This window comes from Mangrovibacterium lignilyticum (genome assembly GCF_010882175.1).
Classification (GTDB): Bacteria; Bacteroidota; Bacteroidia; order Bacteroidales; family Prolixibacteraceae; genus Mangrovibacterium; species Mangrovibacterium lignilyticum.
Map to the genome: position 1 here is coordinate 1,847,392 of NZ_WKLH01000001.1, position 40,601 is coordinate 1,887,992.

Genomic DNA, 40,601 nt, shown 5'->3' on the forward strand with positions numbered 1-40,601 from the left:
CCCTTTTCATCCGAACTGTTTACACAGTTGCGAAACCGATAACAGCAACAAAAATAAAGTTTCTCAACGACCATCCTGTTAAATTCAACTTAATTTTAACCGGAATTCACATAAGTTTTATCCGGCTCCGCCAACACGTCTAACACCGAAACTTTTGTTGCGCTTGTTGAATTATCAATCGGGGAATCTTAACTTTGCCCACGAATTGATTTTAAACTTTTTCAGGATGAAAAATTTCACAGCTGTTCTATTCCTGTTCATCATGCTGATTGGGTCTTCCTGCGAAGAAAAGGGCTACCCCAAACCCGAAGGCTTGATCAAGCAGAAAGAAATGGTGAATATTCTTTACGATATTCATCTTGGAGAAGCTTTGGCCAACCGCAATCGTTATGCGGCAACCGACAGTACCAAAATAAAATCGGAAGACGTTTACCAGGCGGTGCTCAACAAGTACGGAATAAACGACTCCATTATGAGCCTATCGGTTATTTATTATTCAGCACGTCCCAAGGTTTATGAGAAAATCTACACCCAGGTTGTTGAACGCCTCAACCTTAAAATTGAAGCCATCAAACAAAAACGGGATGTTACCGTTCAGAGTCCCGATAAAGAAGAATGAAATTTGCGGCTCACTATATCATTACGGGTACCGGCGATGTGCTGCCCAAAGGTATTGTTGAGGTTGATTCCTCCGGACAAATTACCCGGGTTATTGCCAACGAGAACGGCTTGGTTGAACAAGCAAGAATGGAGTTTCACAGTGGCGTTATTTGCCCGGCATTTCCCGACTTGTTTCATCTTTTCAGCTTGTCCGATTTATTTGAGAAACTCCCTCAACTTAAGCCCTTCAAAGCCTTTTTACCGGCAAACACCCAGGATCCCAAAGCTGTTTTCAACTGGATCAGGAACATTCAGGTGAACGACGAGAGCTGTCGCCTTCCGGAGCTCATCGCGCTTTTTTGCAGCGAAGTTGCGCGGATCGCAGAACTGAAGGATGCCGGAACCATAGCGCCTGGCAAACGCCCCGGCTTAGTTTTACTTTACGTTATGAAATACAGTAATCTGCAGCTGAACGAAGACAGCCGTATGAAGACATTGATTTAATCGTTTATTTTTGCTCTTAAATTTTTGTGCATGGCTACTTTCCTTTTCGATCAGATAATATTTGGCCCCGTAAACAGCCGCCGCCTGGGTATCTCACTGGGAGTAAACCTGCTACCGACCGACAGCAAGGTTTGTTCGTTCGACTGTATCTATTGTGAATGTGGCTGGACACCTCGCAAACGGGAGGAAAAGGTGCAGCTTCCAACAAGGGAAGATGTATCGTCGCGCCTCGAAGCTCAACTGCAAAAAATGAAAGAATCGGGTGAATTGCCTGATGTCATCACTTTTGCCGGAAACGGCGAACCCACACTTCATCCCGATTTTGCAGTGATCATTGATGATACCATCCAGCTTCGCAACCAATATTCCCCGAAATGCCGCATCGCTGTGCTTTCGAACTCAACCATGATTCAACGGGAAAGTGTTTTCCAGGCGCTGCTGAAAGTTGATGATAATATTCTAAAACTGGATTCGGCCATTCCCAAAACAGTTGAATTGCTGGACTGCCCCATCGGACACTTCAACGTAGAAGAGGTTATTCAGCGATTGGCAGCTTTTGGCGAATCGGCGACCATACAAACCTTATTTGTTCGCGGTGAATATAAAGGCCAAAAGATTGACAACACAAGTCCCGAAGAACTGGAAGCCTGGATTGATGCCCTGAAAATCATTCAACCCGGACAGGTTATGATCTATTCCATTGCCCGCGACACGCCAGCCCAGGGATTGGAGAAAGTGAGTACGGAAGAATTAAATACAATCGCCGAGCGAGTGAAAGAAGCCGGCTTCGATGTACATGTCTCCGCTTAATTGAGACTTGTTCGGGTCCATTCAGTTGATTTTCCCAGCCATTTGATGCCAACAACATAGCCTTTCAGGTAAAGCTTATCCGTTGATCCGTCGAACCAGGCATAGCAATCGTAGCTTTTCCCCGATTTAGGATCATAAATTTGTCCGTCCTGCCATTGCCGATCGTCAGCATCAAAGCTTAATCCATGCAAAATCTGAACGCCCAGCAGGGAACGACCACGTAAACTTTCATCCGGATTCTTCGTGTCTTTGGGTGCTTCTCCATTTTCAAATTTCTCCGGAATGAAATAGACAATCTTGCCCATATACTTTCCGTCTTGCTCTACAACTTCAATTTTCGAAGTCTTTTCTTCGTTCCACCAAACCCCGGTAATGCTTCCCCGTGTTTGTGCTGAAGCGATATTCAAATAAAGTCCGAATACCAATAAAACGACTAATTTCTTCATTGACTAATCATTAAACAGTTCCCGATAAAATTAACTATTTTTCCATGCGTCCTGAGCGATAGAAATTTAAAACAGCAAATTCACAGCAAACAAATGTGGGTTGAACCTGTAATAAATCAGACAAAACAATACTTATAGATACAGAATACAAACGCATACATCCGATGAAAAAAATGAGAATTATCCAAAGACACACACTTTTGTTGCTCGCCTTCTTCCTGATCGCACTCAGTTCGAGTGCTCAAATGAAAAGCAGAGCTGAAATTGACGACAAATACACGTGGAATCTTGCCGACATTTATCCTTCGAATGAAGCCTGGCGGACAGCCGTTGAAGCGCTTTCACAGAAACTGGATCAGATCGAAGGCTTCAAAGGAACACTGACCAAATCGGCTGATAATTTGTTGGCAGCCCTTCAGTTTAATTCGGAGATTTCGAAAGAGGCAACCAAAGTCTACATCTATGCCAGCATGAATTCGGACCTGGATTCACGCAATTCTGAATACAACGGAATGAAACAGGAATTGCAGCACATGTTTGCCAACTTCGGAGCAAAAGCTGCTTTCATTGAACCCGAAATATTAACCGCCAGCTGGGAGACCATCGACGGTTTTATCAAAGAACAACCCAAACTGGAGGTTTACCGCATGAGCCTTCAGGAAATGTTCCGCACCAAGGCTCACTCATTAAGCGAGCCGGAAGAACGAATCATGGCCTTGTCGAGCATGGTAACCGGAACAGCGGCTTCGGTTTACAACACCTTTCGCAACGCCGAAATGCCTGCCCCCGAAGCAACCCTCTCGAACGGGGAGAAAATAACCGTGGGAAGTGCGGAGTACAGCCGCTATCGGGCATCGTCGAACCGGGAAGACCGCCAGATCGTGTTTGAAGCTTACTGGAACAATTTCGCGAAATTTAAAGCCAGCATCGGCGAAATGCTGAACGGCAATGTGAAGGCTGACATGTTCAGCGCACAGGCACGTCATTACAGTTCATCGCTGGAAGCTGCGATGTACCCGAATAATATTCCTGTTGACGTGTACCACTCGCTGGTTGAGAATGTCAACAAAAACCTGCCGGCTTTTCACCGCTACCTGGAAATTAAAAAGCGCATGCTCGGTGTCGACACGCTGAAATACCTGGACCTGTATGCCCCCGTTGTGAAGAATGTTGACCTGAACTACACTTACGATGAAGGAACCAAATTGGTACTGGATGCCTTGAAACCATTGGGTAAAGAGTACGTGGCGACCGTTGAAAAAGCCATTAAGAACCGCTGGATCGATGTTTATCCGACGGAAGGCAAAGTTACCGGCGCCTATTCAAACGGGGCCTTTTACGATGGGCATCCATACATTCTTTTAAACTACAACAACCTGTATGACGATGTCAGCACACTGGCTCACGAGCTGGGACATACCATGCAAAGTTACTTCAGCAATAAAAACCAGCCTTATCCAACATCCGACTATGTAACTTTTGTGGCCGAAGTGGCTTCAACATTCAACGAACAGTTACTTTTCAACTACATGATTAAAACGGTGAAAGATGACGACGTCAAGCTCTCGCTTCTTATGAATTGGTTGGATGGATTTAAAGGAACGCTTTTCCGCCAAACACAATTTGCCGAGTTTGAGTTGAAAATTCACGAGGAAGCTGAAAAAGGAAATCCATTAACCGGAGACAGCTTCTCTGCTATTTACAGTGACATCGTAAAACGTTACTATGGCCACGACAACAATGTTTGCTATGTGGATGATTACATCAATATGGAATGGGCATTCATCCCTCATTTCTACTACAACTTCTACGTTTATCAGTACAGCACGTCATTTACCGCCTCAATCTCATTGGCCGAAAAAGTGATGAGTGGCGATAAAAAAGCACTCGAAAACTACATGACTTTTCTTGCTTCAGGAAGTTCGGATTACCCAATTGAACTGCTGAAAAAAGCGGGTGTTGATATGACCTCTGCTGAACCATTTGAAAAAGCCATCGCTGCCATGAATAAAGTCATGGACGAGATTGAATCCATTTTGGACAAGAAAGGACTCTAAAAAACAAACCCACGATATTTAAGAAAGACTGTCTGCCCGGCAGTCTTTTTTTATTTGCGCCGGCTCAAAAACTTTTTTGACTATCAACCGTTTTCCCTGGCAACTAAAGTTGCCTTTCACAAAACCCGGATGGTTAACCATTCACTCTAAACAGGACCTGATGTTTTCAAAACGTGCCATACAATTAGCATTCTTCTTTCTGATCTTGAACGTCATTTCGATTCCCGGTTCCTTTGCAAGTACTGCGTCAAAAGACAGCATCCCCTCCTCCAATGAATTGAAATTTAAACCACAAGCGCTTATTCTTCCATCATTACTAATTGGCTACGGCATCGTCGGCATCGAAAGTGACTTTGTTAAAAACATCAATGGGGAGCTTAAAGAAGAACTCAACGAAAATATCGATCAACAGGTCACGATAGACAACTTTTCTCAATACATGCCAATGGCCAGTGTTTATGCACTAAACGCGATGGGGATTAAAGGGAAACATAATTTTAAAGACCGGACTGTAATCCTGACTACCGCTTACCTCATTATGGGGGTCACCGTTACCACAACAAAAAACACGTCTCGCATCATGCGGCCGGATGGAAGTTCTAAAAATTCGTTCCCGTCGGGGCACACAGCTACCGCATTTATGGGAGCCGAATTCCTGTACCAGGAATACAAAGACCAATCCATTTGGTATGGAGTGGCCGGCTATACAGTCGCAGCTGCCACCGGGTTTTACCGCATGTACAACGACAGGCACTGGCTAACCGACGTGGCTGCCGGAGCAGGGATCGGGATTTTAAGTACTAAAATTGCGTACTGGGTACAGCCGCTGCTTGTCTCAAAAAACAAGCCGGGAAAAGCCAATAAAAATTTATCTGTTGAGAGCTTCATTCCCTACTCCAATGGTCGACAAACCGGGATTTGCATGCTCGTCCGATTTTGATTCACCAGCGGTTTAGCTCACTGAATCGAAACGTTTACTCCCCAACTCTTCTTAACAAGGATTTAACCAAACTCATTAGACATAAAGCAATAAAAAGCATATTTTAGCGTATATCTTAAGTCCTTCTGTCAAGTTATTTTGACCGAAGACATTGTGTGCGCCTTTAAGAGTAACGTTTATTAAAGAGTGGAAAATGAAAAAATCAGCATTGCTATTATTAATGGCAGGCTTGTGCCTATTTGGTATGAACTCCTGCAAAGAAGAGGAACCATCAGAGTTCCGAATAATTTTAAAACCCAGTGCATCAGTTGGGAAAGATGTGTCAATCCATAGTATTGGATCCCCAACAGTGGCAGATAATGAGTACATGTGGGCGGCCGGATGGACCTCAAATGCTCAGGCAGACCTCATTCGAATGCTGTTTGAGTTTAACTTAACCATGGTTTCCAAGTCGGCTGTCGTAGTCAGCGCCCAATTATCCTTATACGGAAAAGACAGCTCACCGAGTCAAAACTCCACCATGTCCGGATCAAATGCCTGCTGGATTGAACGAATCACCGAAGACTGGAGCGAGGAAGAAGTAAGCTGGCTCAATCAACCGGCAACCACCGACGAAAACAGGGTTGAGATTCCGGAATCGACAACAGCCGACGAAGATTATGAACTGGATGTGACCGCGTTGGTACAGGATATGGTGAATAATCCTTCGGAAGGATACGGATTTATGGTTAAACTTCAAACAGAACAAGCATATCGAATGATGGCTTTTGCGACCAGCGATAACGCCGATGAAAATTTAAGACCTCGTTTGATTGTCCAATTTATTCAGTAAGCGATTCCAGATTGTCTGTTTATCTTGAACTGAAAAACATTCCAATCAGCCTAAAAACTGGTTGGAATGTTTTTTTTTGCAAAATACACCCTGAAATAAACATTAAACGAAGTAAATTGTAAATTCTAATACAAACAATCGATCAGCAGCAAACACAAGCAAACAACATGCAGAAAATCGCCATCCTAGTTAGTTTACTCCTTGTATTTATTTGCATTGAAACGAGCGCTCAGATTAAGTTTGAACCTGTCGGTTTAATGACAAAAGGAGTCCTTTTCAAGAAGGATGTGTATGTTCGATGTGATGTTGAAATGACGGGAGAGCAGTTGCTGAAGCTTTTCCTGAAAGACCCGAATATGAATTCGTACACAAAACCTATGGCATTGAATTATGCCGCCGGAAGCGTGTTCGGAGCAGCAGCCGGACTTTTAATAACCCTTCCCCTCATCGACGAGCTCCGCGATAGCTCAGATCCCAATTGGACTCTCGCCTATATTGGCGCAGGCTGTCTGGCAGCTTCCATTCCTTTCAAAATAGCTTTTAAGAAAAAAGCCAGAAAAGCCATTGCCTATTACAACAGCGGATACAAGGAGGCACCCGGTGTAAGCATGAAATTAGGAATTAACAACAATGGATTGGGGTTGGTGATGAACTTCTAAATTCCTTCACCAAAATATCAGGTCCAGCAAAACATTCACCATGTTTAGATTCAAACCCAATGGTTTATGCGGCACCCTATTGCTGGCATCGCTTCTTCTTTTTAAGCTCTCAATGGCACAGGAATCGAAGACGAAACACTTACCCTTCGATCGACTTTCGCCCTTCATCCAACCAAAGAATGACCGGATGTCCATAAAAGTCGACGTCAACAATCACATCGATGGCTTTAACGTGTCGGCCAACGAAGATTTGAAATACAAAATCAGACCGAACGACCGGCTGGTCACAACGTTTTCCCTGAACTATCATTTTATAGCTTTCAACTTCAGTTATATTCCCCGTTTTATCGGGAGCAATTCCGACGATGAACTGAAAGGCAAAACGAAATACTTCAAGCTCGGGACGCATATGTATCTCAATCGGTTTTACCAGGAAATAGGCTATGCCAGAACCAAGGGCTATTACCTTTACAACCCCCGAGATTTTGATTCGGCTTGGATGAAAGGAGATCCCTACCCTCAGTTTCCGGAACTGGTTACGACAAATCTATATGGCCGGACTTCTTATCAATTGAATCCGAATTTCTCAGTCAGGGCTTTTCTGGATCAAACTGAAAAGCAACTTAGAACGGCCGGAAGTTTTATAACCATGCTTTCGTACAGTTATTACCGGAATGACAATAAAATTGAATTGACCGAAAACTCCAGTTCGCAAAAGTCCGGCAACTTTGAGCTTTTACTAAATGCAGGTTATTTCCACACCTTGGTCCTTCTTCGGAATTTTTCGCTGACAACTGGCGTTGGCGTTGGTGTTGGAGGCATTCAAACAAAACTTGTTACCCGCTATTTCGACGAATCGTTTACAAACCACAGTCTCATGGCAATCTATCGCGGCGAGCTGTTGGGTGTTCTGGGATATGATTCGCGGAACTTTTTTGCCGGTACGCGCCTTCAACTTTCGGGCGAAACCTATAACCAGGCCAAAGATTCAGGCGGAGTGATTGTCCAGAACCACGTGGCCTACAGTTTTTATATCGGATTTCGATTCAATGTTCCAAAACCAGTCAAAAAAGCAAATGACAAACTGGAGCATTTTATGGATTAGTCCTCTTGCCTACTCCATACCAGCTTGTTCCTTTAAAAACTGAAGCGACTTTTCATTTGTCTCTCCAAACCGCCAGTGCCCTGAGTTTGGCGTTATCACAATCTCTTTGGGCGCTGAAATCACATTAAAAGCCGAAAAAACCGACGTTGGGCAACAGGTGTGGTCATTGTATCCCGTGGAATAAAAACCGGGAACCCGAATCCGTCGCGCAAAATTGACAACATCGTAGTAAGCCGCTGTTTTGATCTTTGCAGGAGTAGCCATGTATTCCTGCTTATCGGAACGAAATACATGAGGCCAGCCTCCTGCCCGCCCATGCAGGTAACCGGTCATGTCGCAAAGGGCCGGATAAAAAGCCGACAAGGCTGATACTTTCTCATTCAATGCGGCAGTCACAATGGTCAAAGCTCCTCCCTGGCTGCCACCTGTCACAACAGCGTGTTGCCCGTCAAACTCCGGCAGTGAACACAGGTAATCAACCGCTCTCACACAGCCCAGGTAAACGGCCTTGTAGTAATATCCATCCCGGCTATCCATTTTGCTGAACATGTAATCACCAAACGCATTGCTCACTTGCTTGTAACTCTCCGAGTCCATTAAAGGGGAAATACCATGAATCTCAATACTCAAACTGATAAATCCCAAGTCAGCAAAACCGGTGTAGGGCTTTATCGGCTTTACGCCTGCTCCCGGTGGCGAAAATAAAACCGGGTATTTCCCTTCTCCTTTGGGTTTACACAGATATCCGAAAATGCGCTTCTTTCCTATGCCGGCGTTCAAACTCAACAAATACACATTCACCGTTTCGGTAGAATACTCCGGCATTAGTTCGAGCTGAGCTTCAAAATCAATTTGGCGGGCATTGGCAACCGCTTCGCCCCAAAAAGCATCAAAGTCTTCCGGATTTTCCACGGTTGGCTGAATTGCGTCGGGCGAAAAAGCCAGCTTTACCTGATTTGCGTATGTGTGACCATCAACTTTAACAGAAACTTTCAATTCCCTAAATCCCGGAACCTTAGTGGTTCCCATATTTATTTTGCCTGTTCCATCTTTCAGTAAGCGTGTTTCCTTCTTCTCGGGTTCCATCAGTTCCGGACCGTAACTGTAACTAATTTCCACATCGGGGATCGGAACACCAAACCGCAATATACGAACCGCAACCTCCGCCTTTTCACCTGTTTTATAATTCCAATCGGCATGAGCCGGCGACAGCACAACATCGATCAACTTGATCGGTGCCGGCGAGTTTTGTGCAAAAACGGAAACCTGAAGGGTAACGAAAACTAAAAGAAGGATTTTTTTGATCATGACTTACTTTTTAACGATTTCCAAAACTACGGAAACTGAACCTAAATTACCGTGGACATTTAAACGGGAATGCGATGGCTTTTCATCATCCCACGCGGATTTTTAACTTTGTAACAGATTCAACACGCAAAATTTGAATGGAAATGTTCGTTCCACCTGTGAGTGTCGCTCCTGACCAACGGATGTGAAACATTTTCATTTAGCTTTGCCCTTTCACTCTAGATTAAAAATGACGACACCAAAAAAAACAAACTGGAAACCCGGAACGATGGTTTACCCTGTGCCTGCTGTTCTGGTAAGCTGCGGCGAAACACCCGAAGAATACAACCTGATTACTGTCGCCTGGACCGGTACCATCTGCAGCGATCCGCCCATGTGTTATATTTCTGTTCGCCCCTCACGACATTCGTACGATATTATCAAACGCACCGGTGAATATGTCATCAACCTCACCACTGAAGAGCTGGCGCGAGCAACCGATTGGTGCGGCGTCAAATCAGGAGCGAAGGTGAATAAGTGGCAGGAAATGGGTTTGACACCGGCACCGGCAACCATTGTCAAAGCGCCGATTCTCGCAGAAGCACCGGTTCATATTGAATGTAAGGTGAAGGATATTGTGAACCTTGGTACGCATGATATGTTTATCTCGGAAGTAGTAAATGTCATTGCCGATGAGCGCTACCTCGACCCCGAAACGGGTGCTTTCAGCCTGAAAAAATCGAACCCTATTTGCTATGTTCATGGACATTACTTCAAAGTAGGAGAGCAAATTGGCAAGTTTGGCTGGTCGGTCGAGAAAAAGAAGAAGACAAAAAAGAAAAAGTAAACGAATTGAAAAATCAGAACAGATAGATGGAAACAAATACAGCAATCGGATTAAATCCGCTATTAGAGCCCTTCAACACCTTACATGACACGGCTCCTTTCACAAAAATAAAAAACGAACACTTCCTGCCGGCTTTCAAAGCAGCTATAACGCTGGCCAAAAAAGAAATACAGGAAGTAATCGATAACCCGGAAGTACCGACTTTTGAAAATACAGTTGAAGCGATGGAACGAAGCGGAGAACGCCTGAGCATTATCCGGGGTGTTTTCTTCAACCTAAACTCGGCAGAAACCAACGATGAATTGCAGCAGATTGCCCAGGAAGTGGCCCCGCTGTTATCTGAGTTCGGCAACGACATCAGCCTGAACGAAGATTTGTTTGCGCGAGTAAAGTTGGTATATGAGCAAAAAGATCAACTCGACCTGAATACAGAGCAGCAAACCTTACTGGACAACAGCTATCAAAGCTTCGTGCGTAACGGTGCGAATCTGAATGCAGAAGATAAGGAAAAGTACCGCAAAATAACAGGTGAACTGAGTAAATTGGGTTTGCAGTTTCAACAAAATGTTCTAGCCGAAACCAATGCTTATGAGATGCATTTGACAGATGAAGCAGAACTAGCCGGACTACCGGATTTTGTGCGGGAAGCTGCGGCGCTCACTGCCAAGCAAAAAGAAAAGTCAGGCTGGATCTTCACCCTGCAACATCCAAGTTTCATTCCGTTTATGAAGTATTCCGATCGACGGGATTTGCGTGAAAAGTTATTCCGCGCTTCAAGTTGTAAGGGTAACCAGGGCAACGAATACGACAATAAGGAAATCATCAAAAAAATACTGAGCCTGAAACTGGAGAAAGCCAACCTACTTGGATTCAGCTCACACGCTAAATTCAAACTGGAACGCCGAATGGCTGAAACTCCGGAAAAAGTAACGACTTTCCTCGACGAATTACACCAGGCATCGAAACCATTTGCTGATTCTGATTTGGCAGAAGTGCAGCAATTTGCAAATGAAGCTGGATTTGAAGGAACAATTGAACGCTGGGATTGGGCTTACTATTCTGAAAAGCTGAAAAATGCCCGATACGGATTTAACGAAGAAGCCGTGAAACCATTTTTCAAACTGGAAAATGCGACCAAAGGAATTTTTGGACTGGCTAAGCAGTTGTACAAACTGGAGTTCCGGAAGAGTGACGAGATCGAAGTTTACCACCCCGATGTGCAGGCGTATGAAGTCTATAACGAGGCAGGTGATTTCATCGCTGTATTCTACATGGACTTTTTCCCGCGTGAAAGCAAACGTTCCGGGGCCTGGATGACCGACTACCGTTCGCAGTACATGGAAGATGGTGTGAATAAACGTCCACACATCAGCATTGTGTGCAACTTCACGAAACCTACCGAAACCAAGCCTTCGCTGTTAACTTTCGATGAGCTGACAACCTTCCTTCATGAGTTTGGCCATGCCCTGCACGGCATGCTCAGCCAGTGTCAATACGCTAGTACATCAGGAACAAACGTCTATTGGGACTTTGTGGAACTCCCCTCACAAATGCACGAAAACTGGGCCTACGAAAAAGAATGGCTCGACCAGTTTGCGGTTCATTACGAAACCGGGGAAAAATTGCCTGAGGAATTAATCCACAAAATTGTGGAAGCCAAAAATTTCCAATCCGGTTATTTCTCCGAGCGTCAGCTAAGCTTCGGAATGCTCGACCTCAGTTACCACACACTGACAGAACCACTGGCCGAAAGCATTCCCGAATTTGAGGCTAAAGCCATGAAAAACATGAACTTGCTAAAACCAGTTGAAGGAGCGCTGATGAGTACGGCATTCTCCCATATTTTCGCCGGAGGTTACGATGCAGGCTATTACAGCTACAAGTGGGCCGAAGTGCTGGACGCCGATGCTTATTCTGTTTTTATGAAGAACGGCATTTTCGACCAGGCTACTGCGGATTCATTCCGCAAAAATATCCTGGAAAAAGGAGGCAGCGAACATCCAATGCTCCTTTATACACGCTTCCGTGGTCAGGAGCCCACTGTTGACGCTTTACTGGAACGCAGCGGATTAAAAAAATAGATCCCGCTCCGATTTAACTAAAAGCCGGACAATTAGCAAGATACTCCAAGGACTTCCGAACCCGATTCGGAAATGCCCGCATGCAAACCCTGAAAATCATTCAGGACAACGTGTAAGGAGATCTGCTGATTATCCGGCTTCTTTTCGTACTGCCACAAAAAAAAGACAAGCGCCACTGCACTTGCCTTTTAACCTTTTCTCTCTGTGTATGTATGAAAAAAACTCTGTTTCTGTTTTCGTTTACGGCTTTGAGGTAAACTACTGAATTAAGAGATACAAGTACCGTGCCAAAAAGCAAACCTCACCCCTAAAGAACCCTTCATTAAGAAATCGTTTGATAAAAACGGCCAATAAAATCAATCTTCCCCCATATTCCATGCGCTTCTGTTTTCAAAACTGGAATTGCTTCGATCAATCACATTCTTCTTCTTCACAAATTCACAAAACTTTTCGCAATAAAAAAGCAAGCGCCTCTGCGCTTGCCTTCTAACCTTTTCTCTCTGTGTATGTATGAAAAAACTCTGTTCTGCCTTTCATATTACAAGTGCCGTGCCAAAAGCTACAAAAACAACCTTTAAAGCGCTGTATTAAGAATTATTAAGAAGCTACCTTCCAAATTGGGCGTGCTAAATACTTCAAATCGGTTTCGTCCGTTCTCAATACACGGTTTGTGTCCAGTTACTATTTAGAAAAGAAAGAAAAAGCATGAAAGCAAAAAGAAGCAGAAAAAGCCCGGCCAGAAATCCATTCATTAAAATAGCGTTTGTAATAGTTATTTTGAGTTCCGGCACACAGCTCTATGCCCAAGAGGACGCAACAATTGACGGCCGGGTCACCGAAGAAGAATTTGGCGAGCCTCTGGAAAAAGCAATTGTGCAAATAAAAGGAACCAGCGCATATACGGTAACCAACCGCTTCGGCTATTTCCAAATGAAGCTTCCTCCGGCTTTCTTTCAGGTTGAAGCGATCCATCCAGGTATTTTTAGTGAATACTATAATGTTTCGACTTTTGAAGGGATACTAACTCCGATGGGTGCTGTTCGTCTCGAACCTTTTGCCGTTGGCCGTTCCCAACAACATGGTCTTGCCGCTCGTGTAAATCCGGCACAACATCCGGCAGCGACCAGAAACACTCCCGTTCTGGATATGCTCAACCAATCCGGTAGCACTGACTTTAATGAGCTTTTCACCGGACAACCATCCGTTTACCTTTTGGAGAACGGAGGTGGATACGGCAGTTCCGAAATCCGTGTACGAGGTTTTGCGGCCAATCAAAACCAAGTCGTTTTCAATGGCATCAGCATGAACAACCCCGAAACGGGTCGAATGAACACGCCGCTTTACCCCGGATTCAATGATTGGGCTCAGCAGGTTCAGTTCACAACCGGCCCCGCATCAGGCAAACAAAGCGAGTTAGGTCAAACCGGCCTGATCAATGTACTTCCGTTTATGCCCAATAAAAAATTTGGAGTGAGTGTATCAGCATCCATGGGATTTAACGGCTATCTGAAAACGGCTGCAACCATGCACTCCGGCATCAGCGACCGCAAACTGGCTTTCACCCTGAAACTTGACCGAACATCGGGCGACGGCATCCCTGATTTTACAGGATTTGAATCTTATGGCATGTATTTCAACCTCTACAAAGAGTACAGCCACATGCACAGCTTTCTGTTCACCAACGTCTTAAAAACATGGCAGGCTGATCTTCGTAACCGACCGGACTCTGTTTCCCGAATCAGCAATTTCGGAATTGACCACAACAGCGATTGGGGATTTCTGAACAATAAAGAACTGGGATGGAACGAAAGTTTCGGCATTGCGAATTTGTCGGTGTTGACACACCACTGGCATCTGCGGGTTCACAGCAAACTGGTCAGCCAACTATACGCCGAACTGGAGAATAGTGCATACACATTTCCACAAGGAACGATGAACGGGCAGAATCCGTATGAAATACCAGCAACTGACCGTGGCTTGGTTGATTTTGACGCAATCTCAGCTTACAACTCGGGACAAACCAACTCCGAAACAGCAGGTATTTCGACTTTGGCGGCCGCCACTCGTTCCACCCGAATTGGTCTGCAAAGCCAGTTTATTCATGAGTTTGACAAAGAACGAACGTTATTTTTGTCAGCCGATTTGGAACAATACACCGCTGATCATTTCGGTGCCGTTAATAATCTTCTAGGTGCTTCTGATTTTCTCAGCTCTGCAAATATGAATGGCACCGGGTCGACGGCGGTTAACCTGCTTGAAATGAGCTTCCTCCCGACAACCGGTCAAGCCGACAAAGTGAATCACGATTACCGCTCTTTTATTCGCAAAGCCGGGTTCAGCATGAAAGTTCAAAAAAGGGGTAACCAAACATTCATGTATGCTGAGACCGGTCTCTACATCAAAAGCCTAAAACGGGAAGACTACTTTTCGTACCTCGATGCCGACTCTCATCAAAAAACAGATTGGGTGAGTCAGTTTGGATGGCGGGTTAGCAGCGGACTTACTTACCGGCTGAATGAATTTCATTCCCTTCGGTTGAATACCGGAGCGTCTGGCAGCCCAACCCGCTTCGATGTACTATTCCCGGCAGAAAACAACTGGGAGAGTCCTTCAGCAATAAACCAGAACCTGTATTCCGGCGAAATTGCTTATGTACTCAACAGCAGTCGTTTTTTTGTTTCGCTGCGAGCCTATGCGATGTATCAGCAAAACCGAACCGACATTCAACGAATGATGCTAAACGAAGGAGAGGGGTTTGCCGTTCTGTCGGGCCTCAATCAATTCCACCGGGGAGTAGAGCTTAACGGACAAATGACTTACTTTAAGCACTATAATCTCTATGTATCCGCCTCTTATGGAAAATGGACTTTTAACAATTCGGCCAACGCCGCAATTTACGACGAAGACAACCAACTGCTGAGTGAAGCGGACTTAGCTTTCAAAGGCTACAAAACCGACAATTGTCCGCCGGTCAGCATCTACGCGAAAAACGAGTTCAATTTACTGAAGGGATTGGAGTTGAACATCAACTACTACCGTTCGTTCGCTACTTACGCGCCCTTACTGGTGCATGATTTTGACAACACCGACAGCCCGGAACAGATTAAACTACCTGCATTTGACAAACTGGGTGTCGGCCTGAATTACTATCATGAACTTAGAAAGAACCGTTCAATCAACGTTTTTGCTGATGTTCAGAACATTTTAGGAAGCGAGTACATCAACCAATTGTACACGAACGAAAGCGGTAGTGATCAATTTCGGTCGAATCTGGCAATGTATGGAAAGGGTATGAGTTGGAGAGCCGGCTTAACATTTAGCTTTTAAACGAACATCAGACGGGCTATTTCAACTGATATTTTGCTGATATCCTCGAATAAAAAACGAGCGAACGAATCGTGTGCATCTTCATCGGCATTGTCCGAAATAATCCGGATCACAGAACAGGGAACGCTGTAATCAGCGGCAACCTGCGCAATGGCGCCTCCTTCCATTTCGGTGCAAAACAACTCGGGATACTCATCAACAATTTTCTCTTTTTTCTTATTGGAAGCAATAAACTGGTCGCCTGTACCAATTGCTCCAATATGTATGGTGGGATTGTACTCCTGATGAATACCATCATACTCCCCGCCATGAAGTTTATAGGTAAATTGCTTCACTGCTTCAAGAGCACGACGTTGTGCCCCTTTTCTTACCGGAAAGCGGAACTTTTTATAAAAGGGTGCTTTCACCATTGGGAACCCATCCAACCGACTCAAATCAACATCATGTTGAATCAATTGGTCGGCAACGACTATATCACCTACTTGCAAGTTCTCCATGAGCGAGCCGGCCAAACCAATAAAAACCAACTGATCAACATTGAAGAGATTGACCAGACTGGTAGCTGTTGAAGCTGCCGCCACTTTTCCCCAACCAGACAAACACATCACGACTTCCTTTCCATTAATCGTCCCCTCGTAGAATTTACGTGCTCCGATCTCATGAATTTTCAAATTTTCGATGTCATGTTCAAGCAGAAGAATCTCTTCACGCATTGCGCCTATTAAACCAGTTTTCATTTTATTCAGATTTGTTTGGTATCAGAAATATAACACCAATTTATTTCAACCCTGTCTTTCAAGCAAATAAAATTGATTTATATATTTGTTACATGCTCATCAAACATCTAATTCTAACCAATTTTCTGCTTTGTCTCGCCATTTTGGTGTCCGGACAAATCAAAGATACCGGTATTCCCGAGATTATCAATTTTGAAAAACACGAATACAGAGCTGGCTCTCAGAACTGGCAAATTGAAAAAAACAGCAAAAACTTCCTGTATTTTGCCAACAATAATGGCTTGCTCGAGTACGATGGCTCTCACTGGAATCTTTATGGACTGCCGAATCCTTCGATTATCAGAAGTATTAAAATTGATAAAAACGATCGAATTTACATTGGTCAGCAAAATGAATTCGGCTATATGGAACCCAATGAAAATGGGCTTTTAACTTACCACTCTCTTTCCGACCAATTGGATGACAGCCAGAGAAATTTCGAAGAAATATGGCGGATACACCTGACCGATATGGGCGTCGTTTTTCAGTCGTATACCCACCTGTTCATTTTCCGGGACAAACGGATTATAGAAATCCCCCTGAAAAACCGGATCCGTTTCTCCTTCTACCTCAACGGTCATCTTTGGATTCAGGATGAAGTAGAAGGTTTAATGGAATATCGACAAGGCCAATTAATCAAGTTAAAAGGTCTGGCCTATTTGAACAATATGGAAATCTGGGCCATCCTACCGTTGGGGGGAACCAAAGTGATGATTGGAACAGCCAACAATGGTGTATTTGAATATGATGAAGAAGAACTCTTGCCTTGGCAAAACGAGGCAAACGAATTTTTAAAAGAAAACCAGATTTTCTCAGCCATCAAATTCAATAATTCCTACGTCGCTTTTGGCACCATCCAAAATGGAATCATGATTACAGACGAAAGCGGTAAAATCGTCCAGCATGTCAACAAAAAGAAAGGCCTACAGAACAATACGGTACTAAGCATTGGCTCGGATCACGACAATAACCTCTGGCTAGGCCTGGATAACGGGATTGATTACGTTGAAATTAACTCTCCTTTCACATACATGTACGACCCCGAAGGTCTGGGAGCCACCTACACATCTTTGGTGCACAACGGAAAACTATACGTTGGAACCAACCACGGCTTGTTTGTGAAAAACTGGCCGGAAAAAATATCCGTCAATCCAACTGGATTAAGGTTGATCCCGAAAACCATCGGCCAAACCTGGTATTTGGGAATCCACCAAGGCGTTGTCCTTTGCGGCCATAATAACGGAGCATACATTATAGAAGGAGAAACGGCCCGACAAATTTCCACGATCAATGGTGCCTGGACATTTATCCAACCAAAAACCAATAAAAACTATTTAATTGGCGGAAACTATAGTGGACTGACTTTATTCAAAAAAACTGCCGATGGTCAATCATGGGAATATGTGACCAAAATAAAAGGTTTTGACGAATCGTCCCGCCTCATGGCCGAAGATGAAGAAGGTAACTTTTGGATGAGTCATGGCTATAAAGGGGTTTATAAAATTCAAATAAACGAAACGTTCGACAAGGTGTTGAGCTATCAGTACTACAACTCCAAAAACGGACTGCCAACCGATAACTTTGTCAACCTGATGCAAATTGGATCGGATCTGATTTATACAACTCCCGAAGGCATATATACCTATAATGAAAAAGGTGACAGTTTTGAACCATCTGATTATTACAATGAACTTTTTGATAAAAAACATTCCATCGACTACATCCACGAAGACGATTACCACAACATCTGGTACGCTTCAATTGAAGGACCCGGAGTACTTCGCTTTCAGGAAGACGGTACCTATTCAAACGTAAGTGCTCCTTTCGAAAAACTTGGAGGACGCCTAATTTCGGGGTTCCAAAACATTTACGTCGCTGACCCGAAAAATACGTTCATTTCACTGGAGGACGGATTGGCTCACTATTCACCAACCTACATTAATCAAGCCGACACCTTGTTTAAAACCTACATTCGCGAGGTAATTCACATTCCGACCGATTCAGCCATTTTTCCGGCTAGCCAACCGTTACACACCAAAGTCAGCAGCTACGAATATCCGTTCAAAGGAAATAATCTGCGCTTTACATTTGCTTGCCCGGACTACCGAAATACGAAAATAATTGAATACAGTTATTTCCTCGAAAACTTCAGTACAGCATGGTCGCCCCCCTCCGAGTCATCTGATTGCGAATTCATGAATCTGCACGAAGGAAAATACAATCTGAAAGTAAAAGCGATAACCCATGGAAAGCAAGAAAGCAATGTAGCCAGCTTTACTTTCGAAATACTCCCCCCCTGGTATCGATCAACAATAGCTTACATTATTTATTCCGTGTTAGGTCTCCTGGTAATCATCCTGATTAGCTGGTTTGTTTATTACCGTATCCAGGTTTCGAAACGAAAAGAAAGATTAAAGCACCTTCAACGTTACCGGAACCAAATGAAACAGTTCCAACGCGAAGCATTGATTTCCGAGAAAGAAATCATCAAACTGCGGAATGAAAAACTGCGCGGAAAAATGATCCATCTCGATAAGGAACTGGCCAACCAAACAATGAGTCTGATTCAGAAAAACAAGTTTTTAGGAAAACTAAAATCAGAGCTTAAAACGCTGCAATCGCAAACACCGGACAGTGCACTGAAATCAAAAATATCATTAATTGTCAATCGAATTGACAAAGAATTTGACAGCCAAAAACAAAACGAACTATTCGAGACCTATTTTGATGAAGTACACGAAGATTTTTTCAAACGACTTTCTGCAAAATACCCCACCCTCACCCCACGCGAGATGAAACTCTGTGCCTACATTAAAATGAACATCTCATCCAAGGAAATCGCTACTCTTTTGAACATTTCGCAGCGTGGAGTAGAGATTTCCCGTTACCGTTTACGGAAAAAATTGGAGGTCGATCGAAATGTCAACCTGACAACCCTAATTTCAGGAATTTAACTGATATGCTGTACAGCAGAACGGTATATGATGTATACAACAAAAAACCTTATTGAGTTATTTTTCAGCCTATTAAACTAAGTAATGTAGTAGTTCTGTAGTACTACAGAATAGTGATTTGTAGTATTAATGAAGTACTAAAATATTTGGCGTTTCTATATTTGAAAGTCACTTTTGGCCCAGATTAAACTTTAACAAGACCAAAAAAAGTGACTTATGAAAAAAATCTTAGTTTTCTTGTTTTGTGCAATCTTTGGATTCCATGCTTATGCGCAAAACCTGACAATAACCGGTCAGGTTACATCCAAAGATGACGGACAACCACTACCAGGAGTTACGGTAGTCATCCAGGGAACAACAAATGGAACCATTACCAACATGGATGGTTACTATAAACTGGAAGCTCCATCCAATGCCACACTCCTTTTCTCTTACATTGGAATGACACCTCAAACAATCAACATCGAGGGACGCACAGCGATTGATGCTATCATGGAGGCTTCCGCTGTTGACGTGGACGAAGTTGTTGTAGTTGGCTACGGTGTTCAGAAAAAAAGCTTAATAACCGGAGCGATCAGCAAAGTCAGCAGCGACGAGCTCGTAAAAACATCTGACATGCGGGTTACCTCAGCATTGCAAGGGAAAACGGCTGGTGTTGTCATTTCAAACAATTCAGGACAACCAGGCGACAACGTTTCAATTCGCATTCGCGGGGTCGGAACAAATGGAGATGCCGAACCCCTTTATATTATTGACGGACTACCCATGAGTGGATCAGGAACAGACTTCCTGAACTCGAATGATATTGAATCTATTGAAGTACTGAAAGACGCAGCATCAGCTGCAATTTATGGTGCACGCGGTGCAAACGGTGTTATCCTGATCACCACTAGAACCGGCCGAAAAGGATCGAAAATGGAAGTCACCTATGACGGCTATTACGGGCAACAAAATCCTTGGCGCAAAATTCGCCTGCTGGATGGACAGCAATATATGATGCTAACCAACGAGGCAGCTCTAAATGCCGGACAGAACCCCATGTTCTCGGCCGAGGACATGGCCAACTACAAGACAACCACTGATTGGCAAGACGAAATGTTTTATTACGATGCCCCAAAGCAAAACCACTCTGTTGGCTTCAACGGCGGCAGCGACAAAATCAGCTACTCTTCGTCATTAAATTATTTCAACCAGGATGGTATAGTCGGAAAGGACAAATCAAAATTCGAAAAATTTTCCTATCGCATCAATACTGTAGGAGAATTTGGATTTCTGAAATTCGGCACAAACATCAACCTTGTCCGTGTTAACAGCAAAGGAATAGACACCAATAGTCACTTTGGAAACGGTTTGGCACAATCAGTGAACATGCCTCCAATTATTCCGGTGAAAAATGAAGACGGAAGCTGGGCAACACCTGAGCAGTACGGCATCGGATTACAGGAAATTACGAACCCAATCGCCTTGCTGAGCTACCTAAACTCGGAAACCAAAACCAGTAAAATGGTCGGTGGCTTATTTACCGAAATCGACTTTGGAAAGATCAACGAAGCCCTAAAAGGATTGACGTTCAAATCGACTTACAGCGGTGAAATGGCTTTAGTGGATACCCGAGGTTACAGCCCACACTATTATCTGGATGCCCTTCACTTTACGACAACTGATAAGGCCAGCAAATCGATGACAACTTACAACCGGTGGAACTTCGAAAATGTGCTGACCTATGACAAAACCATCAACGAGCATCACTTTACCTTGATGGCGGGTACAACAGCATTTAAAGAATTCAACGAAGGGTTATCGGCAGACAAATCAGACGTAATTTTCGATGATTTCGAACATTCCTATATCGACAATGCGACAGATCCTGAAAGTGTTAGTGCCAGTGGTGGTTACTCCGAACACACGATTTCATCTATTTTCGGTCGTTTAAATTACGATTTCAAAGATCGTTATATGTTAGCCGCAACACTTCGTCGTGATGGTTCTTCGCGCTTCGGATCCGAAAACAAATACGGATATTTCCCATCTGTGTCAGCCGGCTGGGTGATTTCACGCGAAGATTTTATGAGTGGTATTCTTGGCGGTATCGATCTACTGAAACTACGTGCAAGTTGGGGACAAAACGGATCTGATGCTTTGGGTGATTTCAAATATACCTCAATCATCGGCAACCAAAACATCTACTACTTCGGTGACACGAAAACACAATACAATGGTACGCAACCAACCAGCATTGCAAACCCATCGTTAAAATGGGAAGCTTCTGAACAAACCGACATCGGTTTAGAATTCGCGGCACTGGAAAATAGCTTGCGGATTACCATGGACTACTACATCAAAACCACAAAGGACTGGCTGGTAACTGCACCTGTGCCAATGTTAGTTGGAAACTCAGCTCCAACCATCAACGGTGGTAAGGTACAAAATAAGGGTTTCGAAGCCGAAGTGAGCTACCAAAAAAAGGTGGGAGACCTGTACTTCAAAGTTGCCGTCAATGGCGCTTACAATAAAAACGAAGTTTTGGACATACAAAACTCTGAAAAAAGACTTCAAGGCGGAGACGGCGGATTCGGCCAGTCCGGTATACTGTACGCCAGTATTGGCACACCAATGGGAGCTTTCTATGGTCTAAAAACGGACGGCATCTTCCAAACACAAGAAGAAATAGACGGCTATGTTAATACCGACGGCAATAAAATCCAACCAAATGCCAAACCAGGTGATATCAAGTTTATCGACGCCGACGGCAACGGTTCTATCGACGGCGATGCGGATCGTGTGATGTTAGGCTCTCCTTTCCCTGATTTCACAGGTGGTTTAAGCATCGATCTGGAGTACAAAGGTTTCGACTTCAACATGTTTCTCTATGCCGCATTGGGACAGGAAGTGTACGACGCGACCCGTCGTTACGACATGAACGGAACAAACTATCGAGCTGACTGGCTGAACAGATGGACCGGACCCGGAACATCAAACGACTATCCTCGTGTGACTTTCGTTGATGACAACGGAAATATGAAAACCGTCAGCGACTTCTTTGTTCACGATGCAAGCTTCCTGCGCATGCGGAATATCACCTTGGGTTATTCGCTTCCGAAAGCTGCAACCGACTTCCTGAGAATTAAAAGACTGCGCTTCTATATCAGTGCTGAAAACCTGCTCACCATTACCGACTACAAAGGTTACGATCCTGAAATCGGCGGAGGAGTATTCAGCAACGGTATCGACCACAACATTTACCCGCAAGCCCGCACAATTTTGGGTGGTGTGAATATTACATTTTAACAAAGCCAATATAAAAAAATAGAAAAATGAAAAAGAACATCATATATGCAGCATCGCTCTTGGCTTTAACCTTTGGAAACATCTCCTGCTCTGAATCTTTCCTCGAATTGGAGCCTAAAACAGGACAGGCTGAAGCCAACTATTATAAAACTGAGGAACAGGCTTTTCTGGCTGTCACTGCAGTTTACGATGCCTACTCCGTTCAAAACTGGCAGTTCGCACCTACCATGTCCGACATCTGGTCAGACGATACCTTTGCCGGTGGCTCCAACGTCTCAGACATGAGCCAATGGCAGGAAATGGAAATGTTTAAAATGACCTCGGAAAACAATTCTTCTTCTGATATGTGGAACCGTTGCTATTCCGGAATCTACCGGGCAAACTTGTATCTGCAAAAACAAGAAGAAGTAGAATGGGTTACTGACGGATTAAAAGACCGCTTGGAGGCAGAAACGCTATTCTTTAGAGCCTATTTCTACTGGGACTTGGTTCGCCACTACGGGTACACCCCGGTTATCACTGAAGTATTGCCGAGCGTTGAGGATTACAAGTCTCTTCCTCAAGGGACTCCGGAAGAGTTATTCACACAAATTGCGACCGACTTACTGAACGCCCTTCCCAACCTGCCTGTTCAAATCGCCGCTTCCGAAAAAGGTCGTATCTCTAAAGCAGCAGCTCAGGCCCTAATCGCTCGAATCTACTTGTATCACGAAGGATTTGCCAAACCGGTAATGGGTGTCGGATCCTGGAGTAACGGAACCACAACGATTGACAAGACCTATGCCACTGCTGCACTGGAATCAATCATTACAAGTGGACAATATTCGTTGATTTCCGACTATGCAGATTTATGGGACTGGGATAACCAAAACAACGCCGAGTCGATTCTCGAGATTCAATATTCGGAGAAAGCTAAATCCGGAGACTGGGGAGGCTGGAACATCAATGGAAACTTCTCTTGCGTATGGGTTGGTCCGCGTAACCCAAATGGCGATGGAGGCAGAGTCTTTCCGGGATGGTCATTCTCGGTACCCACCTGGAGCCTGGGCGACGAATTCGAAACCGGTGATCCTCGCAAAGATGTCACTCTCTATAATGCTGATGTCCAATTAAGCAGCTATACGCATGCTTTCATGAACACCGGGTATTTCAACAACAAATACATGGCATTGAACGCATACATTGGCTCAGGAGGCGACAACAGTCACAACTTCCCTCGCAATTTTGTCGATATCCGCTATGCAGATGTGTTGTTGATGGCAGCTGAACTAAACATGGATTCAAATCCAACAAAAGCACTGGATTATTTTAACCAGGTAAGAACCAGAGCGATGGGCGTTACTGCAGAAAAAACTTCCATTACGATTGACGATATCTACCACGAACGCAGAGTCGAATTCGGCTGTGAGGGCCTTCGCAAATGGGACTTATTACGCCGAGGAAATGATTACACAGCAGCTAAAATCGCCGCAAGCTTTGACATTCCATCCGATGCTAGCAATGCAAACGATTTTGAAGCTCGCGTTTTCAAAGCTGAAACCTGGGGAATGTTTCCTATTCCAGCAGCTGATATTCGCAACACCAACGACGGCGCCTTACAACAAATGGTTCCTGCTTATAAGTAACAGGGCAAGATTAAATCAGATTGACATTAAAAATACATGGCAATGAAAAAAACAAAATATTTTCAAAAAATAGCTGGACTAACCGTACTTCTGTTCGCTTTGTTTGCCTGCGATCCGCAGATAGATGACGCAGTCGATATCGGAACTGCTCCAACTGAAGATCAACTGGACTTCACCATCACACAGGGTAGCACTCCTTTCAAATTTGTGATCACAAATACCTCATCAATTACAGGTATCCCCAACTGGGATCTGGGCAACGGATCGAAATCAACGGCAGCGAGCCCGATAGCAACCTATTCTCTTCCGGGAGAATACACGGTTACCCTCACGCTGGTTACCAAAGGTGGAACAGCTACAAAATCGAAGACAGTAACTCAAACAGAGACGGACTATGCAATTTTCACCGATGAGAAATTTGTGTTCCTCAGTGGTGGCGCCGACGATTTGGATGGTAAAACCTGGGTATTGGACAGCCTAACCTACGGCCACATGGGTGTAGGCCCCGCTGGAACAGAGGGCTTAGAATGGTGGGGTGCACCCGCTCTTGCCAAATCAGGAGTTGGAGTGCTATATGACGACGCCATCAATTTCAACATAACCGGGTTTGTTGCAACGTTAACCAACCATGGCGAAAGCTACGTGAAGGATTTCGAAAAAGATAATCCGGCCTACAGCAACCCACGCGAAAATGACACAGACTACATCGTAGATTACAATCCAAGTCCAGGCACGTGGTTTATCGAAGAACGGGACGGGAAAAACTACCTTACGCTAAGTGGCCCGACTCCTATGTTCCCATGTTTCGACGTAGGTTCCGTTGACGGTGCCTATCAAATACTAACACTGGAAGAAAACAAGCTTGAAGTGGTTACTACCGGTGGTGACGGCAATGCCTGGCATCTGAAACTAATTCCACAAGGATATGTCAAACCATCGATTAGTGCAGACCTTACAATTGCCGATGCCGGAGAACCAAACACCTTCGATGTATCATTAAGCAATGTCAGCATTCCAACCGGAGAATCAATCAGCAAAGTAACTTTTGACTTTGGCGATGGCGATCCAGTTGAAACAACAGACTACACAGCCACGGCATCACATACTTACATGCGTCAGGGAACATACACAATCACAGTAACTGCAACAACATCGATAGGCGATGTGAACTGGAGCGGATCAGCTGTTTGTGCAGACAACCATCCCGACTATGTACCCTTCCTTTTGGATGAAATGATCGTCTACAACGACTTCAGCGAAGTGGCTCTACAACCTGTCCTGGGACAAGATTGTTCCGTGAGCGTCATGGACAACCCGGACCGATCGTATCCTAACCGTAGTGCATATGTGGCGCACTACTCAAAAACGGATAACGAATGGGCCAACGCCAACATGCAATTACCAACCGGATACCGGTTCGATCTGCGCAGTATTTCAACCTTCAAGATTCTGGTTTACGGTAACGCCGGCGATCAGGTATTATTGAAACTGGAAAATACCGACCGCGATGGTAATGCTTGGCAAACCGGAACGGCTGACCTAATTTATACCATTCAGGAGGATAATACCTGGGAAGTTGCCGAATACAATTTTGCCGGTGTATCAGCTGGCTGGGACTGGACTGGAGACATCTTCACCAGCGACGTCACGACCGACGACAACTTCAGTCACGACTTCTACAACGTGATCCGCATCATGTTAAATCCAGGAAACGGAGCCGGAACACACGAGTTCTATTTCGACGATTTATCCGGGCCTCATGTTGAAGGAATAAAATCCGCAACAATCAACTAGTTATTCATACAAACCCTGACCCTCCCTATATTCGGGTGGGTCAGGTAATAGCTTTAGAAAGATGAAAAAAGCCTACTTATTTATCATTGCACTGTTTCTTTTCAGTTGCAATCCAGCCAAAGATTCGTCAAAAGGAAACACAGAAATTGAAGGTAAAATTCAAGATCTGATTTCACAAATGACATTAGAGGAAAAACTTGGACAAATGTCGCAATTTGATCCAGGCCAATTTGGAGATGAAGAGAATCTGAAACAAGCCATAAAAGATGGGGAAGTAGGTTCTATTCTCAACCTCGTTGGAGCAGCCACGATCAACAAATTACAAAAAGTAGCCGTCGAGGAGAGCCGGCTGGGTATTCCCATCATCATTGGTCGCGATGTGATTCACGGTTACAAAACAATTATGCCGATCCCATTGGGAATGGCAGCAACATGGAATCCTGAACTGACAGAAAAAGCGATGGCCGTCTCGGCTAAAGAAGCAGCAACCGAAGGCGTTCACTGGACCTTTGCCCCAATGATTGACATTTCTCGTGACCCCCGCTGGGGCCGTATCGCAGAGAGCTGCGGCGAAGATACCTACCTCGCGTCACAACTGGCAGTCGCTATGGTCAAAGGTTTTCAGGGGGAAGATCCCTCTGCACCGGATCGAATCGCCGCTTGCGCCAAACACTTTGTTGGTTACGGTGCTGCCGAAGGTGGCCGCGACTATAATACCGCTTACATTCCTGAAACACAACTACGCAACGATTACCTTCCTCCTTTTAAAGCCGCTACCGATGCCGGAGTGCTAACCTTCATGTCGGGATTTAATGACCTGAATGGTGTTCCGGTTAGCGGAAACGAGTTCACCTTAAAAAACATTTTACGCGAGGAATGGGGCTTTAACGGAATGGTTGTCAGCGACTGGGCATCAATCTACGAAATGATTGCCCATGGCTATGCTGCCGACCCAAAAGAAGCCGCCGAAAAATCACTTCGTGCCGGAGTCGATATGGAAATGACCAGCAACTGCTACGTGTCGAGCGCACAAGCTTTGCTTGATGAAGGGAAGCTGGACATGCGCACCATCAACCGGTATGTAGCAAACATTTTGAGGGTGAAATTTGAACTGGGACTATTCGACAATCCTTACACCGACGAGTCACTTGCAGCAAAGACAATTCTGGCTCCGGAAAACCTCGAAGTTGCCAAAGAAGCGGCCAGCGAAAGCTTTGTCCTCCTTCAAAATAAACAACAACTGCTCCCTCTATCTAGGGAATTAAAATCAGTTGCTGTCATTGGTCCTTTGGCCGACGCTCCACACGACCAAATGGGAACCTGGGTGTTCGATGGCAACAAAGAAAATTCGGTAACCCCATTGACCGCACTGCGCGAAAAACTTGGCACCAATAAAGTCAACTTTGCCAAAGGATTGGAAATTAGCCGCAGCAGATCTACAGAAGGTTTCGCGGCAGCGGTACAAGCTGCAAAGAAATCGGACATTGCACTGCTGTTTATGGGCGAAGAATCCATTCTCTCCGGCGAAGCACATTGCCTGACAAACCTTGAGTTGCTCGGCGCCCAAAATGAACTGATTGACGCGATTGCAGCAACCGGGAAGCCGATTGTTGTCGTCATCATGGCCGGCCGGCCACTTACTATCAGCCACGTTTTGGATAAAGCTGATGCCGTTCTATACGCCTGGGCTCCGGGAACCATGGGAGGCCCTGCCATTGCCGACATGCTCTTTGGCGAGACAGTGCCTTCGGGTAAAACACCGGTCACCTTCCTGAAAACAGTTGGACAGGTCCCCATGTATTACAACCACAAAAACACCGGTCGTCCGGCTGACTATAGCAACTGGACACAGCTGGACAAAATTCCCGTGGAAGCCGGACAAACCTCACTTGGAAATACATCGCATTACCTCGATGCAGGTTTTGATCCGCTATTCCCATTTGGCTTTGGTCTAAGCTACACCACATTTAACTATTCCGGATTGAACATCTCAACCGGCAGCATGCCAGCTGACGGAACCATGGAAGTTACTGTTACCGTTGAAAATACCGGCGATTACGATGGTGATGAAATTGTCCAGTTATACATTCACGATAAAGCCGGAAGCATCACCCGCCCGGTAAAACAACTCAAAGGATTTGATAAAGTCCATCTGAAGGCCGGCGAAATGAAACAAGTCAGCCTTACACTAAAAGGAAGCGATCTCGAATTCTACAACGGAAAAAAGTACCTCACTGAAGCCGGAGAATTTGATCTATGGGTAGGCCCAAATTCTGCTGAAGGCTTACATACGACCTTTACGATTAACTAACCTTGAGCAACTAAACTGAAATGACCGGATTTGGCTCTGCCGGGTCCGATCCGGTCTTTCTAAACCCTAAAAATGAAAAAAGCAATCCTCCCCTTAATACTGATTCTCATTTGTTCCACATCGGGCATGGCTCAGTACCTGCAACGAAGTGGAAAATACATTGTCGATCCCGACGGCAGCGAATTCATCGTTCGGGGCATGGGTCTTGGCGGCTGGATGCTGCAAGAAGGCTATATGCTAGGAACAGGATCTTTTGCCGGTACTCAACACGAAATTCGGGCGTTGATCGAGGCATCGATGGGTAAAGAACGAACCGATGAATTCTACGATGCCTGGCTCGCCAATCATTGTACTAAAACCGACATCGACTCACTTGCAAGCTGGGGCTTTAATGCCGTTCGGCCTGCACTTCATTATAACTTATTCACCCTACCCATTGAAGACGAACCGGTAGCCGGACAAGACACCTGGCTCGAAAAAGGTTTTCAAATGGTTGATGAACTGGTTGAATGGTGTAAACCACATAACATGTATGTCATCCTTGACCTGCACGCTGCCCCCGGTGGACAGGGCAAAGATGGCAACATTTCAGATTATGACCAGAGCAAACCATCGCTTTGGGAAAGTGAAGAAAACCAACGCAAAACGGTTGCTCTTTGGCGAAAACTTGCCGAACGTTATGCCAACGAAAAATACATCGGCGGCTACGACCTCATTAACGAAACGAATTGGAATTTCAACGGGACACACCAAAATGGTTGCGACAGTAGTAATGAAAAACTACGCGAGCTGATGATTCGGATAACTGACGCCATTCGGGAAGTTGATCAGAACCACATCCTGTTTATCGAAGGAAACTGCTGGGCCAACAACATGAACGGACTTCTCCCTCCTTGGGACGACAATATGGCTTATAGCTTTCACAAATACTGGAACGCCACCGACGCAGGCACCATTGCCGAATTTATCGGTTACCGCAACCAATACAATGTTCCAATGTGGTTGGGCGAATCGGGCGAGAACTCGAACCAATGGTTTATGGAAACCATCAAGATGCTCGAATCGCAAAAAGTTGGCTGGTCCTGGTGGCCAGTCAAAAAGATCGGGTCAGTGGTCTGCCCTGCCGGCGTTGTTCAAACTCCGGAATACGACCAGCTACTTAAAACCTGGAGCGATGGCGGAACACCCGATCCCGATTTCTGCTACGAAACGTTGATGCAAATTACGGAAAACCTGATGATGGAAAATTGCGAATACCATCCGGATGTAATAGACGCCATGTTTCGCCAACGAAGTGAAAAAACGCCCATTCCCTACAAACAACTGGAAATCCCTGGAGTAATTCATACTGTCGATTACGACATGGGAAGCCATTCGATCGCCTACGAGGATGCAGATTACACAAACACAGGCGGAAATGGAAGCACAGACTGGAACCAGGGATGGACGTATCGCAACGATGGTGTCGATATAAAAAAGACGACAGATGAGTCGGAACTATCGAACGGTTACAACGTCGGCTGGACCAATGCCGGAGAATGGATGCTCTACACCGTAAATGTGAAACAAGCCGGAGCCTACGAAGTGACGTTTCGCATACAAGGTACAATCGGGAATTTTCACCTCGAAGTAAACGGAAAAAACATCTCCGGCGACGTTGCAGTCAACTCATCAGACAACTACTGGAAAGACCTGACCATCGAAAATATTATCCTGGAAGAAGGCATTCAACAACTGAAATTTTACATCGACAAGGGTGGATTTAACATCAATTACCTGAAATTCGCCAATCCCGGACCAACCGGAGATGTTCCTTCTAAATTAATGAATGGCTTTGCCTCGCCAACGGGGGCAGCCATTCATTTAGCCTGCAACAAACAACTCGACCCTGTTATTATACCCGAGACTTCTTCATTCCGCTTGAAAGTGAATGGCTTTATTGAGCAAATCGATCAACTTTCCTACGATACACAAGACCCTTCAATACTCATTCTGAAACTAAAAAAAAAAGTATACCCCACCGACCAGGTCGTGCTGACTTACACGCCTGGCTTGCTTCAATCAGTTGACGGTGATTTGGTAAACGGGTTGATTAACATGCCCATTGCCCTAGGAACCATTAACACATTTGCCATTCCCGGGAAAATTGAGGCTGAAGACTATGAAACTAATGTCGGTTGGTTGATCGAAAATTGCTCGGACGACGGCGGTGGGTACGACATGGGGCATACAGATGATGGCGACTACCTGGATTACCGGGTTGAAGTAGACCAGGCAGGCAAATACCAATTCGATTTTAGAGTAGCAGCAGGCTATACAAGTGGTGGCTATATCGACCTGCAACTGCTTACGGAAATCGGCACCACCAACCTTATTTCATTCTTTGTACCCGGCACAGACGACTGGCAGAACTGGATCACCCTGAGCAAAGAAGTCACCCTGCCCGAGGGGATCAATACACTCCGGGTTTTGGTGAATAAAAAAGAATTTAACCTGAATTGGATCAACACAGAATTGATACTGGCAACAGCTTCAGAAGACATCATAAAGCAGGAACTCTCATTTTCCATCTACCCAAATCCCGCAAACCACCAGTTAATGGTTAAGTACTTGGCGAATTCTACCGATAACTACCTGTTAACGGTTAGGAATATGCTTGGCGAAATTCTACAAAGCACCAAAGTGAGCGGCTCCATGAACGAACTAAATCTGAATAATTTGAAAAACGGACTTTACCTGATCCAATTGATTGACAAGGGCCGGCAAACCAGTCAACCATTTTTAATATTGAACTAAACCCATCACCATGAGACAAATTCATCGACTTTCAATCCTATTCGTTTACCTTTTGGCATGTGCCTGCTCCCCTCAAAAAGCAGCCACTAACTATCAACTGGTTTGGTCGGATGAATTTGACTATACCGGCCTCCCTGACTCCCAAAAGTGGTCATTCGATACCGAAGGAAATGCTCATGGATGGGGAAACAACGAACAACAACACTACACGTCCGACAGCCTGAAAAATGCCGAAGTAAAAAACGGCAAACTCTATATCACAGCATTGATGGAGAAAGCTGGAGGAAAGGCTTACACATCAGCGCGGCTGAAAACCAAAGGTAAAGGCGACTGGCTGTATGGGAAATTTGAAATAAGAGCCAAGCTACCGGAAGGCCGGGGATTATGGCCGGCCTTATGGATGCTTCCAAGCAACTGGGAATACGGTAGCTGGCCAGGCAGCGGCGAAATCGACATCATGGAAAATGTCGGATACATGCCCGACACCATCCTGTGCACGGTGCACACCAAAAGCTACAACCACTCGATCAACACTCAAAAGTCGGACAGCATGGTGCTAACAGACTGCTACACGAATTTTCATGTCTACCAATTGGAATGGGGCCCTTCAGAAATGCGCATGTTGGTTGATGATCAACTTGTTTTCACCTTCAAAAATGAAGAGACAACTTCAAACGAATGGCCCTTCGACAAGCAATTTCACTTGTTGCTAAATGTTGCGGTTGGAGGCAACTGGGGAGGAATGAAAGGCATTGATGACAGCATTTTCCCCCAATCGATGGAAGTTGACTACGTCCGGGTCTACCAAAAAAAGAACTGAAATGATGAAAATATTTTCGCCCCTTATCGTGACTTTAATGGCTGTGCTTCTTGGAAACCAGCAGCTCAGCTTTGCTCAAACCACCTGCAACTACCTCGTTTGGCAGGACGAATTCGATGCCACCGGCGCCCCGTCAAGCGAAAAATGGGGCTATGATACTGGTGGCGGCGGTTGGGGCAACAACGAGCTTCAAACCTACACCTCTAACCTCTCCAACTCATGGATCGAGAATGGTAAGCTATTCATCAAGGCAGTCAAAGCAAACAACAGCTGGACGTCGGCCCGACTTGTTACCCGCCAGAAAGGTGACTGGCTGAATGGCCGTATTGAAGTCAAAGCGAAATTACCATTGGGAAAAGGGACCTGGCCGGCCATTTGGATGCTGCCAACCGATTGGATTTACGGCGATTGGCCAAAGAGTGGCGAAATCGACATCATGGAACAGGTCGGATACGATCCCGGTGTGATTTACGGGACGGTGCACACCGAAGCTTACAATCACAGCATCGGAACGCAAAAGGGTGGAAATTTCACCCAGGCAGATGCCCAGACGACCTTTCATGTTTATGCCATCGAGTGGAGCCAAACTGAAATCAAATGGTTTGTCGACGACAATTTGTACTTCACCTTCAACAACGAAAACAACACCTACAAAGAATGGCCCTTCGACAAACGGTTCCACCTGATTCTGAATATCGCGATTGGGGGCGACTGGGGCGGTGCACAAGGCATTGATCCCAATCTGACGCAAGCCGTTATGGAAGTGGAATATGTCCGCGTCTACCAATCGGAATTACCGACACCGATTATTAGCGGGCCAAGGCTGAACAAGAAAGGTGAAGTAGCAACCTACCAGGTCGACCAAATCCCGGATGCGACCTACACCTGGCACTTGCCGGAAAGTGTTGAAGTCGTCAGCGGAAGCGGAACAAATCTTATTTCCGTGAAATGGAATGATGCTGCAGGAGACATCCTGGTGGATGTGCAAACAGCCTGCGACAGCAGATCATCCGCCGTATTCCACGTAGACTATCAATTTGTTCCGGAAGGAAATCAGTATCCAATTCCGGCGAATAATCTTACTGGGACCCTCAACTGGATTGCTGTTCCCGGTACCGGCAACCAACTTAGCTTAAGCGAAAACAGCGGTGATTTGCAGGTTGACTTTCAAATTACGGCACCAACACAAAATGCCTACATTTATTATCCTCTCAATGGAATCGGTGATTTTACCAATCATAACCAACTGGATTTCGATCTGCAGATTGATCCTGCCAACCCTCCGTCGAATCTTCGGATTGACTTGGTAGATGTGAACGGAAATGTTAATTTAAGCAGCTTATTCAAACTGAGCGAATTTGCCAGCGATGCCGATTTCCACAGCTATAGTTTTACTTTCAACCCAAAATCCGATGGCACTTTTCTATTGGATCAGATTCGGGAAATCCGCATTTACGTGAGTTACGGTGTACTGGGACGAACCGGCTCCGGGACTTTCGCCGTAAAAAACATGCGGCTGCAAAACGGACAGGCAACTGCATCAGTAGATCTGGAGTTTTTGAAAGACCTAAAAGTCTATCCGAACCCGGCCTGGGATCAGCTCACCATTGAAAGCCGGAAGATGCCCCTGCAAAATCTGGAGCTCTATTCCATGACTGGCAAGCTCCTATGGAGCCATTCTTTGGACGATAATTACAGCTACCGCCTTTCACTGGCTCCATTCCGGTCAGGTATCTATCTCCTAAAAATTAACCATCAACTCGCTCAAAAGGTAATTGTATTTTAAATCAGCCATTCAGCATTCGGTATTAAACACCTAAATTCCCGCTCATTTTTTAGCTTTGTTTCAAACTAACAAAAATGACAGGGATGGCGACTTCGGTTAAAAACATCATCTTCGATCTGGGGGGTGTGCTACTCGGAATTGATGCTCAACGCAGCATTAAAGCATTTGAGGATTTGGGTATGCCCCAACTCATCAAAGCCGGAGGATGGGGATACAATCATCCCGTTTTTTTGGATATGGAAGCCGGCAAACTAACCGATGATGAATTTCGGAACGGTATCCGGCAATTATTACCAAAGCAGGTTGAAAACGATGAAATTGACGCAGCTTGGTGCGCCATGATTTTGAATTACTTCCCGGAGCGTATCGAACTGATCAACCGCCTTTCAAAAGATTACCGGGTCTACCTGTTCTCCAATACCAACGCCATTCACATCCGCCATTTCCACGGACTTTTCAGCCAAACATTCGGGCACTCGCTTTCCGATCTGTTTGTCAAGGACTACTATTCGAGTGAAATTGGCCTGCGAAAACCAGCCATCGAATCATTCAACTATGTGCTGAATGATGCCGGGCTAAAAGCAGAAGAAACCCTTTTTGTCGACGACTCGGACGCCAATGTGGAAAGTGCAAAAAAAACGGGTATGAGTACCATTTGGCTCACACCCGAATCTGATTTATTATCTTTTTTCTAATTGTTGAATTTAGTCTTCCGGATCGGTCCAGTCTCCGTTTTCACGGATCAGGTTCTCCAGTTCGTAAACCGAATTTTCATACGGAATATGGCGTTTCTTCAGCGATTGACCTTTGTATAGGTTTACTTTTCCACCGCCGGCACCCACAAAACCGTAATCCACATCACCCATCTCACCGGGTCCGTTTACAACACAACCCATCACTCCAATTTTCAGGTGGTTCAAATGTTTAAAATGTGCTTTAATCTTACGGGTTGTTTCATGCAGATCGAACAAGGTACGGCCACAACCCGGACAGCTAATAAATTCAGTTTTCGAAACCCGCATACGACTGGCTTGCAAGATTGAGAAACTCAGATCTTTCAGATCGGTGAAGGTGATGTTGTCTCCTTCGTTCGTAATGCAAATTCCGTCTCCGTAACCGTCAAGCAACAGGCCACCCAAATCGATAGAGGCTTTAATCTGAAGGTCTTCCAGACTGCTTTCTTTATAGGAACGGGAGATAATCACAGGCACTTTCCAAATGTGCGATTCCAAAGTCATGAAAAAAGCACGAAGCTCGGCAAACGGGTTTTTATTGAAACTTTCCAGAATCAGTACGGTCTTTCTGGTCTGCTTCAACTTCATGATGATCTCCGGGTTTTCAGACATAAAACGGTCGAATTCCATTTTATTCGTCCGGATAAATTTCATCTGTCCCCAGTGGCTACCACCAAACAGATATTCTTCCAAATCCAAAATCGGATAAACATTCCCTTCCAGATCGAGTATTTGATCCCGATCCAGGAAATATTCCGGAATTTGCTTCCCACGCAAAGGCAGAATCTCTGACAAACTGCGATCACGCAAATCAGCAATAACGATCGGCAGGTTTTTCCCACCCATGTTCATTACCGGACGGGTAGACCGTTTTTCGTATTCGAACGGATTAATCTGTGCAAATAAGGGCGCTGTAATCGCTTGATGATTTTTATAGCTCTTGATATGATTGATCATCTTCTGAGCCACGGGAATTTCCTTTGCCGGATCTTCCGTCAACGAAACACGAATCGTGTCGCCGATACCGTCAACCAGTAAAGCGCCAATACCTACGGCTGACTTAATTCGTCCATCTTCGCCTTCGCCGGCTTCAGTTACACCAAGATGAAGCGGAAACTCCATATCTTCCAATCGCATCCGTTTATTGAGTAAACGAACGGTGTAGACCATCATGCGGGTGTTGCTCGATTTGATTGAGATGACCACATTGGTGAAGCCAACTTTCTTACAAATGCGAAGGTACTCCATCACCGACTCAGAAATCCCAGCTGGTGTATCACCGTAACGGGTCATAATTCGGTCTGAAAGAGAGCCTTGATTTGCTCCAATTCGCAATGCCGTGTTGGTTTCTTTTAAAATATTGAGGAATGGAACAAATTGCTCTTCGATCTTTTGCAATTCTTCCTTGTATTCGTCGTCGGAGTAAATATGCTGTTCAAAACGGGCACGCTTATCGTAAAAGTTTCCCGGATTAATCCGCACTTTCGAAATGTATTTAGCAGCAACTTCTGCCAATTTAGGGTTGAAATGAACATCCGCGATGAGCGAATTCTCATATCCGCGTGCCACCAACTCCCGTTTGATATTTTTCAGGTTTTCCGCATCATTCATCCCCTTTACAGTCACCCGAACGTAGTCGGCCCCCGCTTTAATAATACGAACGATCTGATCGACGGTAGCGTCAGTATCTTTTGTATCGGTATCAGTCATTGACTGAATACGAATCGGATAATCCCCCCCTACCGGTATCTTACCAACCTGGACTACAGATGTTTGTTGGCGTTGATACTTTGTCAAATCTTTGATGTAATTAAAATTCCGATCTTCCATGTTCAGTCAAGCATTTTTGAGAGCCACAAAGTTAAATTAAAGTTAATAAATACAAAGCATCTCGGCCTAATTTATAACAAATTAGACCATACATATTCTTCCGGCAAACTTTAAAAGAGAGATCTTCAACCTTTACTAAAAAAGGATAAATGTTAGTTTTGAGCTCATGTTAGTTTCTTTCCACAACAAAAGAAGTCTAAAAGTACCAAACCGAGATTACCGGAAAATTAAATTTGAGACATCAATGTTTAACCAAATCGTACCAATTTCCCTATTTTTGAAACCAAACATCCACCTATGACAATCCGGATTGAAAATATTTCTAAATTCTACGGCAAGCAAAAAGCAATCGATCAACTTAGTATTGAACTGCATAGCGGCGAGCTGGTCGGATTTTTGGGCCCAAATGGTGCCGGAAAGTCAACCTTAATGAAAATTATCACCGGTTACTTGGCTGCCGACGAGGGTACGATTGCCATAAACGGGGAAATCGTTTCGCCCGACAACCACCGGATCAGGCAGCAAGTGGGCTACCTGCCCGAACACAACCCACTGTACACCGATTTATACATCAAAGAATATTTGCAGTTGACCGCCGGCATGTACGGTCTGAAAAACAAAAAGCAACAAGCCGAACGGGTCATCGAAATGACCGGACTCGGCCCCGAACAACACAAAAAAATCGGTGCCCTGTCGAAAGGATACCGCCAGCGCGTTGGTTTAGCCCAGGCCTTGATTCACGATCCGGCCATTCTGATTCTCGATGAACCGACCACCGGGCTCGATCCCAACCAGCTGGAAGACATCCGCTCGCTCATCAAAGCCATCAGCCGGGAGAAAACAGTGCTTTTTTCGACCCACATTATGCAGGAGGTTGAAGCCATATGCAACCGGGTCATCATCATCAACAAAGGCAAGCTCATTGCCGACAACCCCGTTGAAAACCTCAAAAGCGGGAAACTGTTCTCGGCCCAGCAGGTGTTGGTCGAATTTGCAGAAACCGTTCAGCCCACGCTGATTTCATCAGCCTTGAACCTGAAGCAAATCGATCCGGTTTCAGGCAAAAGCTTTGTGGTACATGCTTCCGGCGAAGAGGATATTCGCCCGGCCCTGTTCCGCTTTGCAGTCGAAAAAGGACTCACCATTCTCACCCTGCAAGAGCAACAAACCAGTCTGGAAAACATCTTCCACAAACTCACCCGCAACTAATCCGCCTCCCCTGTCATCCTGAATTCATTTCTCAACCTGTTCGGGCTGACTTGTCGTTTTAATTCTTTTGGGGTCGTCCTGATCAAAACAAATTCTGATTTGTTGTAAAAGGCCAAAGGAGAAAACAAGCATGACAAGCAGAAAACAAGTAGCCTTCTCGGTGCTCGATTTAGCACCGGTAGCCGAAGGCTCAACCCCGGCTGATGCCTTGCGCAACAGTCTCGACTTAGCTCAACAGACCGAACAGTTCGGCTACACCCGCTACTGGGTGGCCGAACATCACAACATCATCAGTGTGGCCAGTGCCGCCACTTCCATCATTATTGGGTACATCGCCCAGGGAACGAAAACCATCCGTGTTGGATCGGGCGGGATCATGTTGCCCAATCATTCGCCGTTGATCGTTTCCGAGCAGTTTGGAACACTGGCAGCTCTTTACCCCGGACGAATTGACCTGGGACTGGGCCGCGCTCCCGGAACCGACCAGGTGACTGCCGCCGAACTGCGTTACGACCGCATGCGCGCCGCGCAGGATTTCCCCAACGAGGTGCGTAAAATTCAGCAGTACTTCTCGCCCGACAACGCCAAAGCCGAAGTTCGCTCGGTTTTGTCGGAAGGTGCCGAGGTGCCCGTTTGGATTCTCGGGTCGAGTACCGACAGCGCTTACCTGGCTGCCGATTTGGGATTGCCCTACGCTTTTGCCAGCCATTTCGCCCCGCAACAATTGATACCTGCCCTGAAGATTTACCGCGAGAACTTTAAACCATCGGCACAATTGGAGAGCCCTTATGTGATTGTTGGCAGCCAGGTGGTGGCTGCCGAAACCGACGCCGAAGCCGAATACCTGGCCAGCACCATGCGACGCAGCTTCCTGGGCATTGTTACCGGACGGCGCGAGTTGATGCAGCCGCCAACCCACGACCTGGGTTACGAAAACTGGGGAATCATCAAGGACCGGATTGACCTGATGCTGGCTTGCTCGCTCATTGGCGGACGGGAAAGAGTGAAACGCGAGCTCGAACAAATCCTGGCACATACCAACGCCGACGAAATCATCGTATCGTCGCACATATACGACCAACAAAAACGAGTGGACTCGTACCGGATCTTTTCGGAGGTGGTACAAAACTTATAAACGATCCGTTTGTTTTTGCTTATTCACCGGGTGACTTCGAGTCACCCGGTGAATAGCGTTGACGTTCGCGATCACATATTTATATCCATTAAGGCTAAACGTTTGCTTCTTCATCGCGAGACACAGTCACAGACCCGTTCCAGCGGGAGAGCTTTGCCCAAAATGCAGCGAATGGATAAAAGTCAGTTCAGAGAACCACGCAACCGAAAGCAAATCCATCCCTCAATCAGGAAAACAAGAGCGTAAGAACCGCCAAAAACAAAAAAGCCCGACCTTCATGGTCAGGCTACATATCTTACTTTCCATCGGAAAACCCATAATACTTGTTCCGGCTATCAATCCCGGTTTACGTCAACACCGCGTTCAAGCGCTGCGCTGCGCGCGGCTCGAACGCTTAATTATTGTACACCGTTTTTTCATTTTTTCATGATTCCTGCTCGGTCAAGATATTCACCAATTGAATATCGAGGCAAGCCTTTTTCAAATCCCAACCGGTATAATCCGACTCCAGTACTTACTTGGTCATTTATTGATTCTTGAATTTCTTTTGCTCTTAAAATTATCTCAAATTCGGTCAAATCTGATCTACTCTCTATAATTACCCCTTTACTATATCCGCCTTTACGTCCAAATGGGACGAGCACAATTTTATCAGCATTTATTATTCTATTCGCAAATTCTGATTTCAAATAATCAATGCCATGAGAGTCAAACGAATTCCAATTAACTTTTTGAGTTCTACCAAATCTCATAGGCAAGTCAGGTCGAAAATATTGTGATTCCTTTTCTGTCAATTCTTGATGACCAATTAGCTTAGATTTGGATTTGAATAAATCAATTGACATTCGATAAAAGATTGTTTTTCTTTTGTAATTACCCGAAAATGTCCAACTATTATCAGACCATAAGCAGTCATAAAAAATTTCGTAAGCATCGAATCCAATCACTCGAAATGGTCTGTCGTCAAAATCTGTTTTATATATTTCTCCTAATTGCAATTTCTCTGTTTTTAAATGGTGTACAACGGTTCGGCTATGAAGCGTGGCGGTTCTCGGAGAGCGTCAGTGTCCACCGGGACACGACGCCGAACGAAGAGCCGGCCCGCGGAAACCACCGCACCCGCCGTGTCTTTATAGCTATTGTTAGCGGTAGTTTTTCATTAACTAAATTTTTTATTGATAATCATATTTACCATGCCATCATCCAGTAAACGATCATATTATGATTTTTTGAAATTGCTACTCCACTCGAATATCCATTTTTCCACTGTCCCAAAGTCTCTGGTCTCATAATATCGCATTTAACTTTCCAATAGTCACCATGGCCAGCTTTAAAAACAAAAACCTCTAAATCTTCAGGAATATTATATTTATTGGACACCATTTCTACACCTGGTTCATACCAATATTTTTCCTCTACGTCACCTAACCCAAAATCAAAGCTTTCAAAATAGGGTATTGGATAAATATTAGGCAGTGCGAAATTCCGCACTTTAAGCGTGTCAAGCTGGGTGTAGAACTTAAACGCAAAGTCAATAATGAAATTATTTTCTTTATAATCTGTTTTATACAAAAACGAATCTGGATAAAGCGTTTCATCGTTATCCCCCGCGTTTAGGATAAGATAACAATCCGCGATGTATCTATTCCATTCCTTATCTGTCATATTTCCTGGAATGGAATATTGCATTTGAACAACACTTTTACTTGAAACTGATTTAGGAAAATGGTTAAATAGTCCGTCCACTTCATACCATTTTTCAATAGTCCTTTGAGAAGTTTTAATTATTTGAACATATCTTTCCCCAAGCATCTTGTCAATGCAAGAACTAAATGTGATTATTAAAACAATGGTTATGAATAGTCTTATTTTCATACGTCTCCCATTATGAGATACTGAGATTTAAAATTACCGCTAACGGTCACTTGGTCGAGTAGGCAAAGGGAGTTTCACCCTAAGCCTCTCACAGAACCGGACTTGACAGTCTCCCGTCATCCGGCTCTTGTTATACAAATCTAAACGTTTCAACCAGTTATGCCCACTTGCCA

The 40,601-nt window shown here is 45.0% G+C and carries 28 protein-coding genes and 1 riboswitch (1 of these 29 running past the window's edge); of the genes, 22 read left to right on the forward strand and 6 right to left on the reverse strand.

The window, feature by feature from the left end; all coding sequences use genetic code 11:
* Positions 1–55, reverse strand: a riboswitch (cobalamin riboswitch); it reaches 155 nt to the left of the window's first position.
* Between the two features lie 171 nt (positions 56–226).
* Genes GJV22_RS07385 through GJV22_RS07395 form a run of 3 tightly spaced genes read left to right on the forward strand, consistent with a single transcriptional unit; the run spans position 227 to position 1,914 of the window.
* Positions 227–619, forward strand: coding sequence for a DUF4296 domain-containing protein (locus GJV22_RS07385; protein ID WP_163710870.1), 393 nt, complete (start codon positions 227–229; stop codon positions 617–619).
* Positions 616–1,104: a hypothetical protein gene (locus tag GJV22_RS07390; RefSeq protein ID WP_163710873.1), complete on the forward strand. Its 489-nt coding sequence runs from the start codon at positions 616–618 to the stop codon at positions 1,102–1,104. The genes GJV22_RS07385 and GJV22_RS07390 overlap by 4 nt, the downstream gene beginning before the upstream one ends.
* A 30-nt stretch (positions 1,105–1,134) precedes the next feature.
* Positions 1,135–1,914, forward strand: a complete 780-nt coding sequence (locus GJV22_RS07395) for a radical SAM protein (RefSeq protein WP_163710876.1) — start codon at positions 1,135–1,137, stop codon at positions 1,912–1,914.
* On the opposite strand, the gene GJV22_RS07400 is transcribed toward GJV22_RS07395, so the two are convergent.
* Positions 1,911–2,360, reverse strand: a complete 450-nt coding sequence (locus GJV22_RS07400; RefSeq protein ID WP_163710879.1) for a DUF2147 domain-containing protein — start codon at positions 2,358–2,360, stop codon at positions 1,911–1,913. The genes GJV22_RS07395 and GJV22_RS07400 overlap by 4 nt on opposite strands.
* A 164-nt stretch (positions 2,361–2,524) precedes the next feature.
* Between GJV22_RS07400 and pepF the strand changes: the two genes are divergently transcribed.
* From pepF to GJV22_RS07425, 5 genes are all read left to right on the forward strand, one after another.
* Positions 2,525–4,417, forward strand: a complete 1,893-nt coding sequence (gene pepF / locus GJV22_RS07405) for an oligoendopeptidase F (RefSeq protein WP_163710881.1) — start codon at positions 2,525–2,527, stop codon at positions 4,415–4,417.
* Positions 4,418–4,577: 160 nt separating this feature from the next.
* Positions 4,578–5,357, forward strand: coding sequence for a phosphatase PAP2 family protein (locus GJV22_RS07410; protein WP_163710885.1), 780 nt, complete (start codon positions 4,578–4,580; stop codon positions 5,355–5,357).
* 193 nt (positions 5,358–5,550) lie between these two features.
* On the forward strand, positions 5,551–6,189 hold the full coding sequence (locus GJV22_RS07415; RefSeq protein ID WP_163710887.1) for a DNRLRE domain-containing protein: 639 nt from the start codon (positions 5,551–5,553) through the stop codon (positions 6,187–6,189).
* 257 nt (positions 6,190–6,446) lie between these two features.
* The gene (locus tag GJV22_RS07420; RefSeq protein WP_163710891.1) at positions 6,447–6,848 is read left to right on the forward strand and encodes a hypothetical protein; all 402 of its coding nucleotides are present in this window, start codon (positions 6,447–6,449) and stop codon (positions 6,846–6,848) included.
* 40 nt (positions 6,849–6,888) lie between these two features.
* A complete protein-coding gene (locus GJV22_RS07425; RefSeq protein WP_163710893.1) occupies positions 6,889–7,953 on the forward strand; it encodes a DUF4421 family protein in 1,065 nt (354 codons plus the stop codon).
* A 9-nt stretch (positions 7,954–7,962) separates the two neighbouring features.
* On the opposite strand, the gene GJV22_RS07430 is transcribed toward GJV22_RS07425, so the two are convergent.
* On the reverse strand, positions 7,963–9,261 hold the full coding sequence (locus GJV22_RS07430; RefSeq protein ID WP_163710896.1) for an acetylxylan esterase: 1,299 nt from the start codon (positions 9,259–9,261) through the stop codon (positions 7,963–7,965).
* Between the two features lie 229 nt (positions 9,262–9,490).
* Here GJV22_RS07430 and GJV22_RS07435 point away from each other — a divergent pair, with 229 nt between their 5' ends.
* From GJV22_RS07435 to GJV22_RS07445, 3 genes are all read left to right on the forward strand, one after another.
* Positions 9,491–10,087 carry a flavin reductase family protein gene (locus tag GJV22_RS07435; protein ID WP_163710900.1) on the forward strand — a complete coding sequence of 199 codons (597 nt, stop codon included), beginning with the start codon at positions 9,491–9,493 and terminating at the stop codon, positions 10,085–10,087.
* 26 nt (positions 10,088–10,113) lie between these two features.
* Positions 10,114–12,168 carry a M3 family metallopeptidase gene (locus tag GJV22_RS07440; RefSeq protein ID WP_163710902.1) on the forward strand — a complete coding sequence of 685 codons (2,055 nt, stop codon included), beginning with the start codon at positions 10,114–10,116 and terminating at the stop codon, positions 12,166–12,168.
* A 705-nt stretch (positions 12,169–12,873) separates the two neighbouring features.
* Positions 12,874–15,495: a TonB-dependent receptor plug domain-containing protein gene (locus GJV22_RS07445; protein ID WP_163710904.1), complete on the forward strand. Its 2,622-nt coding sequence runs from the start codon at positions 12,874–12,876 to the stop codon at positions 15,493–15,495.
* Here GJV22_RS07445 and GJV22_RS07450 read toward each other — a convergent pair.
* Complete coding sequence (locus GJV22_RS07450; RefSeq protein ID WP_163710905.1) at positions 15,492–16,232, reverse strand: 5'-methylthioadenosine/adenosylhomocysteine nucleosidase; 741 nt, start codon at positions 16,230–16,232, stop codon at positions 15,492–15,494. The two genes, GJV22_RS07445 and GJV22_RS07450, sit on opposite strands and share 4 nt — an antisense overlap.
* Positions 16,233–16,324: 92 nt before the next feature.
* Here GJV22_RS07450 and GJV22_RS07455 point away from each other — a divergent pair, with 92 nt between their 5' ends.
* From GJV22_RS07455 to GJV22_RS07495, 9 genes are all read left to right on the forward strand, one after another.
* Positions 16,325–19,225 (forward strand): triple tyrosine motif-containing protein, encoded by a 2,901-nt coding sequence (locus GJV22_RS07455; RefSeq protein ID WP_163710907.1) that lies wholly within the window; start codon positions 16,325–16,327, stop codon positions 19,223–19,225.
* Positions 19,226–19,441: 216 nt separating this feature from the next.
* On the forward strand, positions 19,442–22,513 hold the full coding sequence (locus tag GJV22_RS07460; RefSeq protein WP_163710909.1) for a SusC/RagA family TonB-linked outer membrane protein: 3,072 nt from the start codon (positions 19,442–19,444) through the stop codon (positions 22,511–22,513).
* A gap of 26 nt (positions 22,514–22,539) precedes the next feature.
* On the forward strand, positions 22,540–24,138 hold the full coding sequence (locus GJV22_RS07465; RefSeq protein WP_163710911.1) for a RagB/SusD family nutrient uptake outer membrane protein: 1,599 nt from the start codon (positions 22,540–22,542) through the stop codon (positions 24,136–24,138).
* A gap of 42 nt (positions 24,139–24,180) precedes the next feature.
* A complete protein-coding gene (locus GJV22_RS07470) occupies positions 24,181–25,932 on the forward strand; it encodes a PKD domain-containing protein (protein ID WP_163710913.1) in 1,752 nt (583 codons plus the stop codon).
* Positions 25,933–25,993: 61 nt separating this feature from the next.
* Positions 25,994–28,243 carry a beta-glucosidase BglX gene (gene bglX / locus GJV22_RS07475; protein ID WP_163710915.1) on the forward strand — a complete coding sequence of 750 codons (2,250 nt, stop codon included), beginning with the start codon at positions 25,994–25,996 and terminating at the stop codon, positions 28,241–28,243.
* Between the two features lie 72 nt (positions 28,244–28,315).
* Positions 28,316–31,039 (forward strand): carbohydrate-binding protein, encoded by a 2,724-nt coding sequence (locus GJV22_RS07480; RefSeq protein WP_163710918.1) that lies wholly within the window; start codon positions 28,316–28,318, stop codon positions 31,037–31,039.
* A gap of 10 nt (positions 31,040–31,049) precedes the next feature.
* Complete coding sequence (locus GJV22_RS07485) at positions 31,050–31,859, forward strand: glycoside hydrolase family 16 protein (protein WP_163710919.1); 810 nt, start codon at positions 31,050–31,052, stop codon at positions 31,857–31,859.
* Between the two features lies 1 nt (position 31,860).
* Complete coding sequence (locus tag GJV22_RS07490; protein WP_163710920.1) at positions 31,861–33,645, forward strand: family 16 glycosylhydrolase; 1,785 nt, start codon at positions 31,861–31,863, stop codon at positions 33,643–33,645.
* Between the two features lie 74 nt (positions 33,646–33,719).
* Entirely contained in the window at positions 33,720–34,340 is a 621-nt protein-coding gene (locus GJV22_RS07495) for an HAD family hydrolase (RefSeq protein WP_163710921.1), read from the forward strand.
* Positions 34,341–34,349: 9 nt separating this feature from the next.
* Here GJV22_RS07495 and ispG read toward each other — a convergent pair whose 3' ends face one another.
* On the reverse strand, positions 34,350–36,209 hold the full coding sequence (gene ispG / locus GJV22_RS07500; RefSeq protein ID WP_163710922.1) for a (E)-4-hydroxy-3-methylbut-2-enyl-diphosphate synthase: 1,860 nt from the start codon (positions 36,207–36,209) through the stop codon (positions 34,350–34,352).
* A gap of 297 nt (positions 36,210–36,506) precedes the next feature.
* Here ispG and gldA point away from each other — a divergent pair, with 297 nt between their 5' ends.
* Both gldA and GJV22_RS07510 read left to right on the forward strand, forming a co-directional pair.
* Positions 36,507–37,418, forward strand: coding sequence for a gliding motility-associated ABC transporter ATP-binding subunit GldA (gene gldA / locus GJV22_RS07505; RefSeq protein WP_163710924.1), 912 nt, complete (start codon positions 36,507–36,509; stop codon positions 37,416–37,418).
* A gap of 130 nt (positions 37,419–37,548) precedes the next feature.
* Complete coding sequence (locus GJV22_RS07510; protein WP_163710926.1) at positions 37,549–38,553, forward strand: LLM class flavin-dependent oxidoreductase; 1,005 nt, start codon at positions 37,549–37,551, stop codon at positions 38,551–38,553.
* Between the two features lie 416 nt (positions 38,554–38,969).
* On the opposite strand, the gene GJV22_RS07515 is transcribed toward GJV22_RS07510, so the two are convergent.
* Positions 38,970–39,551, reverse strand: coding sequence for a hypothetical protein (locus tag GJV22_RS07515; protein ID WP_163710928.1), 582 nt, complete (start codon positions 39,549–39,551; stop codon positions 38,970–38,972).
* A 190-nt stretch (positions 39,552–39,741) separates the two neighbouring features.
* Positions 39,742–40,428, reverse strand: coding sequence for a hypothetical protein (locus tag GJV22_RS07520; RefSeq protein WP_163710930.1), 687 nt, complete (start codon positions 40,426–40,428; stop codon positions 39,742–39,744).
* Positions 40,429–40,601: the final 173 nt, after the last annotated feature.

What these genes read in the sequence shown, in the direction of transcription:
- GJV22_RS07385 (WP_163710870.1), top strand. Translation starts at nt 227, where the DNA reads ATGAAAAATTTCACAGCTGTTCTATTCCTGTTCATCATGCTGATTGGG.
- GJV22_RS07390 (WP_163710873.1), top strand. Translation starts at nt 616, where the DNA reads ATGAAATTTGCGGCTCACTATATCATTACGGGTACCGGCGATGTGCTG.
- GJV22_RS07395 (WP_163710876.1), top strand. Translation starts at nt 1,135, where the DNA reads ATGGCTACTTTCCTTTTCGATCAGATAATATTTGGCCCCGTAAACAGC.
- GJV22_RS07400 (WP_163710879.1), bottom strand. Translation starts at nt 2,360, where the DNA reads ATGAAGAAATTAGTCGTTTTATTGGTATTCGGACTTTATTTGAATATC.
- pepF (WP_163710881.1), top strand. Translation starts at nt 2,525, where the DNA reads ATGAAAAAAATGAGAATTATCCAAAGACACACACTTTTGTTGCTCGCC.
- GJV22_RS07410 (WP_163710885.1), top strand. Translation starts at nt 4,578, where the DNA reads ATGTTTTCAAAACGTGCCATACAATTAGCATTCTTCTTTCTGATCTTG.
- GJV22_RS07415 (WP_163710887.1), top strand. Translation starts at nt 5,551, where the DNA reads ATGAAAAAATCAGCATTGCTATTATTAATGGCAGGCTTGTGCCTATTT.
- GJV22_RS07420 (WP_163710891.1), top strand. Translation starts at nt 6,447, where the DNA reads ATGACAAAAGGAGTCCTTTTCAAGAAGGATGTGTATGTTCGATGTGAT.
- GJV22_RS07425 (WP_163710893.1), top strand. Translation starts at nt 6,889, where the DNA reads ATGTTTAGATTCAAACCCAATGGTTTATGCGGCACCCTATTGCTGGCA.
- GJV22_RS07430 (WP_163710896.1), bottom strand. Translation starts at nt 9,261, where the DNA reads ATGATCAAAAAAATCCTTCTTTTAGTTTTCGTTACCCTTCAGGTTTCC.
- GJV22_RS07435 (WP_163710900.1), top strand. Translation starts at nt 9,491, where the DNA reads ATGACGACACCAAAAAAAACAAACTGGAAACCCGGAACGATGGTTTAC.
- GJV22_RS07440 (WP_163710902.1), top strand. Translation starts at nt 10,114, where the DNA reads ATGGAAACAAATACAGCAATCGGATTAAATCCGCTATTAGAGCCCTTC.
- GJV22_RS07445 (WP_163710904.1), top strand. Translation starts at nt 12,874, where the DNA reads ATGAAAGCAAAAAGAAGCAGAAAAAGCCCGGCCAGAAATCCATTCATT.
- GJV22_RS07450 (WP_163710905.1), bottom strand. Translation starts at nt 16,232, where the DNA reads ATGAAAACTGGTTTAATAGGCGCAATGCGTGAAGAGATTCTTCTGCTT.
- GJV22_RS07455 (WP_163710907.1), top strand. Translation starts at nt 16,325, where the DNA reads ATGCTCATCAAACATCTAATTCTAACCAATTTTCTGCTTTGTCTCGCC.
- GJV22_RS07460 (WP_163710909.1), top strand. Translation starts at nt 19,442, where the DNA reads ATGAAAAAAATCTTAGTTTTCTTGTTTTGTGCAATCTTTGGATTCCAT.
- GJV22_RS07465 (WP_163710911.1), top strand. Translation starts at nt 22,540, where the DNA reads ATGAAAAAGAACATCATATATGCAGCATCGCTCTTGGCTTTAACCTTT.
- GJV22_RS07470 (WP_163710913.1), top strand. Translation starts at nt 24,181, where the DNA reads ATGAAAAAAACAAAATATTTTCAAAAAATAGCTGGACTAACCGTACTT.
- bglX (WP_163710915.1), top strand. Translation starts at nt 25,994, where the DNA reads ATGAAAAAAGCCTACTTATTTATCATTGCACTGTTTCTTTTCAGTTGC.
- GJV22_RS07480 (WP_163710918.1), top strand. Translation starts at nt 28,316, where the DNA reads ATGAAAAAAGCAATCCTCCCCTTAATACTGATTCTCATTTGTTCCACA.
- GJV22_RS07485 (WP_163710919.1), top strand. Translation starts at nt 31,050, where the DNA reads ATGAGACAAATTCATCGACTTTCAATCCTATTCGTTTACCTTTTGGCA.
- GJV22_RS07490 (WP_163710920.1), top strand. Translation starts at nt 31,861, where the DNA reads ATGATGAAAATATTTTCGCCCCTTATCGTGACTTTAATGGCTGTGCTT.
- GJV22_RS07495 (WP_163710921.1), top strand. Translation starts at nt 33,720, where the DNA reads ATGACAGGGATGGCGACTTCGGTTAAAAACATCATCTTCGATCTGGGG.
- ispG (WP_163710922.1), bottom strand. Translation starts at nt 36,209, where the DNA reads ATGGAAGATCGGAATTTTAATTACATCAAAGATTTGACAAAGTATCAA.
- gldA (WP_163710924.1), top strand. Translation starts at nt 36,507, where the DNA reads ATGACAATCCGGATTGAAAATATTTCTAAATTCTACGGCAAGCAAAAA.
- GJV22_RS07510 (WP_163710926.1), top strand. Translation starts at nt 37,549, where the DNA reads ATGACAAGCAGAAAACAAGTAGCCTTCTCGGTGCTCGATTTAGCACCG.
- GJV22_RS07520 (WP_163710930.1), bottom strand. Translation starts at nt 40,428, where the DNA reads ATGAAAATAAGACTATTCATAACCATTGTTTTAATAATCACATTTAGT.